The sequence below is a fragment of the Sphaerotilus sp. genome (genome assembly GCF_013299175.1).
In the GTDB taxonomy this organism is placed as follows: domain Bacteria; phylum Pseudomonadota; class Gammaproteobacteria; order Burkholderiales; family Burkholderiaceae_C; genus Sphaerotilus.
In genome coordinates this window covers 1-56,003 of sequence record NZ_JAAFKF010000004.1, presented here as the reverse complement: position 1 = coordinate 56,003, position 56,003 = coordinate 1, and the positions used below count along the sequence as shown (strand labels likewise).

The window sequence follows — 56,003 nt, the reverse complement described above, 5'->3', positions numbered from 1 at the left end:
GCGCGGGCATGGGGCGTGCGGCCGGGGAGTTGCTGCTGCGTGCGATCGAGGCCGGGCGGGCGGGGCAGGTCTTGCTGGCCGAGACGGTGACCGTGCCCTTCCACGTCGTGGCGCGGGAGAGCACCTGAGCGGCGTGAACGTCTCGGCTACGCGTCGAAGTCGATCAGCACCTTCATCGCCCGCCGCCGATCCCCCGCCAGCTCGAACGCCTCCCGCGCCTGTTCCAGCGGGAAGGTCCGCGTCACCATCGGCCGCAGGTCCACCCGCTCCTCGTTGATCAGCCGCACCGCCAGCGCGAACTCGGCGTGGAAGCGGAACGACCCGCACAGGCTCAGCTCCTTGGCGACGATCAGGTTCTGCGGGATGTTCACGTCCCCGCCCAGCCCGAGCTGCACCACCACGCCCCGCGGGCGCATCACGTCCAGCCCCGCCCGCAGCGCACGCTCGTTGCCCGAGCACTCGATCATCACGTCGAAGGTGCCCTTGTCGGCGCTGTAACGTGACACCCAGTCGGACTCGCTGGCGACATTGACCGTGCGGTCGGCGCCCATCGCCTTGGCGACCGCCAGCGTCTCGTCGGTCACGTCCACCGCGACGATCTCGGCCGCGCCATGCACCCGGGCCGCGGCAATCGCCAGACAGCCGATCGGCCCGCAGCCCGACACCAGCACCCGCTTGCCCAGCAGCGACCCGGCCCGCGACACCGCGTGCAGCCCGACCGAGAACGGTTCGGCCAGCGCCGCGAGCGTCAAAGGCACCCCCGGCGCCACCGTCTCGCACTGCACCGCGTTGCACACCAGCAGTTGGCGGAAGGCGCCCTCGACGTGCGGATCGCGCATCGCGCTGCCGTAGAAGCGCATCTCCAGGCACTGGTTCGGCAGTCCCTCCAGGCAGAATTTGCACGCCCCGCACGGCCGGCTCGGATTCACTGCCACCCGGTCGCCGACCTGCACCCGCGTCACGTCTGGCGCCACCGCGACGACCGTGCCGGCGACCTCGTGGCCCAGAACCATCGGCCGCTTGATGCGCACCGTGCCGAAGCCGCCGTGGTGGAAATAATGCAGGTCCGAGCCGCAGATGCCGCCCATGCCGACCTGCACCGTCACCTGCCCGGCGGCCATCTTGCCCGCGTCCTGCTCCTCGACGCGCAGGTCGTCCGGCGCATGGATCAGCAGGCAGCGGCAGCGCAGGCGCAGCGGCCGGCCGGTCGTGGTGTCGTCAAGCATCCGGGTCTCCTGGGGTGTGCGGGGCACTATAGCGACGCGGCTCGGGCCGACAAGACGGGTTTCGCAGGTTGACGTTTTCGGGCATTGACGTTACTTTCATATGATGAATAGATTCGACCTGACGGGCCGCACTGCCCTCATCACTGGCTCCAGCAAGGGCATCGGCTTGGCGCTGGCGTGTGCGCTGGCGTCCGCGGGCGCCCGCGTGGTGCTCAATGCCCGCGACGCTGACCGGCTGGAGACCACCCGCGCTGCGCTGGCTGGGCAAGGGATCGACGTGGCCGCCTACGCCTTCGACGTGACGGACGCCGACGCGGTGCAGGCCGGCGTGGCGCGCATCGAGGCGGAGGTCGGCCCCATCGACATCCTCGTCAACAACGCCGGCATGCAGCACCGGGCGCCGTTCGCCGAGTTCCCGCTCGACGCCTGGCACCGCATCACCACCACCAACATCGACAGCGTCTTCCTCGTCGGGCAGGCGGTGGCGCGCTGCATGATCCCGCGGGGTCGGGGCAAGATCATCAACGTCTGCTCCGTGCAGAGCGAACTCGGCCGCCCCGGCATCGCGCCCTACACCGCCACCAAGGGCGCGGTGAAGATGCTCACGAAGGGCATGGCGATCGACCTCGGCAAGCACGGCATCCAGGTCAACGGCCTCGGCCCCGGCTACTTCAAGACCGAACTCACCAGCGCGCTGGTCGCCGATGCCACCTTCACCGCCTGGCTGACCGCGCACACGCCCTCGGGCCGCTGGGGCGACGTGGATGAACTGGGCGGCGCGGCGATCTTCCTGGCGTCGGATGCGTCCAGCTTCGTGAACGGGCACATCCTGTACGTGGATGGCGGCATCACGGCGAGTCTGTGAGCATCCCATCGCATACCGAATTCCCCTCCTTGAACATCGGACAACAGGCATGAGCGCAACAACGATTTCCCCCTCCCGGATCGCATTGGTCACGGGCGCCGGCAGCGGCATCGGCCGCGCCACCACGCTGACCCTGCTGCGCGCCGGCTGGTCCGTCGTGCTGTCCGGCCGCCGCGTCGAGCGTCTGAACGGCGTCATCGCCGAGGCACAGGCCGCGCAGCCCGACGACGACCTGGCCGCCCGCACGCTCGCCGTCGCCACCGACGTGACCGACGAAGCCTCGGTGGTCGCGCTGTTCGATGCGATCCGGACGCGTTTCGGTCGCCTGGACATGCTGTTCAACAACGCCGGCCTGTTCACCCCCGCCGCCTCGGTCGAGGACGTGACGCTGGAGAACTGGAACCTCTCCGTCAACACCAACCTGACGGGTGCCTTCCTCTGCACCCGCGAGGCGTTCCGGCTGATGAAGGCGCAGTCGCCGCAGGGCGGGCGGATCATCAACAACGGCTCGATCTCGGCCCACGTTCCGCGCCCGTGGGCGATCGGCTACACGGCCACCAAGCATGCCATCACCGGGCTGACCAAGGCGGCGTCGCTGGACGGTCGCCGCTGGAACATCGCGGTCGGCCAGATCGACATCGGCAACGCCGCCTCCGACATGACGGCCAAGATGCGCGCCGGCACGCTGCAGGCCGATGGCGAGATGCGCACGGAGCCGGTGATGGACGTGCAGCACGCGGCAGATGCGGTGCTGCACATGGCGAACCTGCCGCTGTCGGCCAATGTGCTGACGATGACGGTGATGGCGACGGCGATGCCCTTCGTCGGGCGAGGGTGAGTTCAGGGCGCGTGGCAGCCGCCCGCGCGCTCGTGGCGCAGGTAAAGATCGGTGTCGGGCAGTTGCACCCGCAGCACGTCGAACGCGAGTTCCGCCACCACCTGCGCGCTGCTGCAGTGGCCGCCACCGAGGTGCAGCGTCAGCACCGCCTCGTCCGGCGTGATGACCAGCGAGCGCACCCGGCCGCTGTGAACGATGTCCGGCCCATCCGCGGTTTCGCGCACCCGGCACAGTGTCGCCACCACCCGTGCCAGCAGCACCGGATCACTTGCAGCCAGATGGGTGTGCGGACGGGATGGTCGGTGCGGGTGCGCAGGCGGGTCTGGACCGTGGCGGAAGGCATGTCCACTCAGTGCCGCAGGGCCGGGTAGGGCTGGCGGGCCAGCCGCACCTGTTGCTGCAGCGCCTCCAGCGTGAACGGCTCGGGCTGGTGGAAGTAGAAACCCTGGCCCCACTGCACCCCCAGCTCCGCCAGCAGTTGCGCCACCGATGCGGTCTCGACGAACTCGGCCACCACCGGCTTGTCCAGCAGCCGGGCCATGTCCACCATCGAGCGCACCATCGCCTGGTGCGTCGGCTCGGTCTGCATGTCGCGCACGAACAGGCCGTCGATCTTGAGCGTGTCGAAGGGCAGCTCGCGCAGGTAGGCGAACGAGGCATAGCCCGAGCCGAAGTCATCCAGCGAGAAGCGGCAGCCCGCGTCGTGCAGCGTCTGCATGAACTCGCGCGCCTGGGCGAGGTTGCCGATGGCCTGGGTCTCGGTGATCTCGAAGCACAGCAGGTCCGGGCGCACGCCGTGCTGCGCGATCGTCGCGAGCACCTGCTGCGCCAACCCCGGTTCGCGCAGCGACACCGCCGACAGGTTCAGCGTCACCTGGCCGAGCTGCTGCTGCAGTTCGGGGTGGCGGCCGATCAGCGACAGCACCTCGCCCAGCATCCAGCGGTCGATCTCGCCGATCAGGTGGAACCGTTCCGCCAGCGCGATGAACTGCGTCGGCGCGATCAGCTCGCCACGCACGGGATCCCACAGCCGCACCAGCGCCTCGACCCGCAGCGGGCCGCCCTGGTCGAGCGACTGCAGGCGCTGGAAGAAGATGCGCAGGCGGTTGTGGCGCAGCGCATCGAGCAGCACCAGCGCCCAGTTGGTGGTCTCGCGCTGCGAAGGCTCGCCGGCGCGGGTGGCCGTGTACTGGCGCACATGGCCCCGGCCGTCCCGCTTGGCGAGGAACACGGTCTCGTCGGCCATCTGCATGAGCTGATCGAAGGACACCAGATCACGGTCCAGCGGCACGATGGCGATGGTCGCGGCCAGCGTGAAGCGGCGCTCCTGCCAGACGAAGGACCAGTCCTGCAGCAAGGCCAGCAACTGCCGCGCCAGCCCCGCGCCCAGGTCCGGCTCCTCGCTGACGATGGCGAACTGGTCGCCGCCCAGCCGCGCCAGGAAATCCCCCCGGCGCAGCAGCCCGCCCAGCAGGTCGGCGAACTGGCGCAGCAGCTCGTCCCCGGCGATGCAGCCGCAGCTTTCGTTGACGAGGCGGAACTGGTCGAGGTCGATCAGCAGCATCACCGCCGGGCCGGCCGGCGCAGGCTGGCGCTGCAGGCGGGCCAGCAACTGCGAGACGTGGGCATCCAGCGCACCGCGGTTGTGCAGCCGGGTGACGAAGTCGTGGCTGGCGAGGTAGGCCAGCCGGTCCTGCATGTAGCGGCGCTCGTGGATCTCGTGGCGGAGCTGCTGGTTGGCCAGGGTCAGCTCGGCGGTGCGCTCGCGGACCTTGTCTTCCAGGGCGCGGTTGAGGTGGCGCAGCTCGCGCAGCAGGGCGCGCCGCTCCAGTTGGTGGTGGACGCGGGCGCGCACCTCGTCGGGCTGCACCGGCTTGGTGAGGTAGTCCGTGCCGCCGACCGCGAAGCCGCGGGCGACATCGTCCGTGCGGGCGGTGCAGAAGATGACGGGGATGTCCGCGGTGCGCGGATCGGCCTTGAGCTGCGTGCAGACCTCGAAGCCGTCCATGCCCGGCATCATCACGTCGAGCAGGATCAGGTCCGGCTGCAGCCGTTGTGCCAGGTCGAGGGCACGGGCGCCGTGGGTGGCGATGAGCAGATCGGCATCGAGTTCCGCCAGGATGGCCTGCAGCACGTCGATGTTCTGCGGCGTGTCATCGACGATGAGCAGACGGGGTAGGGGCTGGCTCATGGGTGCGTTTCCTCGGCGCTCAGGGCACGGGTTTGTTGTAGCAGGCGGTCGAAATCGTAGTCCGCGGCGGCGGTCTGCAGCGCCACGAGGGCCTCGGCAGGCACGGCATCCACGGCGTCGGCCCGTTCGGCCAATGCGGTCAGTTGGGCCAGGGCCTGCCGGATCGGCTTGAGCGCGCCCTGGTCGGCGGCGTCGGACAGCGCAGCCAGCAGCGCGAGGCTGGCCGGGCCGATGCGGGTGGTCGGCACGGCAGCCGCCTGCGGTGGGGCTGGCTCGGCGTCGAGCGGCGCGAAGCGCGCGGCGGCGTAGAGCGCCAGCATGCGGTGGATTTCCTCGAAGCCGTAGGGCTTGCCCACGAAGTCGCTGAACCCGAGCGCGATGTAGTGCCGCCGCTCGTGCTCCAGGCTGGACGCCGACACGGCCACCACCGGCGGCTGCGCGGCGCCGGTCTGCTCGCGCAGCCGGTGCAGCATCTGCATCCCGTCCAGCACGGGCATCCGGATGTCGGTGAACACGATGTCATGCACGCCCCGGCCCGCCGCGCGCAGGCCGTCCAGCCCGTTCTCGGCCGCCTCCACCGTGCAGCCGACGCGCCGCAGCAGCTCGACCAGGATGTCGCGGCTGTGCGCGTCGTCCTCGACCACCAGCGCGCGCACCGGCGTGTCGTGCGACAGGCGCTGCGGGCCACCGTGGCGGGGCAGGGCGGCGCCGCCTTCGGCACTGCGCGGCAGATGCAGCGTCAGCCGCGCCCGGGTGCCCTGGCCTGGTGCGCTGTCGAGCACCAGATCGCCGCCCATCGAGTGCGCCATGTGCCGCACCAGCACCAACCCCAGCCCGGTGCCGCCCTTGTCCAGCCCGGCCTGACCTTGGCGGAACGGCGTGAACAGGCTCGCCAGCTCGTCGGCGCCCATGCCCGGCCCGGTGTCGGTGACGCACACCACGACCCGGTCGCCCTCACGCCGCACGGTCAGCGCCACCCGGCCGTGGTCGGTGAACTTGATGGCGTTGCTCAGCAGGTTGAGCACCATCTGGCCCACCTTGGTCCGGTCGGCGTGGACCGGCTCGGCCGCGTCGAGCGCCAGCTCCACGGCCAGCTCCAGCCCGCGCGCCGCTGCCCGAGGCGCCATCATCTCCACGGTCTCGTCGAGTTCCTGGCGCAGGTCGAAATGCTGGTGGTGCAACTGCAGCCCGCCGGCCTCGATCTTGGACAGGTCCAGCACGTCGTTGACCAGCCGCAGCAGCCGCTGACCCGCCTGCAGCATGGTGCGCAGCCGGCCGCGGGTGGTGGGGTCGTGCTGCGGCTCTTCGAGCAGGATCTGCGCGTAGCCGATCACCGCGTTCAGCGGCGTGCGGATCTCGTGGCTCATGTTGGCCAGGAACAGCGTCTTGGCCTGGTTGGCCTGGTGTGCCTGCTGGCTGGCGTCGCGCAGATCGGACTCCAGGCGGCGGCGTTCCTCGACTTCGGCGCTGAGCTGGGTATTGCTGTGCGCCAGCTCCTGCGTGCGGTGCGTGACCTGGTTTTCCAGTCCGTCGAGCACCGCCTGCATCGCCCGGTCGTGGCGCTGGCGCACCAGCACGATGCCCGTCAGCAGCGCCGTGAACGCCAGCCCGCAGGCCAGGATGCCGCCCTGCACCGGGCTGGGCCATGGCACCTCGTCCAGCCAGCCCGGACGCATCAGCAGCGTCCAGCGCCGGTCGGCGAACTGCACCTCCACCTGTTCGTGCAGGCCCTGCACGAACAGCCGCTGCACCTGCGGCGCGGCGTGCGGCAGCCACGGCTCCACGGGCCGCGCCTGCCGGGCCGGGTCGTGGTGCGAGTGGATGCCAGCGCTGTCGCCGCTGGCGTCCTCGTGCAGCAGCAGGTCGAGCCGGCCGCGGGCCATCTGCGCCTGCGTGCGCTCGACCATGCGGCCCAGGTCGATCACGGCCGACACCAGTCCGTGGACCCGGCTCGCATCGTGGCGGCCGTCCATGTCCATGCTCCCGGTCAGCACCGGCGCGTACAGCGTCACGGCGCTCACGTCCGAGGCCGCGCGTGCCAGCGACACATACGGCGCCGTGGCCCGCACCCCGCCGAACGCCACCGCGTCGGACACGGCGCCGTGGCGCTCGGCGTCACCGGTCTCATCGACGCAGACCAGCGCCTCGTTGCCGTCGGACGGCGTGGCCCAGCGCAGCGGGTAGTACAGCGGGCGCTCGTCGGCCCGCACCAGCGCGCCCTCGGCGTTCATCTCGCGGATGTACTGGCCGTCCAGCCCCATCGGACTGTCCTCGAACACCGCGCGCGTTTCATCCGCCACCCGCTGCAGCCAGCCGAAGTGCAGCACCCACGGGCTGCGCGCGGCCATCGGCCCGGCCACGGTGTCGAACTCGTCCTTGTCGATCTCGCGGCGGTAGTGGAAGTCGCGCAGCCGCTCCACGTCGCTCACCGCCATGTCGATGTGGTTCTGCAGCGCCATCGCCAGCGCGCGCGCCTCGCCGCGGAAGGCTTCGGTGCGCGTCTGCACCGCCATGCTGCCCGCCAGCGACACCGCCAGCAGCGTCAAGCCCAGCCCCAGGCACTGCACCGGAAACGCCAGCATCGCCAGCCGCGCCCGCCCCGACAGCCGCGCATGGCCGGGTGTCGCCAGCAGCACCAGCGGCGTCACCAGCAGCAGCCCCACCAGTTGCGCCATCCCCATGTCCAGCCACAGCCGCACCAGGGCGGCGGTGTGCCCATCCGGTGTGCCGATCAAGCCCAGCCACCACCACAGCCCCGCCAGCAGCGCGCTGCCCGCCACGCTCGCCAGCGTCGCCACCACCGCGAAGCGCAGCGGCTGCCAGCCCGGATGCTCGCGCACGCGCCGGCGCAGGCCGCGCAGCAGTTGCGCGCTGGCCATCGTCTGCACCGCCGTCACCGACGCCAGCGCCACGGCACCCAGCACGGTTGTCCCCAGCGTTCCCAGCGCCTCCTGCCCGGCGGTTTGCCAGTGCGCCCACCACACGGCGTTCCCCACCAGCCACCCGAACGCCAACGCCGGCCACGCCCAGCGCCGCCACTGCAGCAACAACCCCAGCGACAGCCCCGCCACCGGCCACAGCCCCGCCGACGCTGCGACCGGCGACGGACTGCCCACTCCCTGACCCACCAGCCACGCCAGCAGCACGCTGACGGCCACCTGCAGCGCCCAGGGCGGAGGGCGGCGGTGTCGGTCGGGGGTGGGCAATGGGGCTGGGGCGGCAAGGCCAACGTTCGGGGCCATCTCACTTCTCGATTACGCAGCAGTAACGCAACAATCGCGCAAAAAACGCATTAACAGCAAAACCAATCAAGAAGGATACGGGAGGCAGTGGCCGGTACCACTGTGCAACGTGCGGCCAAGGCACTTTCGGTCGGGAAACCGTGTGGCTGCCGCTAAAGTGAGGCGCTGAATGCCCCGAGGAGCGCCGCATGTCCCGCCTTGTTGCCAGCCTGCCTGCCCAGCCCATCAGCCGCGAGGTGCTGCAGGAAAAATACGCCAAGGGCACCGAAACAACGGCGGACGAAGTCCGTCTGCGCGTTGCCCGCGCCCTGGCGGCGGTCGAACCCGAAGTCCGGCGCGCCCACTGGACCGAACGCTTCGCCTGGGCGCAGGCGCAGGGCTTCGTCCCCGCCGGCCGCATCGCCTCCGCGGCGGGCACCGCGCTCGGCGCCACGCTCATCAACTGCTTCGTGCAGCCGGTCGGGGACTCGATCGCCGAACCCGAGAACGGCTTCCCCGGCATCTACACCGCGCTGACCGAAGCGGCCGAGACCATGCGCCGCGGCGGCGGCGTCGGCTACGACTTCTCGCGCATCCGCCCGCAAGGCGCCTGGGTCGGCTCCACCGACAGCCACGCCAGCGGCCCGGTCAGCTACATGCGCGTGTTCGACCGCAGTTGCGAGACGGTGGAATCCGCCGGCAGCCGGCGTGGGGCGCAGATGGGCGTGCTGCGCTGCGACCACCCCGACATCGAAGCCTTCATCCACGCCAAGGACAGCGGGGATCTGCGCAACTTCAATGTCTCGGTCGGCGTCACGAACGCCTTCATGCGCGCGGTCGAATCCGATGGCGAGATCGACCTGACCCACCGCGCCGAACCCGGCCGCAAGCTCAAGACCGCCGGCGCCTTCGAGCGCGCCGATGGCCTGTGGGTCTACCGCCGCGTGCGCGCCCGCGATTTGTGGGACCAGATCATGCGGGCCACCTACGACCACGCCGAGCCGGGGATTCTCTTCATCGATCGTATCAATGAGGACAATAATCTCGGGTATTGCGAGGCGATTACCGCCACAAATCCGTGCGTGACCGGCGATACGCGGTTGGCCACACAGTTCGGGTTGATTCCGATCCGGCAACTCCATGCATCCGGATTGCCGCTGGAGGTGACGGTGGACAACCGCGCGCTCGGCGATCCCGCCCGTGGGACGCAGGTGCGGTCGGCGGTCCCGGCATTCTTGACGGCGGGGCAGGCCGAGGTATTCCGGGTCGTCACGCAGGACGGGTATGAAATCAAGGCGACCGCGTGGCACGACTTCTACACCGCTCGCGGCAAGCTCAAACTCTCTGAACTGGTGCCCGGGGATGAATTGCTGGTGCAGTCGGGCAAGGGGCAGTTCGGGTTCGAAGGTGGGGCGGAACTGGGCGCTCGGATGTTGGCGGTGACGCGCGAGGCGCTGGCGGTCGGTCAAGCGGACATTCGAATACCGGACGCCGTGTGGTGGGGTTCCGAAGCGTGCGTTCGGACGTATCTAGACGGTTTGCATGCCGCCCTGCGCACCCGCCATTCCCGCGAAAGCGGGGATGCTGAGGTGGGCAGGAATGACGAGACGGGGTGGCGTGATACGGCGTGTGTGTCCGCGCATCCGGGCTTGTTGCGGGATGTCCAGATGCTGCTGGCAAATTGGGGTCTCGTGTCCACTTTGCTCCCGCTAGGGGATGCGGATCAGCCGGACCTGCACGCTCTCGCCATCGTCGATCGACCGGGTTTCACCACCCGCATCACCGAAATACTCCCTGCCGGCATCGAGCCGGTCTACGACACCACCCAGGCTGATCAGAACTCGGTGATCTTCAACGGCCTCGTGACCGGGCAGTGCGGCGAACAGCCCTTGCCGTCCTACGGCTGCTGCTGCCTCGGCTCGGTCGATCTGACCCGCTTTGTCCACCGCCCGTTCGAGCCGGATGCCGCGTTCGACGAAGCGGGTTTCGCCGAGGTCTGCGCGGTGGCCACGCGGATGCTGGACAACGTGCTCGACGCCACCGTCTGGCCGCTGCCCGCGCAGCAGCGCGAGGCGATGCACAAGCGCCGCATTGGGTTGGGGTTCACCGGGCTGGGCGATGCGCTGATCATGCTGGGCTGCCGGTATGACACCGAGCCGGCACGGGACATGGCGCGGCGGATTTCCGCCGTGATGCGGGATGCGGCGTATGGCGCGTCGGTCGAACTCGCCAAGGAGCGCGGCGCCTTTCCCTTGTTCGACGCGGACCAATACCTCGGCGGCGAGAGTTTCGCCTCGCGCCTGCCCGATGAATTGAAGGACCGCATCTACGCCTACGGCCTGCGCAATTCGCACCTGCTGTCGATCGCACCGACCGGCACCATCAGCCTGGCCTTTGCCGACAACGCCAGCAACGGCATCGAGCCGCCCTTCAGTTGGACCTATACCCGCCGCAAGCGCGAGGCGGACGGCAGTTTCAAGGAATACGCGGTCGAGGACCACGCCTGGCGCCTGTACCGCCACCTGAAAGGCGCCGACGCGCCGCTGACCGACGCCTTCGTCACCGCGCTGGACATGAGCGCCGAGGCGCACGAGGCGATGGTCGCGGCGGTGGCGCCCTATATCGACACCTCCATCAGCAAGACGGTGAACGTGCCGGCGGATTATCCGTACGCGGAGTTTCAGGGGCTGTATTTCACCGCCTGGAAATCCGGGCTGAAGGGATTGGCGACCTACCGGCCGAACAGCGTGCTCGGCGCGGTGCTGAGTGTCGAGCCGGCTGCTGCGCCGGCGCTGCAACCCCAGCCGCTGACCGTCGCGCAGCCCGCGATGGCCATCGACCCGGACGGCGCCAACCGCCGCCTGCGCGTCGAGCGGCTGCCGCAGCCGGTGCTGGCGAGTCTGCGCTGGCCGGGGCGGCCGGAATTGCCGTCGGGCAACCCGGCCTGGAGTTACATGGTCCAGCACCCGCACGGCAGTTTCTCGCTCTTCGTCGGCGAATTGCCGGCCGAGGCGGGGCCGGACGCGGGCCTGTTCGGCCAGACGCTGCCGTTCGAGGTCTGGGTGAATGGGGCGGAGCAGCCGCGGGGATTGGGCGCGCTGGCCAAAACCCTGTCGATGGACATGCGGGCGAATGACCCGAGCTGGTTAAGGCTGAAACTCGATGCGCTGGCGACGGTGGCCGAGGAGCGGGCGTTTGACATGCCCTTCCCGCCGAGTGGGGAGAAACGCTTGTTCCCTGGGGTGGTGGCCGCGACGGCGGCGGTGATCCGCTGGCGCTGCGAGCAACTCGGCGCCTTGCAGGAGGGCGGGGCCACGCCGGTGCTGGACGCCATGTTCAGCCGCCACGAGCCGCGCACCGGGGTGGACGGCACGCTGGCGTGGGCGGTCGATCTCGAGAATCCCGGCACCGGCGAGCAATTCACGCTCACGCTCAAGGAGGTGACGTTGCCGACACCCGAGGGTGGGTATGTGACCCGGCCGTGTGCGATCGGGTTTGCCGGCAATTACCCGCGGGCGCTGGACGGGCTGGCGCGGCTGCTGTCGCTGGACATGCGGGTGATCGACCCGGCCTGGATCGGCATGAAATTGCGCAAGTTATTGAATGTCGGCGAGCCGCTGGGGCATTTCATGGCGCCGGTGCCGGGTTTGCCGGCGGGTCAGCGGCGGCAGCAGGTCTGGCCGAGCACGGTGGCGTATGTGGCGCGGCTGGTGATTCACCGGTACGCGATGCTGGGTGTGCTGGACGAGGCGGGGGTTCCCGTCAACGCCATGGGCGTGCTCGCCACGCCGGCTGCGGCGGCCTCCGCGGTGGCCGCGTCCATCGCCCGCGCCACGGTGCCCGGCAAGCCGTGTCCCGAGTGCGGGAACGCGACGGTGATCCACAAGGATGGGTGCGAGTTCTGCACGGCGTGTGGGTATGTGGGGGCTTGCGGCTAGTTACTCGAATTTGGTGAATATTTACCTGGGCGGCGTGGAGGAATTCACGCCGTTTTTCCATTTGTGGAGATTTTGCGTGAAGTAGTGTGAAATTCAGGCATGTTTTGCCTAGACTGCGGCGACTCAAATCATCAAGGGTAAGAAACCATGAACGCGCGATTCGCTTTATTTTCTGCAGCAGTGCTTCTTTCTGGCTGTGCATCGGTGGTGAATGACAAAACCCATCCGATGAAAATCGAGACCAAGACGGAGGCTGGGGAGCTTGTCACCGGTGCCGATTGCACGATGACGAACGACAAGGCGTCCAGTACGGTCAAGTCGGGAGAAATTGCCAACGTCCGGCGGTCCAACACGGATCTGGAAATCACCTGCAAGCATCCGGCGAAGTCGGATGCCATTGCCAAGGCGATTTCGCGAGTCAATGGCGGGATGTTCGGGAACATCATTCTTGGCGGCGGGATTGGCGCGGTCATCGACCACAACACTGGCAGCGCGTACACCTATCCCTCTTGGGTGCAACTGATCTTTGGTCAGACGCTGACATTTGATCGCCATAACGAGAAGGAAAACCAGCCTGTGCCGGCCACGCCTGCGGCATCCAGTCCGGAAGCTGGCAAGAAGATTTGAAGTTGATTTCCCCCCGGCTTGCGGTTATTCGAGGCTGGGGCTGCGTGAGGCCACGGCCTGCGCCACCATGTCCTGAGTGCGGGAACGCGACGATGATCCACAAGGATGGGTGCGAGTTCTGCACATCGTGTGGGTATGTGGGGGTTTGCGGGTAACTACTGGGATTTGGTGAAAATTAACCTGGCAGCGTGGAGAAATCCACGCGACTGTCTCATTTTTGGGCAGTTGGCGTGATGTAGTGCGCAACTCGTGTGTGCTGTGCCTAGACTGCTGCGAATGCAGGGTTTGTCGGGATTTTTAGGAGCAATTTATGCGTCAGTCAAAGCCAAAAAACCAATGCCGACAACGATTTGGAGTTGCGTTACAGGCCGAGTTAGGCGTCAGGCGCCAAGTTAGATGGCAAGGCCGTGAGGTCTAAATTACGTTAGGCTTTTCGAAAACACCGGCTATAGCTACTCGTTAGAGCCCAAATCCGATACCACCCACACAACTGCGTCTATGCAAGTCGAATCGACATCTGACATCTCAGTGAACGCGCTTCGCCAGTCAGCAGGACTTCTGCCACCGGAGTGGCAAGCGCAAGTGAGCGATGAACAATTCTTCATGCGCGCTATGGAGGTTCCTTCATGGATAACCATTGCGGCAGGGGCGCCTTGGTGGGTTCAGTTTCTTGGCGGTGCAGCAACGGTCTACGTTACTGGAATCATCAGTGAAGCAGGAAAGGACACTTGGAAAAATCGGGGCGAATTGACCCGCATTGGCGCGTCCGCAATTAGTCGGTTATCCACATTCATCATCGAGTCCATTGCCCAGTCCACGCCAAAGACGTTCGCGGTACTGGCCATCCCACTTGGGAATGGGTTCGACAAGGTTCAACTCAAGCTGGACGCAACAACACAAGAAGAGCTTGACTTTCAAATTGCCATTTTTGTGCACAACGTCAGCGCCATTCAGTCGCTCATTGAACAAGAAGGGCTGTCAGGAAACCGCGCCGTTGGCGGCGTCTTTCTTGAGTTTGGCGCAAACGATTATTCACTTCTTGCGTCGTGGTTGGATCGGGAGACGCTTGAGCGAAAAACACAAGTGTTGTCACCAGAAGCAATCACAGGGGTGTGAACTTGTCAGACCAAGCATCTATCACCAGCCTAACTGTAGGTTCAACTCGGACGTCAATGCTTCGCATTGCCGCCGGTTAACCTGGGCGTTAGACCTCGCAAAATACCCAATTACTACACATGACGCTCGAAGAACACATTGAAGACATTCGATCCGGCATAAAGTCGGGTCGATTCAGGAATGAGGCCGCAGTTTCTCAAGGAATTGTCCTTCGATTGCTGCAAGTGCTTGGCTGGCCAACATTTGACACTCAGGTTGTATGTCCAGAATACTCACTGGAAGGGCGTCGCGTAGACTTTGCACTGTGCCATCCTTCATCTAAGCCGATTGCATTCATAGAAGTCAAGCAAATTGGCCAGAGTGATGGCGCTGAACGTCAACTATTTGAGTACGCGTTTCATATTGGAGTACCCGTTGCAATCCTGACTGATGGACAGGAATGGAATTTCTTTCTTCCTGCTGAGCAGGGCGACTATGGGGAGCGGCGCGTATATAAACTGGACTTAGTTGAAAGAGAGCCCCAGGAGAGCGCTGCGCGTCTAATTCGCTATCTTTCCTACTCCGAAGTTACAACGGGAAGGGCAATTGCAGCGGCAAGAGAGGACTATCAAAACGTCTCTCGAAATCGACAAATGCTCGCGACACTTCCCGAAGCGTGGACAAAGCTCGTGTCCGAAGAGGATGACCTTCTGCTTGAATTAGTAGCGGACAGAGTAGAAAGTTTGAGCGGATTCAAACCCGATTTGGATACCGTCGCAAAGTTTCTACGTGAAAATGTAGTTTTTCGCTCGTCCGCACTTGCCAACGCGCAAGCAACACAAACACCGCGAGCGCAACCGCAACGAATAGTTGCACAAGCGCCACCGTTGCCGCAACGAATTCAAGCAATCGGTCCTGGGACAAATACGATTGCTGTAGGCTTTTCACTAGATGGAAAGTTCGTTTCCTGCAGAAACGGCAGAGAGGTACTAATTGGCGTTTTCGAGGCACTAAGTCAACGCGACCCATCATTTCCGGATCGGTTTGCCGCCAGACCAAAACACGGAAGAACAAGGCGCTATCTGGCACGAACCGCGGACGAACTCTATCCCAGCCGTCCCGATCTGGCGCGTGAACATTTTGCCAAACTTACATCAGGATGGTACGTCGGCACGAATGTCAGCAAAGCCCAAATAGAACGAATAACAGAAATGTGCTGCGAGGTTGCAAGGATTCGTTTCGGCAAGGATCTTCTGGTAAATATTGGCGAATAAATGCGAGGTCTAACAGGGCGCTCAACCGGACCCTACACAGCGTGCCGGCATTTGTGCCAGCAAAAACGCTAGCACAAATCCCGTCCCGCTGTTCCGGGTCGGTTAGCTTCGACGTTAATCGCTACTTGCACGAGTAAATTTTCTGCAGTGAAATGGTTGCCCTCTTCTCCTGCGGAGATTCTCATGCCTGCCGTCTATGACCCCGAAAAAATCGCCGACGCCACCCTGGCCTTACTCGGCGCCTTCGAGTTCGACAACGGCCGCGCCTGGAAGGGCCATGACTTCGACGTGATGAACCGCCTCCACGCCGAAGGCATGATCAGCGATCCCCGCAACCGAAACCAGTCGGTGCATCTGACGCCCGAAGGGTTGGCGCGCGCCAAGGCGCTAGCCGACGCCTGGTTCGGCGCATCGGCCGCCCACTGATGCTGACCTCGGGCATGGTCCTGCCGCTGGTCTACGCGGTGGCGAGCGTGGTGTGTTTCCTGGCCTATGCGTTCGACAAGTCCGCCGCCAGGGCCGGCCGCTGGCGCACCTCGGAAAACACGCTGCTGCTGCTCGGGCTGGTCGGTGGCTGGCCGGGTGGCCTCATCGCCCAGCGCCTGCTGCGCCACAAGACCGCCAAGCCGCCGTTCCTCGTGGCGTTCTGGGCGACAGTGGTGGTGAACGTGGCGGGGTTGCTGGTGTTCACCACGCCGATCGCTCGGATGCTCTGGGGCGCACTGGGTGGATAGGCTGGCCTGCAGCCGCACCTCGGCCACGCCGACAAACTCGCCGAGGCCCGCAGGCGTCCCCCATCGGCCGGCGTAGCATCGGCCCATGCTGTTCATCCGCTTCCGCTCCTCCCTGATCGCGGCCCTCGCCGTGCTGTGTACCTGGGCCGCACACGCCGCCGCCCCGGCCGATGACCCCCAGGCGATGACCGCCCGCGTCGCTGCCTGCACCGCCTGCCACGGCAAGGACGGCCGCGCCACCCCCGGCGGCTACTTCCCGCGCATCGCCGGCAAGCCCGCCGGCTACCTCTACCACCAGCTCGTCAACTTCCGCGACGGCCGCCGCCAGTACCGCCCGATGACGCACCTGCTCGACCACCTGAGCGACGACTACCTGCGCGAGATCGCCGACCACTTCGCGTCGCTGGAGGTGCCGTATCCGCCACCGGCCACGCCGGGGCTGGCCGCAGCAGTGCTGGCGCAGGGCCGGGCGCTGGTGCTCAAGGGCGATGCCGCGCGGGACGTGCCAGCCTGCGTGCGTTGCCACGGGGAGGCGATGACGGGCGTGGCGCCGGCCATTCCGGGCTTGCTCGGACTGCCGCGCGACTACCTGAACGCGCAGCTCGGTGCCTGGAAAACCGGCCAGCGCCACGCCGCCGCGCCGGACTGCATGGCGAAGCTCACCGACAAGCTCACCTCCACCGACATCACCGCTGTCGCCGCGTGGCTGGCTGCGCAGCCGGTGCCGGTGCCGTCGAAAGCGGTGGCGCGTTCGGCGCTCGCGCAGCCGCTGCCGATGGACTGCGGGGGTGTGCAATGAAGCGCGTCCTCACCTGGGGTCTGGGCGGGCTGGCGGGCGTGCTGGCGCTGGGGGCGGCGGCGATCGCGTGGCTGGATGCCGCCGACGCACCACCCTCCGCCAACCCGCGCCCGGTCGCCACCGACGCCGCGGCGATCGACCGTGGCCGCTACCTTGCGCAGGCCGGCAACTGCGCCGCCTGCCACACCCGCCGCGGCGAGCCGCCCTATGCCGGTGGCGAGGCGCTGCGCACCCCGTTCGGCACCGTCTACGGCGGCAACCTCACGCCCCACGCCCGCACCGGCCTGGGCGCCTGGAGCACCGACGACTTCTGGCGCGCCCTGCACCACGGCCGTGCGCGCGATGGCCGGATGCTGACCCCGGCGTTCCCCTATCCGCACTTCACGCAGGTCACGCGCGAGGACAGCGACGCGCTGTTCGCCTACCTGCGCAGCGTGCCCGCCGTGGACCGGCCGAACACGCCGAACGCGCTCGCCTTCCCCTACGACACCCAACTCGCGCTGAAGGTGTGGCGGGCGCTGTATTTCCGGCCCGGCACGTATGCCGCGCAGCCTGCGCAATCCGCCGAGTGGAACCGCGGCGCCTACCTCGTCAACGGTCTGGGCCACTGCGCCGCCTGCCACGGCGCCCGCAACGCGATGGGCGCGACGATCCCCGGCCGTGCCTTCGACGGCGCGCCGATTCCAGGACAGGGCTGGTACGCCCCGGCGCTGACGCTCGCCGCCGAGGGCAGCGTCAGCGCGTGGCCGGTGTCGGACGTGGTCGGCCTGCTGCGTGACGGAGTGGCCGCTGGCTCGGGGGCCACGGTGGTGGGTCCGATGGCCGAGGTCGTCGCCCGCAGCACGCAGCACCTGAGCGTGGCCGATGCCCAGGCGATGGCGGTGTTCCTGCGTGACCTGCCGCAGCGCCCGCCGGCCGAAGCCCCCCGCGTCCGGCCGGCCGATGCCCGCACGCTCGACCGCGGCGCCAAGCTCTACGGCGACCACTGCGCCACCTGCCACGGCGAGCGCGGCGAGGGCCAGCCCGGCGCCTTCCCCGCGCTGGCCGGCAACCGCGCGGTGACGATGGCCGACCCGACCAATCTCGTGCGCGTGATCCTGCAAGGCGGCTATGGCCCGTCCACCGCCGGCCGTCCGCGCCCGCACGGCATGCCGCCTTTCGGCCACGTCCTCGACGACGCCGACATCGCCGCCATCACCACCCATGTGCGCAGCGCCTGGGGCAACACCGGAACGCCGGTGAACCAGGTGCAGGTGGTGCAACTGCGTGAAGGCCGTGACTGATGCCTGTGCAGAGCGTCCGTTGTGCTGTCTGCCTAAAAATAAGGCAATCCAAGAAAATCCATTGCAAAACAACCACTTGCAAACGTTCAACACAACTTGCCCACAACCTTATCCACAGGTGGCGGGGATAACCGCAGAGGACCGGAGATTCGCATGGCTGTCAGCGTTTTCGACTTGTTCAAGATCGGCATCGGGCCGTCCAGCTCGCACACCGTCGGGCCGATGCGGGCGGCGCGGCTGTTCACGCAAGGGTTGCTGCACGCGGAGCTGCTGAACCGCGCTGCCCGCGTGCAGGTCGATCTCTACGGCTCGCTGGGTGCCACCGGCAAGGGCCACGGCAGCGACACCGCCGTGCTGCTCGGCCTCGGCGGGCACGAGCCGGACACGGTGGACGTGGACCGGATCCCGGCGCTGCTGGACGATCTGCGCCAGCGTCGGCGCGTGCTGCTCGATGGCACGCATCCCATGGCCTTCGACGAGGCGTGCGATGTCGTGTTCCACCGCCGCGAGACCTTGCCGCTGCACGCCAACGGCATGCGCTTCTCGGCCTTCGACGCGGCGGGGGCGGTGCTGGCGGAGCGGGTGTATTACTCGGTGGGTGGCGGCTTCGTGGTCAGCGAGCAGGTCGCCGCGGATGGCCAGCGCCAGAAGGTGATCGCGCCCGACACCAGCGTGCTGCCGCTGCCCTTCCACAGTGGCGCCGACCTGCTGGCGCTGACGCAGGCGCACGGCTGCTCGATCGCCGAGGTGATGCGCCGCAACGAGGGCCACTGGCGGCCGGGTGCCGAAACCGATGCCGGCCTGCTGCGCATCTGGGCGGCGATGCAAGCCTGCGTGGAGCGCGGCTGCCGCACCGAGGGCACGCTGCCGGGCGGGTTCAAGGTGCGGCGGCGGGCGGCGGCGCTGTCACGGGCGCTGGCCGCGCTGGATGCGCAAGGGGCCAAGGCGGCCGATCCGCTGGTCGTGCTCGACTGGGTGAACCTCTACGCGCTCGCGGTGAACGAGGAAAACGCGGCGGGCGGGCGGGTCGTCACGGCGCCGACGAACGGGGCGGCCGGGATCATCCCGGCGGTGCTGCACTACTACGCCCGCTTCGTGCCGGGGGCGGACGAGCGCGGCGTCATCGACTTCCTGCTGACGGCGGCGGCGATCGGCCTGCTCTACAAGGAAAACGCCAGCATCAGCGGCGCCGAGGTGGGCTGCCAGGGCGAGGTGGGCGTGGCGTGCTCGATGGCGGCGGCGGGGCTGTGCGCGGTGATGGGCGGCACGCCGGAGCAGGTCGAGAACGCCGCCGAGATCGGCATGGAGCACCACCTGGGCCTGACCTGCGACCCGGTGGGCGGGCTGGTGCAGATCCCCTGCATCGAGCGCAACGCCATCGCCTCGGTCAAGGCGATCAACGCCGCCCGCATGGCCCTCTATGGCGACGGCACTCACCACGTCAGCCTCGACAAGGTGATCAAGACCATGCGCGAGACCGGGGCGGACATGCTGACCAAGTACAAGGAGACCGCCCGCGGGGGGCTGGCGGTCAACATCGTGGCTTGCTGAATCACCGGGGGTCCGTTTCCGGGCGCTACGATGCCGGAATTGGCCCTCTCTTTGCGGATGCACCCACCATGCTGACCGAACTTCTGCTGGAAAACTGGAAAAGCTACGAACAGGCTCGGGTGAACATCGATGCACTGACGGTGCTCATCGGCGCCAATGCCAGTGGCAAATCGAATGCGCTGGACGCGTTTGCTTTTCTGAACCGAATCGCCCACGGTGCTGCGCTCACCGCGGCGTTGCAAGGCGATGGCGTGCTGCCTGCGCTGCGTGGCGGTGTGGACTGGGCGGCACGGCGGCCCAATACTTCGTTTGCCGTGGGCGTGACCTGCCGCGCGGACGAGCAAACGGATTATCAGTACCGACTGGAATGCACGCTCAGCGACAGTCGCTGCGAGGTGCTCTCGGAACAGCTCACTCGGGTTCGTTATCGACTGGACCGGAACAGTCTGCGCAAACGGGATTCCGTGCTCGGGCAGATCAAGTTGTTCCGCACCGACCCTTGCGAGGTCGGATCGCCCACGGTGACGGCGCGCCTGTACAACGAAAAGCAGGGCAGCCCCCGTCAGGTGAGTCGTGTGCAGTCGGTATTGACGCATCTGGTCGGGCAGAAGCTGCGCCAAGAAATACAAGATGGTGTTGTGGTCGTGGTGGCAGCCCTTCGGGATATTTTCATTCTTGACCCGATTCCGTCGCACATGCGTGGTTACTCACCACTGAACGAGCGTCTCGACTCTGATGCGCGAAACATTGCGGGGGTGATTGCGGCGCTTCCTCAGGAGAAACAGGCGTCCATCGAATCTGTCTTGACCCGGTATGCCCGGAAACTTCCGGAAAAGGATATTCGTCGCGTATATGCCGAGCCGGTCGGTAAATTCAAGTCGGATGCGATGCTGTATTGCGAGGAGCACTGGAGCGATTCGGGAGATCCGCCAACGGTCGATGCACGGGGCATGTCGGATGGAACGCTGCGTTTTCTGGCCATCCTCACGGCGTTGCTGACCCGGCCCCGGCACAGTCTGCTGGTGATCGAGGAGGTCGATAACGGGTTGCATCCGTCTCGGGCGCAGATGTTGCTGGACATGCTTCGAACAGTGGGTGAAGAACAGGAAGTCGATGTGCTGGTGACGACCCACAATCCCGCTTTACTCGACGCCATGGGGGCCGAGATGGTGCCGTTCATCACGGTGGCGCACCGCAATCCACACAGCGGTCTCAGTCAGTTGACGCTGCTGGAAAACATGAAAAAACTGCCAAAACTGCTTGCGCAGGGTTCGATTGGGAAACTTTCCAGCAACGGTGTTATTGAAAAAGCTTTGCAGTTGGAGATGGATTTCCCAGCGGTGGAGCAACGGGAATCCGTGCATGTCTAGGCGCGTCTTTATTCTGGATACGTCAGTGCTGTGCTGCTGGTTGAAAATTCCCGGGAAGGAAACAGCCGGCCCTGTGACAGACCGATGGACCCATGAGCGAATCGATCGGTTGCTGGCGGATGAGCGCCAGGCAGGGGGTACCTTTGTGCTGCCGCTGGCTTCCTTGATTGAAACCGGCAACCACATTGCCCAGTCCAGCGGCGACCGTTTCATGCTGGCCCAGGCGCTGGTTGATCATTTGCGCAGCGCGGCAGAAGCGACTTCACCCTGGGCGGCTTTCACGGATCAGGGGCCGCTGTGGGAATCGGAGGGTCTGCTGGAGTTGGCAGCGGCATGGCCGGAACTGGCGGCGCAAAAGCTGACCATTGGTGATGCGACCATCAAGAACGTCGCGGAACACTATGCAATGGCCGGCTTTCACGTTGAAATCCTGACGGGTGATGCCGGACTCAAGGCGCATCAACCCGCTCGCTTGCCGCCCGTTCCCCGCCGTCGGCGTTGACAGCCCCGTGGCAGGGCAAGGTCAACCAGCCACCACCAGCCCCGCTTCCGGTAGCCGCACCTGGTTGTCGATGCTGAACCGATAGTCCTGGAACACGTGTTCGGCCGTGAGCAACTGGTAGCGGCCGTCGGCGTGGCGGTGCGACGTGTCTTTCAGCCGCCACGTCAACTGCCCGCAGGTCCAGATGTCGAAGTTGCGCATCTGCGTACACAGGCAGGTCTTGTCCATCACCGAGATGCGCTTGACGCCCGGATGCGCCGCCACTTCGCGGTTGTAGGACGTGATGTAGGCGCACTTGCCGTTCGCGTCGAGCAGGTAGCCATACGCCTCGCAGTTCGGGCGGATGCCGTCGCCGATGCCTGGGCTGGACTTGATCATCCGCATCGGGTAGCCGGTGGGCGAGATCTGGTTGACCTCGATGTCGTCCTCGTCGGCCTTGAAGTATTCCTGCTTGATGTCGTCGGGCAGGCCGCATTCCTGGGTCACGGTGAAGCGGGTTGCCACCTGCACGCCGGATGCGCCCATCTCCAGGAAGCGCACCGCGTCGCTGCCGGTGAAGATGCCGCCCGCCGGCAGGACCGGGATGTCGAGCTTCTCCGCCTTCATCCACGCCAGGATCTCGGCCACGATGGTGGCGAGGTCGTACTGCGCCCAGTCCATGCCGAAACCGAGGTGGCCGCCGGCGAGCGGACCTTCGACGACGACGTAATCCGGCAGGCGGTTCAGGCGGGCGTTCTTCTTCAGGAACAACTGCAGCGCGCGCAAGCTGGACACGATGATGCCGAGCTTCACGTCGCGGAAGCGCGGGTGGTCCTCGATCAGCGCGAAGGAACCCAGGTGCAGGCCGGCGGCGAGCGTGATGCCGTCGATGCCGGCGTCCATCGCGGACGCCATGCGCACCTTCAGCGTCTCCTTCGGCCCGTTCATCGTCAGCTTTTCCATGCAGTTGATGAACACCAGCCCGCTGCCCTGCTTGCGGGTCATGGTGCTCTCGACGTGCAGCTTGGTGGCTTCGGCGAGGTGGCCGAGGTCGAACTTGACGGCCGACTTGTCCTCCGACTCGACGTTGAGCTTGTACAGCGCCTGCTTGGCCTTGACGTACTTGGTCTTGTAGCGGCGGTCGGTGACGGTCTTGATCATCGCGTCGGAGATGTGGCCGACACCACCCAGGCGGGCCGCCTCCAGCGCCAGGTCGGAAGAGGAAATGTCCACGCCCATGCCGCCGACCATGATGGGCACCAGCTCGTGGCGGCCCATCTGCATGCGGAAGTCGTCCAGTCTTTTCATCGCGTATGTCCTCGGGGCGTAACCCCTGTAGTTCTCAAGCCTCTTCATCAGGCGCAGCTTGCCAGTGCAGTGTGACTGTGCCACGCCGTGCGCACGGTGCGTATTGTCAGGGACTTGCCGCGTCAGTCTGGTTGGCCCCAGGCCAGAAGTTCGATCAAAGCCATGGTGGGTACAGGGACAAATTAAATTGCTCAGTCAATCATTGACTAGACAATAAAATCAGCGCCATGCACACGACCGACCCCGCCGCCGCGCCTCCCCCGCCGATCTACACCGCCGAAACCTACCGGCCCGAGCGCAGCCTGGGCTTGCTGATGCGGCAGGTGCTGACCTCGATCCTCCAGGAGGCCGACCGCCGCCTGGACGCACTCGACCTGACCCATGCGCAGTGGCTGCCCCTGTTTCACCTGCTGTGCCGGCCCGAGGACACGACGGCGGTGACGCTGGCGCGCGATCTGCAGGTCGATCCGGCGGGCGTGACCCGCGTGCTCGACCGGCTCGAAGCCAAGCAGCTCGTGCGGCGCGAGCGGTCCTGCACCGACCGGCGCGTGGTGAATCTGGCGCTGACCGACGCGGGCCGCGGGGTGGCCGAGCAGGTGCCGCCGGTGCTGACCTCGGTGCTCAACCAGCATCTGGAGGGCTTCTCGGTCGAGGAGTTCGAGCAGCTCATGGGCTTGCTGCGCCGGCTGCTGGCCAATGGCGAGGCGATGCGGGCGTCCGTGGTGGCCGCACGCGGGGAGGGCGCGGCATGAACCGTCTGACCATGATGACTCCCGTGGTCGGCGCGATGGCGCTGGCGGCGGCGCTGGTGATGACCGGGTGCGCCAGCCCCGGTGCGCCGATCCCCGTGCAGGCGGCGTTGCCACCGGCACAGCTCGGGCTGCAGGCCGACCCTGGTGCGCTGGCCGCGGGCGACGGCTGGTGGAAGGTGTTCGGTGATCCGGCGCTGGACGGGCTGGTCGAGCGCGCGTCCGCCGACCACCCCAGCGTGCAGGCCGCGATGGCCCGGCTCGCCCGCGCCCAGGCCGTCCGCGGTGGTGCGCAGGCTGGCGACGCGCCGCAGATCGGCCTGTCCGCCGACGCGAACCACCAGCGTTACACCGCCAACGGGCTGGTGCCACCGCCGATCGCCGGCAGCGTGCGCGACACCGGCACGCTGCAGATCGGCGGCGCGTGGTCGCTCGACTTCTTCGGTCGCCACCGCGCCGCGCTCGCCGCCGCGGTCGGCCAGGAGCAGGCGCTGCAGGCCGAGTTGTCCTCCGCCCGCCAGGCGCTGGCCGGCGCCGTGGTGCGCCAGTACCTTGCGCTGGCCCGCCTGCTGGCGCAGCGCGAGGTGGCCGACCGCGCCATCGCGCTGCGGGGCCAGACGCTGGACCTCGTGCAGCGCCGCGTGCAGGGCGGGCTGGACACCCAGGTCGAGCTGCGCCAGGCCGAATCCGCCGTGCCCGATGCCCGCACCCAGCGGCTCGCGCTGGACGAGCAGACCACCCTGGTGCGCCACGCCCTGGCCGCGCTGACCTCGCAGGCGCCGACGGCGCTCGATGCGCTGGCCCCGCGGCTGGATGCGCTGCAGGTGCCGGCGCCCGACACGGGCCAGATCGGCACTGATCTGCTGGGCCGCCGCGCCGACATCGTCGCCGCCCGCTGGCGCGTCGAAGCCGCCACGCACGGGGTGCGCGAGGCGCGGGCGCAGTTCTATCCCGATGTGCAGCTCAACGCCTTCGTCGGGCTGAACGCGCTGGGGCTGGACCGGCTGGTCCAATTCGACAGCCGGCAAGCCGGCGTCGGTCCGGCGCTGCGGCTGCCGCTGTTCGACGGTGGACGGCTGCGGGCGCAACTGCAGTCGCGTTCGGCCGACCTCGATGCGTCGATCGCGGCCTACAACGGCGCGCTGCTCGACGCGGTGCGCGACGCCGCCGACGCGCTGACCAGCACCCAGGCCGTGCAGGCCCAGCGCACCGAGCAGGCCCGCGCGCTCCAGGCCGCCGAGCAGGCCCACGACGCCGCGCAGCGCCGCTTCGGCGCGGGTCTGGGCAATTACCTCGTCGTGCTGTCGGCCGAACAGCAACTGCTGGCGCAGCGCCGCGCCGCGGTCGATCTGCGTGCCCGCGCCTTCGACACGCGGGTGCAATTGATGCAGGCGCTCGGCGGCGGCTACACCGCGGCCAACCTTCCGCCGGACGCGCCGCGCGCGACGGCCCAGAACAACCGATGAAAACGAGTCACCCGATGAGCCACCCTGCGACTGACGTTTCCCCGAAGCCGACCGCGCCCGCGAACCCCCGCCGCCGTGCGCTGACCGGCATCGCCGCCGTGGCCGTGCTGGCTGGCGGTGGTTACGGCGCATGGTGGGCGCTGTACGCCCGCCACAGCGAGAGCACCGACAACGCCTACGTCCAGGCCCGCGTGGTGCAGGTCACTGCGTTGGCCGGCGGCACCGTCAAGGCGGTCGAGGCCGACGACACCGACCACGTCCGCGCCGGCCAGGTGCTGCTGCGGCTGGACGCGACCGACGCGAAGCTTGCGCTGGAGCAGGCCGAGGCCCAGCTCGCGCAGACCGTGCGCGAAGTGCGCCAGCTCTACACCGGCAACGACACGCTGGGCGCACAGGTCGCCCTGCGCGAAGCCGACCTCAAGCGCGTCCAGGCCGACCTCGCCCGCGCCCAGGACGACGTGAACCGCCGCGCCAGTCTGGTGGAGAGCGGCGCGGTCGGCCGCGAGGAGTTCAACCATGTCACCGCGCAGCTCGCCTCGGCGCGCAGCGTGGTCGCCGCGGCGAAATCCGCGCTGGACGCCGCGCGCGAGCAGCAGCGCAGCAACGGCATCCTCACCGACGGCAGCAGCGTCGAGGGGCAGCCGCAGGTGCAGCGTGCGGCAGGCAAGGTGCGCGAGGCGTGGATCGCGCTCAAGCGCACCGAGCTGCTCGCCCCCGTCGAGGGCCACATCGCCCGCCGCAGCGTGCAGCTTGGTCAGCGCGTGCAGCCGGGCACGCCGGTGATGTCGGTGGTCGATCTGCAGGGCGCCTGGGTCGATGCCAATTTCAAGGAAGGCCAGTTGCGCACCCTGCGCCTGGGCCAGCCGGCCGAGCTGGTCGCCGATGTCTACGGCGACAAGGTGGTCTACCACGGCCGCATCGCCGGGCTGGGCGCGGGCACGGGCGCGGCGTTTGCGCTGCTGCCGGCGCAGAACGCCACCGGCAACTGGATCAAGGTGGTGCAGCGCGTGCCGGTCCGCATCGCGCTGGACCGGGCCGAGGTCGCGGCGCACCCGCTGCGCGTCGGGTTGTCGATGAACGTCACGGTGGACGTGGCGAAGCAGGACGGCGCCGTGCTGCCCGCCGTGGCGGCCACCGCGCACCCGGACCACACCGAGGTCTACGACGGCCTGGAGCGCGAGGCCGAGGCCGACGTGCAGCGCATCATCGCCGCCAACCTCGGCCGCGTCGGCGTGGCCGCTTCGACTGCCCGGAAGCCGGCATGAGTGCGCCCGCCGCGACCGTCGGCGCGCCGCCCCCGCCGCTCGAAGGCGGCCAGCTCGCGCTCGGCACGCTGGCGCTGTCGCTGGCGACGTTCATGAACGTGCTGGACTCGTCGATCGCCAACGTCTCGCTGCCGGCGATCGCGGGCGACCTGGGCGTGAGTCCGTCGCAGGGCACCTGGGTCATCACCAGCTTCGGCGTGGCCAACGCGATCTCGGTGCCGCTCACCGGCTGGCTGACACAGCGGTTTGGCGCGGTGAAGTTGTTCACCTGGAGCGTGCTGCTGTTCGTGGTGGCGTCGTGGCTGTGCGGGTTCGCGCCGTCGCTGGAGGCGCTGATCGTGTTCCGCGTGATGCAGGGGCTGGTGGCCGGGCCGATGATCCCGCTGTCGCAGACGCTGCTGCTGTCGAGCTACCCGCGCACCAAGGCGGGCACGGCGCTGGCGCTGTGGGGCATGACGACGCTGGTGGCCCCCGTGGTCGGGCCGCTGCTGGGCGGCTGGATCACCGACCATGTGCATTGGGCGTGGATCTTCTACATCAACGTGCCCGTCGGGCTGCTCGCCGCGGGCATCACCTGGCGCATCTACCGCCACCGCGAGACGCCGACCCGGCAGTTGCCGATCGACACGGTGGGGCTGGCGCTGCTGGTGGTCTGGGTCGGCGCGCTGCAGCTCATGCTCGACAAGGGCCACGAGCTGGACTGGTTCCACTCGCCGATGGTCATCGCGCTGGCGGTGGTGGCGGCGTTCGGCTTCGCGGTGTTCGTTGCCTGGGAGCTGACGGACGCGCACCCGGTGGTCGATCTGCGGCTGTTCGCGCGGCCGAACTTCCTCTATGGCGCGCTGACGCTGTCGGTCGCCTACGGACTGTTCTTCGGCAACATCGTGCTGCTGCCGATGTGGCTGCAGCAGTGGGTGGGCTACACCGCGACCTGGGCAGGGATGGCGATGGCGCCGGTGGGCGTGCTGGCGATCCTGCTGACACCGCTGGTGGGCAAGAAGGTGGGGGTGTGGGATCCGCGCTGGATGGCGACCGGGGCGTTCGTGTGCTTCTCGCTGGTGCTGTGGCTGCGCAGCCGCTTCACGCTGCAGACCGACTTCGTCTCGATCCTGGTCCCGACGGTGATCCAGGGCGCGGCGCTGTCGTTCTTCTTCATCCCGCTGACGACGCTGACGCTGTCTGGGCTGGATCCTTCACGGGTGCCGGCGGCGGCGGGGCTGTCGAACTTCGTGCGGATCACGGCCGGCGCGATGGGCACCTCGGTGGCCACCACCGTCTGGCAGGACCGCGCCGTGATGCACCATGCCCACCTCGCCGAGCGGCTGACGGCGGGTGATCCGGTGACGGACGAGGCGCTGCGCACGGTCCAGTCCGGCGGCTTCGGGCTGGAGCAGGCGCTGGCGCAGGTCGAGCGGCTGGTCAACCAGCAGGCGTACACCCGCGCCGCGGACGACGTGTTCCTGGTGTCTGCCGGGATCTTCCTGCTGCTGATCCCGCTGGTGTGGCGCACGGCGCGGCCACCGCGGCTGGGTCGGGCCGCGCCGACGGACGCGGGCGGGGCGCACTGAGGGTCAATTGCCCGAGGCTTTGCCGGGGGCCAGCACCACGCAGGTCGTCGTGGCGTGTGCATACAGCTTGCCATCCGCGCCGACCAGCCGCCCTTCGGCAAAGCCGACCTGCCGCCCCGCGTTGATGACCCGCCCCTCGGCGCGCACCAGCCCGACCTGCGGCGTCAGGGCCCGGATGTAGCTGATCTTCAGCTCCGCTGTCGTGTAGGCGCGGCCGGCCGGCAGCGTGGTGTGGACCGCGCAGCCCACGCACGAGTCGAGCAGCGTGGCGATCCAGCCGCCGTGGACGGTGCCCATCGGGTTGGCGAAGCGGGCGTGCGGGCGGCCCTGGAAGACGAAGCGGCCGTGCTCGAACGCGATCGGCACAAAGTCCATCGCCGCGCCGATCGGCACCGAGGGCAGCTCGCCGCGGCCGATGGCGGCGAACCACTCCAGGCCGCTGAGGTGGGCGATCTGCTCGGGGCGGGCGATGCCGGGTGGGGCCAGGGCGGCGCGGACGCGGGCCTCGTCGGCTTCCCAGCAGGCGAGGGTGGCGGCGGTGTCGTGGTGGGCGTGGGTGGACATGGGATGCACTCCGGTCAGCGGTGTCGGTGGTCTGGGCGCCAGCAGACCACGACCGCGGACCACCTCGCTGTCACACCGGGGTCAGCTCCCCACCGACACCCAGGGCGCAGAAATGCAAGGGCTTAGGCGGGCACTTCGCGCAACACCTCCCGGAGCCGGTGCCGATACTGTGGTGAGCGCAGTTCCCTCCGTGCGGAGCGTGTACTGCCCCGTCGCCACGAGCCCAGCCCACCATGCCCCAATTCATCCGCAACCTCCGCCTCTCACGCAAGTTCGCGCTGCTGGGCGTTGTCGCCGCGGGCATGGTGCTGCTGCCGCTGTCGTACTGCGTGCGCAGCGTGGAGCAGAGCGTGGACCGTACCCGCGCCGAGCTGCGGGGCATCGAGCCATCGCGCGGCCTGCTGCGCATGGTCCAACTGACGCAGCAGCACCGCGGCCTGTCCGCCACCGTGCTGGGCGGCAAACCCGATCTCGACGCCCAGCGCCGCACCCGACAAACCGATGTCGATCAGGCGGGCGAGACCTTCAACGGGCTGCTGCGGACCCTGGGAGATCAGCCCCGGCTGCGCGCCGACTGGGAGCGCGTGGCGGGCGAATGGCAGGCATTGGCCAAGGACGTGGCGGCCCGGCAGGTGTCGGGTCCGCAGAGTTTCGAGCGCCACACGGCGCTGGTCGAGCGCCAGATCGAGCTGCATGGCCGGTTGATGGACGCCGCCGGGTTGACGCTGGAGTCCGACCCGGCGCACTACTTCCTCACCGTCGCGGCCCTGAAGCAGACCCCGGACCTGTCGGAGGCGCTCGGGCAGATGCGGGCCATCGGCGCACTGGCGCTGGCGCTGCAGCGGCTGGCGCCGGACCAGAAGGTGCGCCTGCAAACCCTGTCCGACCGGGCGCGGCTCCTGTCACGCGATGCCGTGCTCGATCTGGACAAGATGTTCGAGCTGCAGCCGGACCTGAAATCCGTGCTGGAGACCGACGTGGCGCGGCTGCGGGTGGCGGTGGACACGGCGCAGCGGCTGGTGCAGGACGATCTGCTCGAACCCACCGAGCTGACCCAGAGCTCGGGGGAGTATTTCAAGGCGATGACGGAGTCCATCGACCAGGTGTTCGTTCTCCAGAACAAGGCGGGCCAGATCCTGGAGGCCAAACTGAACACCCGGTTGCAAGAGGGCCGCCAGTTCGAGTGGCTGCTGATCGGGTCGTGCCTGCTGCTGAGTGGGCTGGGGCTGGGGCTGGGGCTGGCGGTGAGCCGCTCGGTGGTGCAGGCGGTGGGCGTGGTGCGGGCCTCGGTGGTGCGCATCGCCAACGGGGATCTGACGCTGGCGCCATCCGCGACTTCGCGCGACGAGCTGGGCGAGCTGATGGCGGCGATGGCGGCGATGCAGGCATCGCTGACCCGCGTGGTGGGCACCGTGCGCCAGAACGCCGACAGCGTGGCCACGGCCAGCGTCCAGATCGCCCAGGGCAACCTTGACCTGAGTGCGCGCACCGAGCAGCAGGCCAGCGCGCTGCAGGAAACCGCCGCCACGATGGACGAACTCAACTCGACCGTGCGCACCAATGCCGACAGCGCCCAGCAGGCCAATGCGCTGGCGCAAGGGGCTATCAGCGTGGCGGTGCGTGGCGGCGAGATGGTGGCGCAGGTGGTGGAGAAAATGGACGGCATCAGCGCCGCTTCGCGCAAGATCGCCGAGATCATCGGCGTGATCGACGGCATCGCCTTCCAGACCAACATCCTGGCCTTGAACGCCGCGGTCGAAGCGGCGCGGGCAGGGGAGCAGGGCCGCGGTTTTGCGGTGGTGGCGGGCGAGGTGCGCTCGCTGGCGCAGCGTTCGGCCGGCGCCGCCCGCGAGATCAAGGGCCTGATCCACACCAGCGTCGAGCGGGTGGAGCAAGGTTCGGCGCTGGTCAACCAGACCGGCCGCACGGTGGATGAAGTCGTCGCCTCGATCAAGCGGGTCGGCGAGATCGTGGCGCAGATCAGCGCGGCCAGCGGCGAGCAGAGCCTGGGCGTGCAGCAAGTCGGTCAGGCGGTCAGCCAGATGGACCAGGTGACGCAGCAGAACGCGGCACTGGTCGAGGAATCCGCCGCCGCCGCAGAAGGACTCAAGCAGCAGGCGCATGCGCTGGTGCAGGCGGTGGCGCTGTTCAAGCTCGGTCAGACCGGTGCGCAGGCCCTGTTTCCGGTGGGGCTGTCTACCACCGGGCCGCAGCCGGACGCACTGACCACAGGCGGGCGACCCGGCGCACCAGAGTGGGCGCATTTCTGAGGACATCTGCTGTGCTGAAGCGTCAATCGGTGTGGCCCGTGGCGGCGGGATCGGTGCTGGTGGCCATGGCGGCTGCTGCGAGCATCTATGGCCTGAACCGCTGGGCGAGCGAGAGCGCGGCCACCGAGCTGCGGTTGGTCGATCTGCGCGGTGCGTTCAACCTGCTCGACGGCCTGGAGTGGCGGGCGATCAGCAAAAAGGCCCTCGACGAAGAACTGAATGCCCGCATCGTGGCCGAATACCAGCAGGTCGAGCGCCTGTTGCAGGAGCTTGGTCCGACCGAGCGCGGCACCGTCTTGCCCACCCTGCACCAGACCTACCGGCAGGCGCTCGCCAAGGAGTTCGCGTTGATCACGTCAGGCGATCTCTCCGAAGCGGTGGAGTTCGATGAGACGGCCGTGGACCCGGCGTTCGACGCCCTTGCCAAGTACATCGCCGAGGCGGCCAGGACCAAGCGCGCCGATGCCCAGCGCGTGGGCCGCTACACCGAGTGGGGCATGGTGCTGTCGCTGCTGACCGCTGCCATGGTCATCGGCTGGCTGTTCACCCGCTTCACCCGCACCCGCGAGCAACAGGCCGATGCGCTCCGACAGGCCCTGGCGGACCTCGGCAGCACGCAGGACCAACTGGTGCAGGCGGGCAAGCTGGCCGCACTCGGGCAATTGGTGGCGGGCATCGCGCACGAGGTCAACACGCCGCTGGGCGCGATCCGGGCCGCCGCCGGCAACGGCATGGCGGCGCTGACCGCCGCGCTCGCCGCCTTGCCGCAGTTGCCCCAGCGCCTCACTCCCGCCGAGCAGACCGCTTTTTTTGCCGTGCTGGACGGCGCACTGGCCAGCCCCGCCTTGCTCGCCACCGGCGACCGCCGCGCCCTGCGCCGCACGCTGGTCCAGCAGTTGGACGCGCAGGGCGTGGGCGACACGCGCCGCGTGTCCGACTTGCTGCTCGACATCGGCGTGCGCGACCAGATCGGGCCTGTGCTGCCGCTGCTGCGCCACCCCGAGCGCGACTGGCTGCTCACGCTCGCCTACGACCTGACCCGGCTGCGCGGCAACAACGCCACCATCCTCGACGCGGTCGAGCGGGCCTCGAAGGTGGTCTTCGCGCTGAAGAATTACGCGCGGGTCGAACACAGCGCGGGCGACCAGCCCGTGGACGTGTCGGCCAGCCTCGACACCGTGCTCGGCTTGTACGGCACCCAGATCCGCCAGGGCATCCAGGTGCAGCGCGACTTCGCCCCCACACCGCCCATTGCCGGCCAGGCCGACGAGCTGGTGCAGGTGTGGACCAACCTGATCCACAACGCCATGCACGCCATGGAGGGCCGCGGTCGCCTGGAACTCGCCAGCCAGGTGCGCGACGGCTGCGTCGTCGTCAGCGTCACCGACTCCGGGCCGGGCGTGCCGGCCGAGCTGCACGACAAGATCTTCGAGCCGTTCTTCAGCACCAAGCCCCGCGGCGAGGGCACTGGCCTGGGCCTGCACATCTGCCGGCAGATCATCGCCAAGCACGGCGGCACCATCGGCCTGGACAGCGTGCCGGGCCGCACCACCTTCCTCGTCCGCCTGCCGCTGGCTGCGGCGTGAACCGAGCACCGCCATGCCCCAGCCGACCCTTCTGTCCCCGTCCCCGTCCTCGTCAGCCATTCTCTGCGTCGATGACGAGGTGCTCATCCTCAGCAGCCTCAAGGAGCAACTGCGCCGCCGCTTCGGCGACCGCTACCTCTACGAGACCGCCACCTGCGCCGACGAAGCCTGGGTGGTGATCGACGAACTCTGCACCGAGGGCATCGACCTCCTGGTCATCGTCTCCGACTGGCTGATGCCGGGCATCAAGGGCGACGAATTCCTCGCCCAGGTCTACCAGCGCCATCCGCGCATCGCCACCGTGCTGCTCACCGGCCAAGCCGACGAGTCCGCCATCGCCCGTGCGCGCCAGCAGGCCCACATCCGCGCCTGCCTGTCCAAGCCCTGGTGCGAAAGCGAGCTGGCCGCAGTGATCGAATCCGCCCTGGGTTGACGCGCCATGGCTGCAGCATCTCGCCCCAGCCCGCCCACCATCGTCTGCGTGGACGACGACCTGCCGCTCCTGCACACGCTGCGCGAACAGTTGCTGCGCGGACTCGGTGGTGCCTGCGACATCGAGCTGGCCTCCAGCGGCGAGGAGGCGCTGGCGCTGCTGGACGAGCTGAACGGCGAAGGGATCAGCGTCCCGCTGCTCATCTCCGACCACCACATGCGCGGGATGCGCGGCACCGAGTTTCTGGTGCGCGCCCACGACCGCTACCCGGAGATGCTGGCCATCTTGCTCACCGGACAGGCCGATGTGGACGCCGTGAGCCACGCTGTGAACCGCGCCAACCTCTACCGGCTGCTGACCAAGCCGTGGCAGGAAGGCGATCTGGTCCTCACGGTGAAGGAAGCCCTGCGCCGCCTCCACCAGGACCAGCAGATCGCCCGGCACGCGGCGCTGCTGCAGGCCACGATGGATGCCACGCCCGACGGCCTGCTCGTGCTCGACCTGGACGGACAGGTGCAGCAGGTCAACCACCCCTTCACCGCGCTGTGGCGCCAGACCGGTCCGCTGCCGGTCGTGGGTGCGGCCTTGCTGTCCGTGCTGCGGGCGCAACTGTGCATCCCCGATGCGCTGGTGCTCGATGCCACCCGACCCGTGCCGCACACCACCTTGCTGGAGCTGCGGGACGGGCGCTGCGTCGAATACCTGGGCCGGCCCTACCAGCTCCAGGGCCACAGCGCCGGGGCGGTCTACCACTTCCGCGATGTCACCGACCGCGAGCGCAGCACCCGCCTCATCCGCCACCAGGCGCTGCACGACAGCCTGTCCGGCCTGCCCAACCGGTTGCAGTTCAGCCAGGCGCTGGTGCGGGCAGTGGAAGCGTCCCGTGCGACACAGACCCACCTGGCCGTGCTCTTCGTGGACCTCGACCACTTCAAGCGCGTCAACGATGTCCTCGGCCACGACTGCGGGGACGAGCTGCTGCGCCAGGCGGCCCGGCGCTTGGCACACTGCCTCCGGCAAGGCGATCTGATCGCACGCTGGGGTGGCGACGAATTCACCGTGCTCGCCCCGCAGGTCGCCAGCCCGGACGAAGCCGCTGCATTGGCCGGGCGCATCGTGCAGTCGCTGGAGCAGCCCTTCCACGTCGGCGGGCATGTGCTGCAGATCAGCGCCAGCGTCGGCCTGGCGCGCTACCCCACCGACGGCGACGACGGCCAGACCCTGCTGCGCCGGGCGGACGTGGCGCTCTACCGCGCCAAGGACGGCGGGCGCAACGGTTTCGCGTGCTTCCGGGCCGGGGACGATGCCCCGGCGGGAGCCGCCGCCTGAGCCATGCCCATTCAGGTGGTCGCGGTGCGGACGTGGTGCCGCTCGCCATTCGCCAGCGCGTCATCGGCCAACAGGCACAGAACCGACGCCGCCACGTCCTCGACCCGCCCCAGCGCCCCGTCGCGCTGGCGCTGGGCGAAGGCTGCCGCGCCGGGATAGTCGTCGGGCGAGGCGTTGCGCAGCGTGGCCTGCATGCCGGTGTCGAGCGCGCCGGGGTCGATGCTCAGTGCGCGGAACGGGTGAGCCTGCCGCTTCTGTTCGGCAGCGACGACGCGCAGGAACTGGTCCATCCCCGCCTTGGCCGCGCTGTAGAGCGACAGCCCGGCATGGGCGCGCACGGCCGCACCCGAGCTGATGTGCGCCACCACCTTGCGGCCGGGGCAGCACTGGAAATGCACCATCGCCGCCGCGAGGAAGGCGATGCCGGAGACGAGGTTGACGTTCAGCGCGTCAATCAGCGCGCCGGCCGGCTTGTTCGCCGCGGGGCCAACCGGCTGCACCGTGCCGGCGTTGTGGACCACCAGCAGCTCGGCTACCGACAGCGGATCAATCCCGGCCAGCACCTCGCCGAGCGCCTGTGCGACCGCCGCCGGCTGCGCCAGATCGACCCGCACCGAGTCCGCCGTCGGTGCCGAGCGCGACAGCTCGACCACACGCCAGCCGTCCGCCTGCAACTGCATGACCAGCGCCCGCCCGAGGCCGCGCGAGCCGCCGGTGATCAGTGCCAGCCGGGTGTTCACAGCACGACCTTGCGCGCGTGAAACGCCTCGGCCTGTCCGCTCGGCGCCCGGCATTCGATGCCCCGCAGCGCCATCAGCCCCTGGAACGTCGCCTCGGTGAACCAGCCCTTCGCGCGTTGTGTGCCGAAGTGCGCCATCAGGTGCTGCACCTTGCGCTGCGCGATCTCGGCCGGCAGCGGCACGTAGACATTGGGCTGCCCGAGGTCGCCTTCGTACTTCGGGATCTCGTACTCCAGCACGAGGTGGTCACGCCAGGTCTGCCACGTCAGCTCGCCCACCGTGCGGTGGTCCTGGTGGCGGTCTTCCAGTCGGTGGGTGAGCACCACGTCGGCGGGGGTGCGCCGGGCGATGTCCGACAGGAACGCCTTCAGCCGTGCCGTCTCCGAGGGGAAATGCGCGTCCGTGAAATCGCCGATCACCACCTCGGCCGATGCCGCGCCCTTCAGCAGTGCCTGGGCGCTGCGCCGCGCCTCGTCGGCTCGCTCGCCCGGGGCGCTCAGCACCACCCAGGTGACGTGAACCTCCGGCACCTCGGCCAGCCAGCGCAGCACCGCGCCGCCGCAGCCGATCTCGATGTCGTCGCTGTGTGCCCCGAGGCAGAGCAGGTCAAGCCGGCCACGCCCGGCCGCCGGGTTCAGGGACAGCATGTCGTGTGCGCCGGCTCGATCTGCCCGGGCTTCCAGACCATCCACGGACAGTTGCCCTTGCCCTCCATCCGGTCGTAGGTGATCTTGTCCTTGAAGGTGTCCATCGGCTGCCAGAAACCGCGGTGGCGGAAGGCGCCGAGCTGGCGCTGGGCGATGAGCCGCTGGAAGGGCGCTTCCACCAACTCGTCGCCTTCCTCCAGCACGTCGAAGACCTCGCGGCGCAGACAGAAGAAGCCGGCGTTGATCCAGTACGGGCGTTCGTTGAGCGGGCCGAAGCTGGTGACGATGCCGTTGTCGTCGTCGTGCAGCGCATGGAAGCTCTGCGGCGAGGGCACGGTGGCGAAGCTCGCGGTCACGCCGCTGGCGCGGAACTCGGCGAGGTGCTGGTCCAGCGGCAGGTCGCTCAGGCCGTCGGCGTAGTTCGCCAGGAACTCCTCGTCGTCGCCCAGGTACTTGCGGGCGCGGAGCAGGCGCTGGCCGATGTTGGCGTGCAGGCCTGTGTCCACGAAGGTGATCTTCCAGTCCTGGAGGTCGCTTTGCACCAGATCGACCTTGCGTCCGCCCTCGCTGAGCACGAAGTCGTTGGACAGGCACTCGTTGTAGTTCAGGAAATACTCGCGGATCAGGTCGCCGCGGTAGCCCAGGCAGAGGATGAATTCCTTGTGGCCGTAGTGGGCGTAGTAGCGCATCAGGTGCCACAGGATGGGCCGCACGCCGATGTTGACCAGCGGCTTGGGGATGGTGTCGGAGTGCTCGCGCAGCCGCGTGCCGAGGCCGCCGCAGAAGAGGACGACTTTCATGGGGGAGGGCCTTTCTTTCGGGATTCGGAATCGGGTGCGGCTTCGGTGCGCTCCAGCGTGCGCAGCAGCCCGGCGCGTTCGAGGGCGGATGCGGCTTGCTCGACCTGCTCGAACGGCAGCCGGGCACGTTCGGCGATGGCGAGCAGGTCGCGGCTGCCGTCCGCCTGGTTGAGCACCCACAGCAGCGCGTGCTCGAACGCGCCCGGTGCGCCGCCGCCGACGCTGCCGTACAGGCCGCGCTTGCCCAGCCGTGGCTCGCCCTTGGGGCTGAGGTTGAGCGGCGTGCGGTTGGCGTCGATCACCGAGGCGAGCCGGGCGAGTGTCTGCAAGGCCGAGGCGAGCTGCGCGGCGCGGATCAGGGTCAGGTCGTCGGCGCTGGTGTGGTACTCGGCGTAGGTGCTGTTGGGCGAGCGGGTGAGGCGGCCCATCGGCAGGTCGAAGCCGGGCGAGCAGAACTGGCGTTCGTCGTAGCCGTAAGGTTCGAAGTCGAGCAACTTGGCCTCGGCGTTTTCGTGGGTCGCGGTGCCGCGCAGCACATGGGCGGCGGCGCGGTCGGTCAGCGTGTCGCCGCGGCGGCTGTGCTTGTAGTGCAGCACGCCGGGATCGCCCAGCAGCCCGAGCACCAGCCCGGCGCGCACGCGGCCGAGCCGCTCCTCGTTACGCGACAGCCAGGCCAGCGAGCCGATCGTGCCGGGGCCGAAGATGAAGCGCCACGTCAGCCGGGGCTTCGTCGGCGCGTGGTGCAGCGCCCGCGCCAATTCGACCGCCACGGCGATGCCGCTCAGGTTGTCGTTGGCCAGCGAGGGGTGGCAGGTGTGCGTGTAGACCAGCACCTCGTCGTCGGATTCACCCTGGCCCGGAATCACCGACTCGGCGTAGCTCAGGTGTCCCGGCGCGAGGTCGGCGTCGATCACCACCTCGTAGGGCCCCGGCCCGAGCCGCTCGCGGTCGCGGTGGCGCAGGCAGAAGCCCCATTGCTCGCGGTAGTAGCTGGTGCGGTACGGAATCCAGTCCGGCCGGTCGGGCAGCGAGTGCAGGTACGGCTGAAGCTCCGCCAGCGTCATCATCTGGCGCACCGGCACCGAGTAGCCCATGACGTGCAGGTTGTGGGCGCGGAAATCGACCACGCGGCGCCCGTTACCCCCCGGACCCACATCGGCGATCCACGCATCCCGGATGTTCCACTCGCGCGGAATCTCCCAGTCGTAGGCGGGCGTGCCGCTCGGGACTTCGGTACGGATCAGCGGAATGCGCTCGCCGATCCGGTCCAGCGTCTGGCGCACGCCGTCGCCGGTCAGGCTGCGGCACAGCGGGTACAGCGCCTCGATCAGCGCCCAGGCGTCGGCCGCCGCGCTGCCGGCCGCGTCGTCGGGGAGCAGGGCGTCAAGCAGCATTCGGCGTCCCGGCTGCGATCCCGGCGCCGTAACGCTGGCGGTGGGCCGCTTCGTCGAAGAACGGGCCATCGCGGTCGCGCTCGGACATCGCCGTCACCGGCAGCGGCCACGTCAGCCCGAACGCCGGATCGTCCGCCCGCACGCCCGCGCCGAGGTCGCCCCGGTACGCCTCGGTCATCATGTAGAAGACCTCGCTGTCGTCCACCAGCGTCTGGAACCCATGCGCCACGCCGCGCGGAATCCACAGCGCGTTGCCGAGCGCCGAATCCAGCGTCACCGACACGGTGGCCCGGTAGGTCGGCGACTCGGGGCGCAGGTCGAGCAACTGGTCGAACACCCGGCCGCGGGTGCAGCGCACCAGCTTGCATTCCGTGGCGGGCGGCCACGCGAAATGCATCCCGCGCAGCGTGCCGGCGCGGACGTTGAACGAGGTGCTGGTCTGCACCATCGCCGCATCCAGGCCCGGTCCACCGTGTGCGGCGAACGTTTCTCGGCACCACGTCCGTGCAAAGGAGCCGCGCTCGTCGGCCATCGGCGCGAGGCGGATGTGCCGCACGCCGTCGATGGCCGTTGGTTCGAAGACCATCGTCAACGGGCGCTCCAGAACAGGTCGTCGTCCACCTGCCCGGTGCGCTGCAGGTACTGCAACTGCTTCAGGCGGGTGTAGGCGCGCCAGCGGTGATCGGCCTCGGTGAAGTCGATGCGCTGGAACAGGCTGGCCAGCTCCTCGGCGCCGTGTTTCGCCGTCCAGCGGGCAACAAAACCGGGCAGGCGTTTCTCGATCTTCTCGAACGAGACCCGGTAGCTGCGGTTGTCCGCGCTCGGCGGGCCGGCGGTGACTTCGCAGCCGGGAAAGGCGGCGGCCACGAGTTGGGCAATCTCGCGCACGCGGAAGTTCTCGTCCGTGCGGCCGACGTTGAAGACCTCGCCGTTGATCGCGTCCGCTGGCGCTTCCACCGCGCAGCGCATCGCCTCGCAGATGTCCTCGACGTGGACGATCGGCCGCCACGGGCTGCCGTCGCTGACCATGGCGATGCGCCCGGTCGTGCGGGCCAGGGCGCAGAGGTCGTTGAGCACGATGTCGAAGCGCATCCGCGGCGACGGCCCGTAGGCGGTGGCGTTGCGCAGGAAGACGACGCTGAAGTCGCTGCTGGCCATCGGCGTCACGTCGCGCTCGACCAGCGTCTTGCACACGGCGTAGGTCGTCTGCGGATTGACCGGCGAGCGTTCGTCCAGGAAGTCGCCTGTGCCCACGCCGTAGACGCTGCACGACGAGGCGTAGACGAATCGCTTCACCCCCGCCTCGCGGGCGGCGCGGGCGATGCGCAGCGAGCCTTCGTGGTTGATCTTCAGCGTGATCTCGGGGCGGTTCTGGCCCAGCGGATCGTTGGACAGCTCGGCGAGGTGGATCACGGCGTCGAAGCCCGCGAAGTCGGCCGGCTCGACGTGGCGCAAGTCCTTGCACAGCGTGCGGGCGCCGATGCGGGTGGCGAGCGGGTCGTGGTAGAGCCGGCCATCGCCGTAGTAGCCGATGTCCAGGCCGGTGACTTCGTGGCCCGCGGCTTCGAGCCAGGGAGCGAGGCGGGCGCCGATGTAGCCCTCGGTGCCGGTGACGAGAATTTTCATGAGACAGCTCGGTGAATGGCTCGGTGGTCAGAACACGGTGACTTCGGGGATCGGCACGACGAACTGCCCGCCCCACCCGCGGATGTAGGCGGCGTCACGGGCGATCTCGTCCTTCAGGTTCCACGGCAGGATCAGCACGTAGTCGGGCTTCGCGTCACGGATGGCGGATGGCGCCAGGATCGGGATGCGGGTGCCGGGGGTGAACTTGCCCTGCTTGTAGGGGTTCGCGTCCACCGTGAAGTCGAGGAAGTCGGTGCGGATGCCGCAGTAGTTCAGCAGCGTGTTGCCCTTGCCCGGTGCGCCGTAGCCGACCACGGTCTTGCCACGCGCCTTGGCGTCGATCAGGAAGGCCAGCAGCTTGCGCTTGGTCTCGCGCACGCGGTCGCCGAAGCCCTGGTACCGCTCGCTGCCGAGGAAGCCGTCGGCGATCTCGCGTTCGCGCAGGGCATGGACCCGCTCGCCGACCGGACGCGCCGTGCCGTCCACGTTCTCGTCGGTGTGGCGGGCGTAGATGCGCAGCGAGCCGCCGTGCGTGGGCAGCTCCTCCACGTCGAACAGCGTCAGGCCGTGGTGCGCGAAGACCCGCTCGACCGTGACCAGCGACAGGTAGCTGAAGTGCTCGTGGTAGATGGTGTCGAACTGCACGCCCTCGATCAGGCGCAGCAGGTGCGGGAACTCCATCGTGATGGTGCCGCCCGGCGCGAGCAGGTGCTTCATGCCGCCGACGAAGTCGTTCAGGTCGGGCACATGCGCGAGCACGTTGTTGCCCAGCAGCAGGTCGGCGTGGCCGTGTTCTCGGGCGATGTCGGCGGCGGACTCGCGGCCCATGAAGCGCACCGTCGTCGGCACGCCGCGCTCGACCGCCACCTTGGCGACGTTGGCGGCCGGCTCGATCCCCAGCACCGGGATGCCGGCCGCGACGAAGTGCTGGAGCAGGTAGCCGTCGTTGCTGGCGATCTCCATCACGCGGCTGCTGGCGTTCAACTTGAAGCGATCCGCCGCCATCACGGCATAACGACGCGCATGTTCGACCCAGCTCGACGAGTAGGACGAGAAGTAGGCGTACTCGCTGAAGATCGAGTCCGGCGCCACGAATTCCTGCAGTTGCACGAGGTGGCAGTCGTCGCAGACGTAGGCGTGCAGCGGGAAGAACGGCTCCATGTCGGCGAGCTGGTCGGGCGCGATGTGCGTCTGGCACAGCGGGCTCATGCCCAGATCGACGAAGCTGGTGCGCAGCGGCGCCTGGCAGAAGCGGCATGCGAGGGCAGAAGTGGGGCGTGTCATGTCGGGAAGATCGGCGGTTCGAGGCGAAGATTGAATGCGGGATGGCAGGCGCGGTCGGCGTTCAGGTGCCCAGGCGCTTGGTCCAGCGGGTGACGGTTTCCCAGACGGGGTTGGCGCGGCTGGTGGACATCACCGCCCCGGCCAGTGATTCCGGCAGATACAGCGCGCCCGTGGCCCAGGCGAGCATGGCGGCGCGCTGCGTCTCGTTGTAGCCAGGGCAGGCTTTCAGCGAATCGCGCATCAGCCGCCAGAGGCTGCCTGCGGTGTCCTGCGGGAAGGGATGCGATGCCCGCGCCCAGCGCCACGAGGTGATGCGGTGGCGCACATGGGTGGGCAGCATCAGGAAGGGGCCGTCCACCACGATGCCCGAGCGTTCGCGCAGCAGCGCCATCGTGCGGTCGCGGCTGCGCTCGACCAGGCGCACCTCCAGGCCGATGCTGCCGCTGTAGTTGCCGCGGTAGCCGGGGGCGGCTTGCGCGTCGGGTTTGCGGTGCAGCCGGTAGCCGCCGAGCGGGCGGGCGGCGCCGACCACGCGGCCGTGGAAGGGCGCGGTGACGAAGGGCACGGTGTCGGTGCAGATCGGCCAGTCCTCGGGCTTGACGGGGAAGTAGGGCGCGACCGCCGAGCGGCGGTAGAGGTTGCCGCTGCCGGGCGGGCCGGCGTAGTGGCCGAGGGCGCGGATGACGGGCACCACGTCGCCGTCGTGCCGCAGGAAGGGGACGACCCCGCCGAGCAAGGCCCCTTCCGCGTCGATCAACCGCATCGGGTAGTGGACCTTGGCGGTGCCGGCGTCGGCCAGCGACAGGCAGGTGGCCATCGCATCGGCGTCGAGCACGTCGTCGGCGTCCAGCCAGACGATCCACTCGCCCCGCGCCGCCGCGATGCCCAGGTTGTAGCCCTGCCCCTGGCCGATGTTGACCGCCTGCCGCACCAGCCGCACCCGGTCGCCGTAGCGGGCGATGACCGACAGCGAGTCGTCGGTCGAGCCGTTGTCCACCACGATCACTTCGCAGTCGGCGTCGGGCAGCGTCTGGCGCAGGGCCGAGTCGATCGCCGCGCCGACGAACCGGGCGTAGTTGTAGTTCAGGACGACGATCGAGACTTGCATCGGGGTGTACCGGGAAGGGAACGGCCAGGCTCCGGCGTATTGGAACCTGAATCGTAAATGAACGTAATTTTTGTGCTGTGAATGCTGGGATATCGGCACCCGTCGGGCAATCCCGAGGTGCCGGGTCTGATGCCGCCCGGACAAGGGGTCCGGATCGGTCGGATTTGCGCAGTGCCCGGGACCGGGCGGCTACCATCGACCCCCCCACCGGGACACCGGCACACCGAAAGGAACGATTCCCATGCAGCTCTACATCGGCAACAAGAACTACTCGTCCTGGTCCATGCGGCCGTGGGTGCTGCTGCGGCAGTTCGGCATGGCGTTCGACGAGGTGATGGTGCGGTTCGACAGCTTCGAGGCTGGCTCCACGTTCAAGACCACATTGGCCGGTCTGTCGCCGACGGGCAAGGTGCCGCTGCTGGTGGACGACGGCGGGCTGGTGGTGTGGGACACGCTGGCGATGGCCGAGTACCTCGCCGAGCGCCATCCCGAGCACGCACTGTGGCCACGGGACGCCCGCCAGCGTGCCCGCGCCCGTTCGCTGTGCGCGGAGATGCACGCCGGTTTCACGGGGTTGCGCAGCCGCTGCCCGATGAACATCGAGGCATCGCTGCCCGAGATCGGCGCGCAGATGCTGGCCGAACACCCGGCGGTGCAGGCGGACCTGGACCGGCTGGTGGCGATGTGGAGCGCGGCGCTGGCGGACAGTGGCGGGCCGTTCCTGTTCGGCACCTTCAGCATTGCCGACGCGTACTTCGCGCCGGTGGTGGCGCGGCTGCGGACCTACGCGCTGCCTGTGCCGCCGGTGGTGGCGGACTGGATGGCGCAGGTCTGGGCTGCGCCGGGCGTGGCGGCGTGGGTCGCCGAGGCGCTGGCGGAACGGGATTTCCTGGATTTCGAAGAGCCTTACCGCAGCGGCCGCTGAGGCGCCGCGCGGCTCACTCGCCGTGAACACCGGCCAGCAGGGATTCCCGCGTGGCGGCGACTTCCTGCAGCAGTGCCTGCAGCGGGCGCGAGCTGTCGGCCGGCAGCAACTGGTCCTGCACCGGCACGCTGTCGGCTGGCACCAGGCAATCCAGGCTCATGGTGCGCGCCAGCGTGCGCTCGGCCGGGGTCGTCACCACCTTCTGCAGCACGACATGCATGGACGCTGCCTTCTCGCGGCGGCAGTTCTTGCGGTTCAGGTCGCGGTAGCCGGACGCTTCGATCTGGAAGCGGTGGGTGAACCAGCCGAGTTGCCAGAAGGTCTCGGTGTAGCAGGTCCAGGCGTTCTCGTTGAGCGCGCGCAGGTGGGTCGGGTCGCGCCATGCGGTCGGTGAATGCTCGCACGGCACCTCGATGGCGAAGCGCCCGCCTTCGCGCAGCAGCGCCAGCGCCTGCGTCATCAGGGTGGACAGATCCGGCGTTCGCACCAGCACCGAGCCGGCGCAGATCTCGGCGAACTGTCCGGCTTCCAGCCGCACCGGGCCGCAGAGCGTGCCACGCGCCAGCAGCGGCAGGGTCTGGGGCTGACCGAGGTCGAGCAGCAGGTCTGGCTCGGTCTCGGGGCGGGTGTCCAGGTTGAGCCAGCCGACGCGGTAGTCGGTGCCCGCACCCAGGTTCAGCCGCAGCGGGCGCCAGGGCTGCGGGTCGCGGGTGCGGACGTGGGTCTGGCCATAGCCGCTGACGAAGGCCAGCATGTCGGCGAAGGCTTCGGCCGGGTCCAGTTCCTCGAAACTGGCGTGCTGTGCGCGGGCCTGTGCGTACCAGGCGGGCGTGCCGAAGTCCTGCCGGAAGAAGGGGTCGAGCGTGGCGTCGTCGATCCAGGTGGCGGCGTCTTCATAGAACGCGGCCGTGGCCGCGTGCGGTGTCCGCTCCGCGATGACCGGGGTGCCCAGGCTCAGGCAGTGCGCGAGCGTGATCGGCTCGAAGCGGCTGCTTTCGTGCGGGCGCAGGTGCAGCACGGCCTTGGCCTGCCGGATGTAGGCATCGCGCTCTCCGGCGTAGACCGGGCGGTCGAACTGGCTCACGGTGATGCCGGTGTCCTCGATGCGCTTGATGAGGCGGCGGATGCGCTCGTTCTGCGTGCCGAGGACCAGCAGGTCGATCGGGCGGTCTTCCAGTGCGGCGGCGGGGGCTTGTGCGTCGGCGCTCAGGTAGGGGGCGTGGACGAAAGGCACCAGCGGCACGTCGTCCGGGTGGTCGGTGTAGACCTCCAGATTGGCCGGATCGTGGTCCACCACGGCCGAGTGGCGCAGCAGGTGCAGGTAAGCCGAGGAGACCTGCGCGCCTTCGTGTCCCAGCGACTCCAGGTTGACGAAGACACAGGTGTGCTGCAGGCACTGGTCGGTGTCAAAGCCGAGGTGGGCGCCGAAGACGAAGTTGACCGCGTCGTGGCGCAGCCGGTTCTTGGACAGGCTCACGCGGGCGCCGAGCCGCCGGAACTGGTAGCGGAAGTAGCGTGCGGGGTCGATCAGGCCCAGGGCGTGCGGCTGGCCCTGGGGGTGGACGATGCACAGGTGGATATCCGGCAGGTTCATGGGCGTGGGGTTCCGTGCGAAGGGTCGGAACCAGTCTAGGCAGACCGGCCCGTCCTGTCGGCCCGATCAGGGCGGCCAAAGCGGGCTACTTCGGCGCGTGTACCCGTGGCCCGAACTGCCGCAGCACCCCCAGGTTGTGCGTGGCCAGGTGGCTGCCGCGGCCGTGGACTGCGCCTTCCAGATCCGGCCGCTCGCCGATCTCCAGGCAGCGTTGCCAGGCGCCTTCGATCATCGGCAGCAGCTCGGTGGCGCGGGCGGGTTCGTTGGCAGCCCAGTCGAGCATCAGGTCGCCCAGGGCGAAGAAGAAGTCAGGGGAGCGGTCCCAGCGCGCCATGCCGTCCGAGGCGCGCTGCACGCCGTCGGCATGGCGGCCGCAGCACTTGAGCGCGTGCAGGCTGCGCACGCTGAGGTCATGCAGCCAGGCGGGCGTGGCGGCCAGTCCCGCCAGCCGTGCCTCTGCCTGGTTGAAGCAGTGCAGTGCGTCGGCGTGGCGACCGTAGACATCGTGGTCCTTACCGAGCTGGTACCAGAGATATGGGTCGTCCGGATGGTCGCCGAGCGCGCGCTGCAGCAGCGTGGCATTGCGGCCGGCCTTGCGGTCGAGCGCGACCGCGCTGTAGCCGTCGTGTCCGACCTGCAGCGGCAGCCGCCGCACGGGCAGCGTGTGCTGTGGCTGTTCGTGGATGCGGCCGGTGTAGCGCACGTGGCCGGGCAGGAGGCGGCTGATCCAGTTGGAGGCGACGCTGGTGTGGCCCTGCGGCCCGTGGTCGCTGTCCACCCGCACCGCGCCGACGAAGTCTGGCCGCAGCGTGCGCAGCGTGGCCAGGGTCTCGCCACCGCGGGCCAGCCACTCGTCGCCATCGAGCACGATGTGCCAGTCGGCGCCAGCCCGCTCCAGCGCGGTGTTGCGGGCGATGCCGAAATCGTCGCACCAGCGCAGATGCGAAACCTCGGCGCCGGCTGCACGGGCGACAGCGACGGTGTTGTCCTGCGATCCCGTGTCGACCACCACCAGGCGGTCGGTCCAGGGGCGCAGGCTGTCGAGGGCGCGGCGCAGGCGCGGCGCCTCGTCGCGCACGATCAGGACGGCGGCGACGGTGTAGCGTTGCATTCAGTCTCTCCGGGGAGCTGGCTCGGCAGCCAGCGGGGTGGGGGGCAATCCGGCGTCGTGGCGCGCGACCATGCGGGCCAGCAGGTGCTCCAGATCGCGTGCGCTGCACTCGGTGTCCCGGTGCAGCGCGCTGGTGCGGGCCGTGGCGAGCCGGGCCTTGAGCTGCGCCATGGCGTCAGCGTCCCGCAGCAGGTGCACTGCGGTGCGGACGTAGTGCTCGGTGTCCGTGCAGACCAGCCCGGGCAGCCGGAACGCTGCCAGCAGGCTGGCGGTGCGCCGCGCCGCGAAGCCCTGGCCGATCCGGGTGAGCACGGGCACGCCAGTCGACAGCGCGTCCCGTGCCGCGGTCTCGGCGTTGCCGGGGAAGCAATCCAGCACGAGGTCGGCCAGCGGCAGGCGTGCCAGGTGCGCTTGTGGCGGGACGGCAGGCGCGAAGACGAGCCGCACCGGGTCGATTCCCGCGCGCGCCACGCTGGCGCGCAGATGCCGTTGCGCATCCGGTGCCGGTGCCCGCAGCCACAGCACCGAGTCCGGCACGGCGGACAGGATCTGGCACCACGCCCGGAACTGCGCGCCGGTGATCCGCTCCGGCGGGTTGAAGCTGGCGAGCACCGGGGCGCCGTCGGGCAGGCCGCAGTCGGTGCGGCGTGGCGGGACGGGTGGCTGTGCTGGCGGCCGCGGCGGTCTGGTCGGTCGGTGGCACCCAGGCAACTGGGCGATGCATTCACTGAACTGCGCCTGCGCCGCCAGCGGTGTGACGACCGGATCGCCGATCAGGTAGTCCACCCAGGGCGCACCCGTGGTGCCAGCATGTCCCAGCCAGGCGGCCTGGACTGGCGCCGGGCGGTGGGCAAGCACGCCCAGGCGCGAATCCTCGCCGGGGCCGGTGAGGTCGAGCAGCAGATCGATCCGGTCACCGCGGATGATGCCGACGAGGTCTTCGGTGCTCGTGTGGCGGCTGTCGTGCCAGCGCGTGGCGGTGACCACGCGGGGGTGATCCGACCGGGCGTCCGAGTAGAGGTACAGCGCGACGTGCTTCTGGTCGAATGCGTCGAACAGCGCAGCCACGGACGGATCCAGCGCAGACCCGGACCGTTCGCGCCCGCCGGTGAGGATGCCCAGGCGCCACCGGCCTTGGCGGCGGTGGTCGCGGGCAGCGGTTTTCGGCTTCTCGCGGGTGGTGCCAGCGCCGTGGCGCTGCTGGCAGGCGAGCGCGGCCAGCCAGCGGTGCAGCAGCGGGTGGTCCAGCAGAGGGAGGAGCTGGCCCGGATCGAGCGGCACCACCAGCGGCAGATGGGCCGACGCGGGCGGGTGGGCCATGCAGGCCAGCAGCCGGTCGAGATGGGTGGAGTGTGCGTCCCAGTCCAGATCTGCCGCACTGCCGAGGGCGGAGGCCAGTGCGGCGTCCGCCGCCTGCGGTTGTGCGGCGAGCGCCGTGCGATAACACCACCCGGCTTCGGCGTGGTCCTGCAGCCGGGTCAGGCCCTGGCCGAGCTGCAGCAGGGCGCGCTGGTGCAGGGCGGCATCCGGTCCTGCCTTGGCCATCGCCGCGGTGGCATCGCGCACCGCCTGCCGGTCGTCCCGCAGTGCCGACAGGGCGCTTGCCCGCACCAGGTGCCAGGCGGCGCTGCGCTCGATGCTGGTGTCGAGCTGGTCCAGGCAGTCGAGCACCTCGGTCGGGCGGTACTGCGCCAGCAGGCTCTCGGCGGTGCGCAGGCAGATGGCGGTGTCGCGGCGGTGCTGGTCGAGGGCCAGGGTGACCATGCCGCGCAGGGGCTCGCCACGCGGCAACATGGGTCGCAGCGCACCGTGCAGATCGGTACGTGGAGCCGACCCCGCATGGAGGCTGGCAGCAGCAAGGGCGGAGCGGAGGGCATCCATGACGTGACAGTCGTGCCGCGGGTGGCAGTGAGGTGGACAGCCAGTCTAGGGAGCGGGTTTTCGGTGCATCGCGGGATAAGGTGCGGCACGGCGGCGGAGTTCTGCGTTCCGTCGGGGACATGAAAAAAGCCCGTGCAGTGATTGCACGGGCTTTTCAGAATTTTGGGCTTCACTCACTCGAAAAAATCCAGCAAGCCATTGATTTACAAGGAATCTTGCATTTCCTGTTTATCGGTTACTGCGGAGGTTACTGCATATCAACGACGCCACCCCGGTTTTCAGGGTTGCCCGGTGTGCCAGCGGCAGCGGGTGAGCACCAGGAAGAAGGCCATGGGATCAGCCGGGCCAGCCGATCGGCCGGGCTGCAGCGTGCCGATGCTGGCCAGGATCTCGACGGGCAGGGCCTCGGGGTCGCCCGATGCCGGGCACATCCAGCAGTTGCAGCGGCTGGGCAGCGTGGAGCGAAGACAGACCGGCCAGCAAGCCAGCGCCGGCCAGGAACTCGCCGGCTCGCCGACGTGGCCGGCTGGGGGCCGATCAGGATAGCGCCCGCATGACTGCTTGCGGCTCACGGTCGATCAGGTTCAGCAGCACCAGCGCCGCACCTTGCGGCCGGCGGTCGCCTCGCTCCCAGTGGCGCAAGGTCGCCACCGAAAACCCGAACCGGGCCGCGAACTGGTCTTGAGTCAGTCCCAGCCGGCCACGCACAGCCGCCACATCGACCGCTGTAGGTTGGTAGACCTTGACGCCCGCAGCCTCGCCCCGTGCGTGCGCGGTGGCTTCCTGCAGTCCTTGGCGGATGCTCTCGAATGCTTTGCCCATGATGGCCTTACCTTTCAAACCAGATTTGCACCAGAAGATCAACCAGCCCGGCAAGCTCGTTGCATTCGGCGCGGGTCAGGTTGGCGCGTTCGTTCTTGGCGAACATCGTCAGCAGATACAGCGGCATGGCGTCGCTGTGGACGTAGTAGATGACCCGCACGCCCCCGCTCTTGCCGCGCCCGTCACGTCCCCACCGTAGTTTCCGCACGCCGCCCGTGCCTTCGATCAGGTCGCCGGCTCGGGGGTGTGCAGCCAGGTAGAGGACCAGATCCCGCCGATCCTCTTCAGACAGCAGCTTGCCGGCGCGTTTCTGGTATTCGGGCAGTTCTGCAATCGTGGGCATTGGCAAAGTGTAATCCATTGGATTAGGGAAACGAAGCACAGCGCCGGCTAGTGTCGTGTCACGGCTGACTTGACGGTGATCGCCGTTGGCGAAGGCGCACTGGCATGGCCATGGAAGGCGACAAGAATGGAGGGATGGAAAAGTACACCGTGACACTGAGTGCCGAAGAGGCCGAACAACTGCAGGCGCTGGTGGCCAAAGGCACGCACGCGGCGGCCAAGGTGGTCAACGCGCTGATCTTGCTGAACTGCGACGAGTCGCAGGCCCGAGGGCGAAGACGCAGCAGCCAGGAGATCGCCGAGGTTCTGCAGGTCAGCCCGCGCAAGATCGACCGGCTCAAGCGACGCTTCGTGGAGGACGGGCTGGAGGTGGCGCTGAGCGGCGCGCCGAGCCAGCGGGAGTACGAACACAAGATCGACGGCGAGGTGGAGGCGCACCTGATCGCGCTGAGCTGCTCGGTGCCGCCGAGCGGACACGCGCGCTGGTCGCTGCGGCTGCTGGCCGATCAGGTGGTGGAGCTGGAACTGGTGGAGACGCTCTCGCACGAGACGGTGCGGCGGGCGCTGAAAAAAACGAACTCAAGCCGTGGCGCAAGGTGGGCTGGGTGATCGCCCCCGAGGCCAGCGCGGAGTTCGTGGCCAGCATGGAGCGGGTGCTGGATGTGTACAAGCGGCCACTGGACGCTCGGCGTCCGGTGGTGTGCATGGACGAGACACCGCGGCAGCTCATCGGCCAGACCCGCGAGCCGATTGCGGCCGCACCCGGTCAGCCCGAGCGAGAGGACTACGAGTACCGGCGTCTGGGCACCTGTAACGTCTTCATGGCGTGCGAGCCGCTGGCCGGCACCCGCATGACGCAGGTCACCGAGCGCAGGACCAAGCGCGACTGGGCGCTGTTCGTCGAGTCCATTGCCGCGCACTACCCCGAGGCCGAGCGCATCACGCTGGTCATGGACAACCTCAACACTCACACCCCGGCGGCGTTGTACGAGACATTCCGGCCGGCAAAGGCCAAGGCGCTGTGGGATCGCTTCGAGTTCGTCCATACCCCCAAGCACGGGAGCTGGCTCAACATGGCCGAGATCGAGATCAACGTGATGGTGCGGCAGTGCTTGAACCGACGCATCGGCGACATCGAGACCGTGCGCCGCGAGGTCGCTGCCTGGCAGGCACACCGCGATCAGCGCCACGCCAGGATCGACTGGCAGTTCACCACCGAGACGGCTCGGGTCAAGCTTCGGCGGCTCTATCCGTCAATCGAGGTGTGACGCAACACTAGAGAACCCCACCCCCCCCAGCCTGCACCCACTGCCGAACACCGTTCCACAGGTTGTCCACACTTTGCCCCCAAGCATTCCCCAACAAGTAACAAAGAAGTAATGAGTTTCTAAGTAGTTGATTTGTATAGGGTGCTTCCGTCTTTTCCCGTGGAATGACCCGCCCGGCGCTGGCAATTCCACGTTCCACGGCCGTTTTCTGAAAAGAAGGGCGCCCCCTCGTGTTCTTGGTGCTGGTCGTCGTCTGCCTGCGGAAACCCAGCGCGAAAGAAACCCCCGCCGCGCCGCCACCCGGCGCACGGTGGAAGGCATCCAGCCTGCAGGCAGGCACAGGCACAGGTACAGGCCATGCAGCCGGCGCACAGGGCAGCCATGCCCAGACCAGACACAGCCAGACGGACGAAGCCCGGCACAGGGCCGGGCTGGTGGCGTGCGGTCGGTGCTTCAGGTCACGGCCGCAGGGCGTGGCACCGATCAGGCACCAGGAGGAAGGGCCTCAGGCTGCACGGATCGGTATCACCTGCGCCCCCATGCGCAGCGTGTCCAGGTAGTCCGCCCACGCCTGCATCATCTGCCGACGCTGGTCGGTGAACTCCGTCCGGTTGTAGGCGCGTCCAAGTGCGTCGGGTACAGAGTGGGCAAGCTGCGCTTCGATGACCTCGGGAGCAACCCCCAGCCGCTCGGACAGCATCGTGCGGGCCATCGCCCGGAAGCCATGCGCCGTCATCTCTTCACCGTCGAAGCCCAGCCGCCGAAGCGCCGCGTTCATCGTCATGTCGCTGATAGGCCGGGCACGGTCACGCAGGCCAGGGAACACCAGCACCCCCGACCCGGTGAGGGGCTGCAGCCCCCGCAGCACGGCCACGGCCTGACGGGACAGCGGAACGACGTGATCGGGGCCGGTCGCCTTGCCTTGCAGGTTGCGCTTCATCCGGTGCGACGGAATCAACCAGGTCGCCGCGTCCAGGTCGAACTCCGCCCACGTCGCGCCCCGGATCTCGCCCGGTCGCTGGAAGGTGAGGGCGGCCAGTTGGAGCGCCGCCTGGGTGGTCGGCTGGCCGGTGCAGGCCAGCAGCGCCCGCAGCAGCTCGCCCACCCGTGCGGGGTCGGTGATCGCCGCCCGGTGTTCGACGCGCACAGGTGGCAGTGCGTCGCGCAGATCGGCGGCCGGGTTGCGTTCACAGTGGCCGGTGGCGATGCCGTAGCGGAACACCTGTCCGCACGCATCCTTCACCCGGTGCGCCGTCTCGACCGTGCCGCGTGCCACCACACGCCGCAGGCATTCCAGCACCATCGGCGCCGACACGCTCGCCAGCGGCAGCCGCCCCAGCCACGGAAACACGTTCTGCTCCAGGCGCAAGCGGGTTCGGTCGGAATGCCCGGCGCTCACCTTGGCGGTGTGGACGGATGCCAGCCACTCGCGGGCCACGGCCTCGAAGCTCCCAACGGGTGGAAGTCCGGCGTCCGCGCGTCGGTCGGCTTCATCGGCCTGGGCGGTGGCGGTCTTGGTCTGCTTGCGGGCCGCGCTCGGGTCGGTTCCCTCGCTCAACATGCGCCGCGCCTCGTCTGCCTTCTTGCGGGCGTTCGACAGGGACGTATCGGGGTAGGTGCCCAAGCTGATGACCCGGACGAAGCGACAAGCCCCGGGGCTCAGCCCGGGGTCGAGCGTTCAAGCCGGAACGGCTTGTCAAGCGACATGTATGGAAATACAGTTGTCGGATGGAAGCCGTGAAGACCCTCAAGCTGCGCATCAAGGACAAGCACGCGGGCGTGCTGTCCTTGATGGCGCGCGAGGTCAATCAGGTGTGGAACTACTGTAACGAGACCAGTTCGCGGGCGATCCGCGAGCGCGGAAAGTGGCTGAGCGGGTTCGACCTGCAGAAGCTCACGGCCGGGTACTCGAAGTGCGATGGCGTGCGGATCGGTAGCGCCACGGTGCAACTGGTGTGCGAGGAGTACGCCACCCGGCGCAAGCAGTTCAAGAAGTCGAGGCTCAATTGGCGGGTGTCGAACGCGAAGTCAGCGAAGTATTCGCTGGGCTGGGTGCCGTTCAAGGCGGGCGGCGCGAAGTACAAGGCCGGGCAGATCGCTTTTCTCGGGCACAGGTTCAGTCTGTGGGACAGCTACGGGCTGAGCCGGTTCGATCTGCGCGCTGGCTCGTTCTCGCAGGACGCGCGCGGCCGGTGGTACCTGAACGTGTGCGTCAAGGTGGACGTGCCGAAGTCGGCCGGCACTGGATCGGTGGGGATCGACCTTGGCCTGAAGACGGCGGCGACGTGCTCGGACGGTGAAGAGCTGGCGTCCGGCCTGTACCGCAAGCATGAGGGCGCGCTGGGGATCGCCCAGCGAGCCGGGAAGAAGGACCGGGTGCGCGCGATCCACGCGAAGATCGCCAACACGCGCAAGGACGCGATGCACAAGTTCTCGACGGGGCTGGTCGAGCGCAACGCGGCGATCTTCGTCGGGAACGTGCAGGCGAAAGCGATGGTGAAGACCAAGATGGCGAAGTCCACGCTGGACGCCGGATGGGCAATGCTGAAAACGATGCTGGAATACAAGAGCCATCAGGCCGGCATCGTGTTCGAGGAGGTAAATGAAGCCTACACAACCCAGACCTGTTCGCGCTGCGGGGGCATACCCGCCAGCAGTCCGAAAGGTAGGACAGGTCTGCGAATGAGGCGATGGACATGCTGCGATTGCGGCGCGGAACACCACCGCGACGTGAATGCCGCCAGGAACATCGCCGCGCGCGGACATGCGCGTCTCGCAGGAGGAGTCCCCGTCCTTTAGGGCGGGGAGGATGTCAAGTTGCGCCGCCCCTCGTGGGCATAGGCCAGCCGCCAGCCGTGGGCGCCGCCCTTCACGAACAGCAGCAGGTGCAGCCCGTCGCTGTCGTTCAGCCGCTTGCGCGGGTCGCCCGGCTTGATGGTGCGGATTGCGGCGTCGGACGCGATCAGGTGGCGGGCCATGCGAGAACTTTTCAGTGGAGTTCTCGCGATTGTCGAGTTCTTGCAGAAGTTCTCGCACCGAACGCCCGGAGGACGATGCACGCCCCTGCACGTCACTGGACAACAAAAAAGCCCTAGAGCGTTGATTCTCTAGGGTTTTCTGCTTTGGCTTGGACGTTCTGGAACGTCTTTGCACGTTGTCTTGGTGGCGCTTCACGGACTCGAACCGCGGACCTGTGGATTATGATTCCATCGCTCTAACCGACTGAGCTAAAGCGCCAACAGCCCGCAATTATGCATAGACCCAATCAGTCGAGCAAGTGTTTTCTGCAGAAAAATTTGGTTCGGGTCTTGCTACCCTGTGCATTCCCGAACACCACACCGAGACCTGTCCCATGAGCCCACTCCATTCGATCCCCGGACGCACCAAGAAACTGCCCCCCCTGCGTGTCGGCGTGGGCGGACCGGTCGGCTCGGGCAAGACGACGCTGGTCGAGATGCTCTGCAAGACGATGCGCGATCGCTGGGATCTCGTGGTCGTCACCAACGACATCTACACCAAGGAAGACCAGCGCCTGCTCACCGTGGCCGGTGCGCTCGACCCGGAGCGCATCATGGGCGTGGAGACCGGTGGCTGTCCGCATACCGCCATCCGCGAGGACGCCTCGATCAACCTCGAAGCCGTGGACCGGATGCTGGAGAAGTTCCCCGACGCCGACATCGTCTTCATCGAGTCGGGCGGTGACAACCTGGCCGCGACCTTCAGCCCCGAACTGTCCGACCTGACGCTCTACGTCATCGACGTGGCCGCCGGCGAGAAGATCCCGCGCAAGGGTGGCCCCGGCATCACCAAGAGCGACCTCTTCGTGATCAACAAGACCGATCTGGCGCCCCATGTCGGTGCGGATCTGGGTGTCATGCGCGCCGATACGGTGCGGATGCGCCCGAACCGCCCCTTCGTGATGACCAACCTGAAGACCCGCGACGGGCTGGCCGAGGTGGTGTCCTTCATCGAGCAGCGCGGCCTGCTGGTGGGCTGAGCGGGTCAGATCTGGACCCGCGTGCCGAGTTCGATCACCGCGTTGTCCGGCAGACGGAAGTAGTCGGCGACGCTTCCGGCGTTGCGCGCCATCGTGGCGAACAGCGCCTCGCGCCAGCGCGCCATGCCCGCGCCCGGTGTCGGCACGACGATCTCGCGGCTCAGGAAGTAGCTGGTGCTGGCCGGCTCGATCGGCAGGTCCGGTGCGCGGCAGCGGCCGAGTGCCTCCGGGATGTTCGGGCTGTCCATGAAGCCGTAGTGCAGCGTGACGCGCCAGAAGCCCGGTGCGAGCGCCTGCAGTTCGAGCTGTTCCGCCACCGGGACGCTCGGTTGTTCGTGGAAGCGCACGGTCAGGATCAGGTTCTGTGCATGCAGCACCTGGTTGTGCTTGAGGTTGTGCAGCAGCGCCTGCGGCACGGTGTCGGGGTTGGCCACCGCGTAGACGGCGGTGCGGGGCGTGCGCTGCAGGGTTTCCGCGGCCAGTGCGGTCACGAAGTCCTGCAGCGGCGGGTCGTTGTCGCGGATCGCGTTCAGCAGCAGGGTGCGGCCGCGGGCCCAGGTCGCCATCAGCCCGAACAGCGCGAGTCCCATCGCCAGCGGGAACCAGCCGCCCTGCAGGAACTTCAGCGAACACGACACCACCAGCAGCACGTCCACCGCCACCAAGGCCAGCGTCACCGGCAGCACGACGACCAGCGGCAGCTTCCACGCATGGCGGACGACGAACCAGGTCAGCAGCGTCGTGATCAGCATGGTCATCGTCACCGCGATGCCGTAGGCCGAGGCCAGCGCCGACGAATTCCCGAAGGCCAGCACCGCCGCGATGACGGCCACCAGCAGCGACCAGTTCACCAGCGGCACGTAGATCTGGCCCATCTCGTGCGCGCTGGTGTGGCACACCTGCATCCGCGGCAGGAAACCGAGCTGGATCGCCTGGCGCGTCAGCGAGTACGCGCCCGAGATCACCGCCTGCGAGGCAATCACCGTCGCCGCGGTGGACAGCACCACGGCGGGCAGGATCCAGTCGTCCGGAAACAGGCGGTAGAAGGGGTTCTCGACCGCGGTCGGGTCGCGCATCAGCAGCGCGCCCTGGCCCAGGTAGTTCAGTGCCAGCGCCGGCATGACCCGGACGAAGCGACAAGCCCCGGGGTTCAGCCCGGGGTCGAGCGTTCAAGCCGGAACGGCTTGTCAAGCGACATGTATGGAAATACAGTTGTCGGATGGAAGCCGTGAAGACCCTCAAGCTACGGATCAAGGACAAGCACGCGGGCGTGCTGTCCTTGATGGCGCGCGAGGTCAATCAGGTGTGGAACTACTGTAACGAGACCAGTTCGCGGGCGATCCGCGAGCGCGGAAAGTGGCTGAGCGGGTTCGACCTGCAGAAGCTCACGGCGGGGTACTCGAAGTGCGAGGGCGTGCGGATCGGTAGCGCCACGGTGCAACTGGTGTGCGAGGAATACGCCACCCGGCGCAAGCAGTTCAAGAAGTCGAGGCTGAACTGGCGGGTGTCGAACGCGAAGGCGGCGAAGCATTCGCTCGGCTGGGTGCCGTTCAAGGCGGGCGGCGCGAAGTACAAGGCCGGGCAGATCGCTTTTCTCGGGCACAGGTTCAGTCTGTGGGACAGCTACGGGCTGAGCCGCTTCGATCTGCGCGCTGGCTCGTTCTCGCAGGACGCGCGCGGCCGGTGGTACCTGAACGTGTGCGTCAAGGTGGACGTGCTGAAGTCGGCTGGCACTGGGCTGATCGGTATCGACCTCGGCCTGAAGACGGCGGCGACGTGCTCGGACGGCGAAGAGCTGGCGTCCGGCCTGTACCGCAAGCATGAGGGCGCGCTGGGGATCGCCCAGCGAGCCGGGAAGAAGAACCGGGTGCGCGCGATCCACGCGAAGATCGCCAACACGCGCAAGGACGCGATGCACAAGTTCTCGACGGGGCTGGTCGCGCGCAACGCGGCGATCTTCGTCGGGAACGTGCAGGCGAAAGCGATGGTGAAGACCAAGATGGCGAAGTCCACGCTGGACGCCGGATGGTCAATGCTGAAAACGATGCTGGAATACAAGAGCCATGGGGCCGGCATCGTCTTTGAAGAGGTGAACGAAGCCTACACAACCCAGACCTGTTCGCGCTGCGGGGGCATACCCGCCAGCAGTCCGAAAGGCAGGACAGGTCTGCGAATGAGGCGATGGACATGCTGCGATTGCGGCGCGGAACACCACCGCGACGTGAATGCAGCCAGGAACATCGCCGCGCGCGGACATGCGCGTCTCGCAGGAGGAATCCCCGTCCTTTAGGGCGGGGAGGATGTCAACAGCACGCTCCAGGCAAGCCGGATCGGGAAGCGGCCGAAGTGGCCCATGTCGGCATAGAGCGCCTCGGCGCCGGTGACGGCCAGCACGATGGCGCCGACCGCGGCGAAGACGTGCCAGCCACGCCC

The 56,003-nt window shown here is 68.2% G+C and carries 50 protein-coding genes, 1 tRNA gene and 1 pseudogene (1 of these 52 running past the window's edge); 27 read left to right on the top strand and 25 right to left on the bottom strand.

All coding sequences use genetic code 11. The annotated features are described in order from the left end of the window. A protein-coding gene (locus QZW52_RS01600; RefSeq protein ID WP_293994448.1) for a LacI family DNA-binding transcriptional regulator crosses the window boundary here: on the top strand, positions 1–128 show its 3' end. It extends 883 nt beyond the left edge of the window; 128 of the gene's 1,011 nt are visible here — the last part of the coding sequence; the start codon falls outside the window, past its left edge; the stop codon is at positions 126–128. Positions 129–146: 18 nt separating this feature from the next. On the opposite strand, the gene QZW52_RS01595 is transcribed toward QZW52_RS01600, so the two are convergent. Continuing rightward, entirely contained in the window at positions 147–1,196 is a 1,050-nt protein-coding gene (locus tag QZW52_RS01595) for an L-idonate 5-dehydrogenase (RefSeq protein WP_293994446.1), read from the bottom strand. A 133-nt stretch (positions 1,197–1,329) separates the two neighbouring features. Here QZW52_RS01595 and QZW52_RS01590 point away from each other — a divergent pair, with 133 nt between their 5' ends. Together QZW52_RS01590 and QZW52_RS01585 are read left to right on the top strand one after the other, a co-directional pair. Beyond that, positions 1,330–2,091, top strand: coding sequence for a glucose 1-dehydrogenase (locus QZW52_RS01590; RefSeq protein ID WP_293994400.1), 762 nt, complete (start codon positions 1,330–1,332; stop codon positions 2,089–2,091). Positions 2,092–2,140: 49 nt separating this feature from the next. Further along, positions 2,141–2,929, top strand: a complete 789-nt coding sequence (locus tag QZW52_RS01585) for an SDR family oxidoreductase (RefSeq protein WP_293994397.1) — start codon at positions 2,141–2,143, stop codon at positions 2,927–2,929. 2 nt (positions 2,930–2,931) lie between these two features. Here the strand turns inward: QZW52_RS01585 and QZW52_RS01580 are convergent, their stop codons facing one another. The 3 genes from QZW52_RS01580 to QZW52_RS01570 all read right to left on the bottom strand — a co-directional run bounded on the left by QZW52_RS01580 (position 2,932) and on the right by QZW52_RS01570 (position 8,362). Further along, positions 2,932–3,189, bottom strand: a complete 258-nt coding sequence (locus QZW52_RS01580) for a hypothetical protein (RefSeq protein ID WP_293994395.1) — start codon at positions 3,187–3,189, stop codon at positions 2,932–2,934. 89 nt (positions 3,190–3,278) lie between these two features. Then, positions 3,279–5,120, bottom strand: a complete 1,842-nt coding sequence (locus QZW52_RS01575) for a putative bifunctional diguanylate cyclase/phosphodiesterase (protein ID WP_293994393.1) — start codon at positions 5,118–5,120, stop codon at positions 3,279–3,281. Beyond that, positions 5,117–8,362 carry an ATP-binding protein gene (locus QZW52_RS01570; RefSeq protein ID WP_293994391.1) on the bottom strand — a complete coding sequence of 1,082 codons (3,246 nt, stop codon included), beginning with the start codon at positions 8,360–8,362 and terminating at the stop codon, positions 5,117–5,119. The genes QZW52_RS01575 and QZW52_RS01570 overlap by 4 nt, the downstream gene beginning before the upstream one ends. 188 nt (positions 8,363–8,550) lie before the next feature. On the opposite strand from QZW52_RS01570, the gene QZW52_RS01565 reads away from it, so the two are divergent. The 11 genes from QZW52_RS01565 (at position 8,551) to QZW52_RS01515 (ending at position 21,514) form a co-directional block, all read left to right on the top strand. Then, positions 8,551–12,279, top strand: coding sequence for a ribonucleotide reductase N-terminal alpha domain-containing protein (locus QZW52_RS01565; RefSeq protein ID WP_293994389.1), 3,729 nt, complete (start codon positions 8,551–8,553; stop codon positions 12,277–12,279). Positions 12,280–12,426: 147 nt separating this feature from the next. Then, positions 12,427–12,906 (top strand): hypothetical protein, encoded by a 480-nt coding sequence (locus tag QZW52_RS01560; protein ID WP_293994386.1) that lies wholly within the window; start codon positions 12,427–12,429, stop codon positions 12,904–12,906. Positions 12,907–13,404: 498 nt separating this feature from the next. After that, positions 13,405–14,022 carry a hypothetical protein gene (locus tag QZW52_RS01555; RefSeq protein ID WP_293994383.1) on the top strand — a complete coding sequence of 206 codons (618 nt, stop codon included), beginning with the start codon at positions 13,405–13,407 and terminating at the stop codon, positions 14,020–14,022. Positions 14,023–14,141: 119 nt separating this feature from the next. Continuing rightward, complete coding sequence (locus QZW52_RS01550) at positions 14,142–15,275, top strand: hypothetical protein (protein ID WP_293994380.1); 1,134 nt, start codon at positions 14,142–14,144, stop codon at positions 15,273–15,275. Positions 15,276–15,458: 183 nt separating this feature from the next. Then, positions 15,459–15,701 (top strand): DUF6429 family protein, encoded by a 243-nt coding sequence (locus QZW52_RS01545; RefSeq protein WP_293994377.1) that lies wholly within the window; start codon positions 15,459–15,461, stop codon positions 15,699–15,701. Then, positions 15,701–16,009 carry a DUF1294 domain-containing protein gene (locus tag QZW52_RS01540; RefSeq protein WP_293994375.1) on the top strand — a complete coding sequence of 103 codons (309 nt, stop codon included), beginning with the start codon at positions 15,701–15,703 and terminating at the stop codon, positions 16,007–16,009. The genes QZW52_RS01545 and QZW52_RS01540 overlap by 1 nt, the downstream gene beginning before the upstream one ends. 85 nt (positions 16,010–16,094) lie before the next feature. Then, positions 16,095–16,808 (top strand): c-type cytochrome, encoded by a 714-nt coding sequence (locus tag QZW52_RS01535; RefSeq protein ID WP_293994373.1) that lies wholly within the window; start codon positions 16,095–16,097, stop codon positions 16,806–16,808. Further along, positions 16,805–18,091 (top strand): c-type cytochrome, encoded by a 1,287-nt coding sequence (locus tag QZW52_RS01530; protein WP_293994371.1) that lies wholly within the window; start codon positions 16,805–16,807, stop codon positions 18,089–18,091. Before QZW52_RS01535 ends, QZW52_RS01530 begins: the two co-directional genes overlap by 4 nt. Positions 18,092–18,244: 153 nt before the next feature. Beyond that, entirely contained in the window at positions 18,245–19,642 is a 1,398-nt protein-coding gene (locus QZW52_RS01525) for an L-serine ammonia-lyase (RefSeq protein ID WP_293994369.1), read from the top strand. A 68-nt stretch (positions 19,643–19,710) separates the two neighbouring features. Further along, positions 19,711–21,012 carry an AAA family ATPase gene (locus QZW52_RS01520; protein WP_293994367.1) on the top strand — a complete coding sequence of 434 codons (1,302 nt, stop codon included), beginning with the start codon at positions 19,711–19,713 and terminating at the stop codon, positions 21,010–21,012. Continuing rightward, complete coding sequence (locus QZW52_RS01515; RefSeq protein ID WP_293994365.1) at positions 21,005–21,514, top strand: hypothetical protein; 510 nt, start codon at positions 21,005–21,007, stop codon at positions 21,512–21,514. Before QZW52_RS01520 ends, QZW52_RS01515 begins: the two co-directional genes overlap by 8 nt. Positions 21,515–21,535: 21 nt before the next feature. Here QZW52_RS01515 and QZW52_RS01510 read toward each other — a convergent pair whose 3' ends face one another. Next, a complete protein-coding gene (locus QZW52_RS01510) occupies positions 21,536–22,801 on the bottom strand; it encodes a nitronate monooxygenase (protein WP_293994363.1) in 1,266 nt (421 codons plus the stop codon). Positions 22,802–23,028: 227 nt separating this feature from the next. On the opposite strand from QZW52_RS01510, the gene QZW52_RS01505 reads away from it, so the two are divergent. The 4 genes from QZW52_RS01505 to QZW52_RS01490 are packed head-to-tail and all read left to right on the top strand — an operon-like array spanning position 23,029 to position 27,849. Continuing rightward, complete coding sequence (locus QZW52_RS01505) at positions 23,029–23,553, top strand: MarR family winged helix-turn-helix transcriptional regulator (protein WP_293994360.1); 525 nt, start codon at positions 23,029–23,031, stop codon at positions 23,551–23,553. After that, positions 23,550–25,016, top strand: coding sequence for an efflux transporter outer membrane subunit (locus QZW52_RS01500; RefSeq protein ID WP_293994358.1), 1,467 nt, complete (start codon positions 23,550–23,552; stop codon positions 25,014–25,016). The genes QZW52_RS01505 and QZW52_RS01500 overlap by 4 nt, the downstream gene beginning before the upstream one ends. 14 nt (positions 25,017–25,030) lie before the next feature. After that, positions 25,031–26,281, top strand: a complete 1,251-nt coding sequence (locus tag QZW52_RS01495; RefSeq protein ID WP_293994356.1) for an HlyD/EmrA/EmrK family protein — start codon at positions 25,031–25,033, stop codon at positions 26,279–26,281. Continuing rightward, a complete protein-coding gene (locus QZW52_RS01490) occupies positions 26,278–27,849 on the top strand; it encodes a DHA2 family efflux MFS transporter permease subunit (protein ID WP_293994354.1) in 1,572 nt (523 codons plus the stop codon). The genes QZW52_RS01495 and QZW52_RS01490 overlap by 4 nt, the downstream gene beginning before the upstream one ends. 3 nt (positions 27,850–27,852) lie before the next feature. Here the strand turns inward: QZW52_RS01490 and QZW52_RS01485 are convergent, their stop codons facing one another. Next, positions 27,853–28,413: a PaaI family thioesterase gene (locus QZW52_RS01485; protein ID WP_293994352.1), complete on the bottom strand. Its 561-nt coding sequence runs from the start codon at positions 28,411–28,413 to the stop codon at positions 27,853–27,855. A 233-nt stretch (positions 28,414–28,646) separates the two neighbouring features. On the opposite strand from QZW52_RS01485, the gene QZW52_RS01480 reads away from it, so the two are divergent. From QZW52_RS01480 to QZW52_RS01465, 4 genes are read left to right on the top strand one after another with little or no spacing between them, the layout of a single operon-like run. After that, positions 28,647–30,683, top strand: coding sequence for a methyl-accepting chemotaxis protein (locus QZW52_RS01480; RefSeq protein ID WP_293994350.1), 2,037 nt, complete (start codon positions 28,647–28,649; stop codon positions 30,681–30,683). A gap of 11 nt (positions 30,684–30,694) precedes the next feature. Further along, a complete protein-coding gene (locus QZW52_RS01475; RefSeq protein ID WP_293994348.1) occupies positions 30,695–32,269 on the top strand; it encodes an ATP-binding protein in 1,575 nt (524 codons plus the stop codon). Positions 32,270–32,282: 13 nt separating this feature from the next. Next, on the top strand, positions 32,283–32,702 hold the full coding sequence (locus QZW52_RS01470) for a response regulator (protein ID WP_293994346.1): 420 nt from the start codon (positions 32,283–32,285) through the stop codon (positions 32,700–32,702). A 6-nt stretch (positions 32,703–32,708) separates the two neighbouring features. Continuing rightward, a complete protein-coding gene (locus QZW52_RS01465) occupies positions 32,709–34,031 on the top strand; it encodes a diguanylate cyclase domain-containing protein (protein ID WP_293994343.1) in 1,323 nt (440 codons plus the stop codon). 11 nt (positions 34,032–34,042) lie between these two features. Here QZW52_RS01465 and QZW52_RS01460 read toward each other — a convergent pair whose 3' ends face one another. The 8 genes from QZW52_RS01460 to QZW52_RS01425 form a co-directional block, all read right to left on the bottom strand. Beyond that, positions 34,043–34,771, bottom strand: coding sequence for an SDR family NAD(P)-dependent oxidoreductase (locus tag QZW52_RS01460; protein ID WP_293994341.1), 729 nt, complete (start codon positions 34,769–34,771; stop codon positions 34,043–34,045). After that, positions 34,768–35,418: a PIG-L deacetylase family protein gene (locus QZW52_RS01455; protein ID WP_293994339.1), complete on the bottom strand. Its 651-nt coding sequence runs from the start codon at positions 35,416–35,418 to the stop codon at positions 34,768–34,770. Before QZW52_RS01455 ends, QZW52_RS01460 begins: the two co-directional genes overlap by 4 nt. Next, positions 35,406–36,218 carry a sugar phosphate nucleotidyltransferase gene (locus QZW52_RS01450; protein WP_293994337.1) on the bottom strand — a complete coding sequence of 271 codons (813 nt, stop codon included), beginning with the start codon at positions 36,216–36,218 and terminating at the stop codon, positions 35,406–35,408. The genes QZW52_RS01455 and QZW52_RS01450 overlap by 13 nt, the downstream gene beginning before the upstream one ends. After that, the gene (locus tag QZW52_RS01445; RefSeq protein WP_293994335.1) at positions 36,215–37,612 is read right to left on the bottom strand and encodes a DUF4910 domain-containing protein; all 1,398 of its coding nucleotides are present in this window, start codon (positions 37,610–37,612) and stop codon (positions 36,215–36,217) included. The genes QZW52_RS01450 and QZW52_RS01445 overlap by 4 nt, the downstream gene beginning before the upstream one ends. Then, positions 37,602–38,198 carry a dTDP-4-dehydrorhamnose 3,5-epimerase family protein gene (locus QZW52_RS01440; protein ID WP_293994333.1) on the bottom strand — a complete coding sequence of 199 codons (597 nt, stop codon included), beginning with the start codon at positions 38,196–38,198 and terminating at the stop codon, positions 37,602–37,604. The genes QZW52_RS01445 and QZW52_RS01440 overlap by 11 nt, the downstream gene beginning before the upstream one ends. Positions 38,199–38,200: 2 nt before the next feature. Beyond that, positions 38,201–39,238 (bottom strand): NAD-dependent epimerase/dehydratase family protein, encoded by a 1,038-nt coding sequence (locus QZW52_RS01435; protein ID WP_293994332.1) that lies wholly within the window; start codon positions 39,236–39,238, stop codon positions 38,201–38,203. 27 nt (positions 39,239–39,265) lie between these two features. Next, positions 39,266–40,522 carry a class I SAM-dependent methyltransferase gene (locus QZW52_RS01430; protein ID WP_293994330.1) on the bottom strand — a complete coding sequence of 419 codons (1,257 nt, stop codon included), beginning with the start codon at positions 40,520–40,522 and terminating at the stop codon, positions 39,266–39,268. Positions 40,523–40,583: 61 nt separating this feature from the next. Continuing rightward, positions 40,584–41,630, bottom strand: a complete 1,047-nt coding sequence (locus QZW52_RS01425) for a glycosyltransferase family 2 protein (protein WP_293994328.1) — start codon at positions 41,628–41,630, stop codon at positions 40,584–40,586. A 241-nt stretch (positions 41,631–41,871) separates the two neighbouring features. On the opposite strand from QZW52_RS01425, the gene QZW52_RS01420 reads away from it, so the two are divergent. Continuing rightward, positions 41,872–42,555, top strand: a complete 684-nt coding sequence (locus QZW52_RS01420) for a glutathione S-transferase family protein (protein ID WP_293994326.1) — start codon at positions 41,872–41,874, stop codon at positions 42,553–42,555. Between the two features lie 13 nt (positions 42,556–42,568). Here QZW52_RS01420 and QZW52_RS01415 read toward each other — a convergent pair whose 3' ends face one another. The 6 genes from QZW52_RS01415 to QZW52_RS01390 all read right to left on the bottom strand — a co-directional run bounded on the left by QZW52_RS01415 (position 42,569) and on the right by QZW52_RS01390 (position 48,306). Then, entirely contained in the window at positions 42,569–44,149 is a 1,581-nt protein-coding gene (locus tag QZW52_RS01415) for a class I SAM-dependent methyltransferase (RefSeq protein WP_293994324.1), read from the bottom strand. An 85-nt stretch (positions 44,150–44,234) separates the two neighbouring features. Further along, positions 44,235–45,260: a glycosyltransferase family 2 protein gene (locus QZW52_RS01410; protein WP_293994322.1), complete on the bottom strand. Its 1,026-nt coding sequence runs from the start codon at positions 45,258–45,260 to the stop codon at positions 44,235–44,237. Next, entirely contained in the window at positions 45,261–47,141 is a 1,881-nt protein-coding gene (locus tag QZW52_RS01405; RefSeq protein ID WP_293994319.1) for an O-linked N-acetylglucosamine transferase, SPINDLY family protein, read from the bottom strand. It lies immediately after the preceding gene. A gap of 278 nt (positions 47,142–47,419) precedes the next feature. Beyond that, positions 47,420–47,572, bottom strand: coding sequence for a hypothetical protein (locus QZW52_RS01400; RefSeq protein ID WP_293994317.1), 153 nt, complete (start codon positions 47,570–47,572; stop codon positions 47,420–47,422). 106 nt (positions 47,573–47,678) lie between these two features. After that, a complete protein-coding gene (locus tag QZW52_RS01395; RefSeq protein WP_293994315.1) occupies positions 47,679–47,963 on the bottom strand; it encodes a helix-turn-helix domain-containing protein in 285 nt (94 codons plus the stop codon). Positions 47,964–47,970: 7 nt separating this feature from the next. After that, entirely contained in the window at positions 47,971–48,306 is a 336-nt protein-coding gene (locus QZW52_RS01390) for a type II toxin-antitoxin system RelE/ParE family toxin (protein WP_293994313.1), read from the bottom strand. Between the two features lie 134 nt (positions 48,307–48,440). Here QZW52_RS01390 and QZW52_RS01385 point away from each other — a divergent pair. Beyond that, positions 48,441–49,573, top strand: a protein-coding gene (locus tag QZW52_RS01385; protein ID WP_293994311.1) for an IS630 family transposase whose coding sequence is annotated in 2 segments (ribosomal slippage) — positions 48,441–48,873 and positions 48,873–49,573 — 1,134 coding nt in all. Because the reading frame shifts where the segments join, the coding sequence is not laid out codon by codon here. A gap of 505 nt (positions 49,574–50,078) precedes the next feature. Here QZW52_RS01385 and QZW52_RS01380 read toward each other — a convergent pair. Next, the gene (locus QZW52_RS01380; protein ID WP_363225943.1) at positions 50,079–51,197 is read right to left on the bottom strand and encodes a tyrosine-type recombinase/integrase; all 1,119 of its coding nucleotides are present in this window, start codon (positions 51,195–51,197) and stop codon (positions 50,079–50,081) included. A gap of 104 nt (positions 51,198–51,301) precedes the next feature. On the opposite strand from QZW52_RS01380, the gene QZW52_RS01375 reads away from it, so the two are divergent. Next, positions 51,302–52,372 (top strand): RNA-guided endonuclease InsQ/TnpB family protein, encoded by a 1,071-nt coding sequence (locus QZW52_RS01375; RefSeq protein WP_293994309.1) that lies wholly within the window; start codon positions 51,302–51,304, stop codon positions 52,370–52,372. Here QZW52_RS01375 and QZW52_RS01370 read toward each other — a convergent pair. Together QZW52_RS01370 and QZW52_RS01365 are read right to left on the bottom strand one after the other, a co-directional pair. Beyond that, the gene (locus tag QZW52_RS01370) at positions 52,369–52,551 is read right to left on the bottom strand and encodes a hypothetical protein (protein ID WP_293994307.1); all 183 of its coding nucleotides are present in this window, start codon (positions 52,549–52,551) and stop codon (positions 52,369–52,371) included. The genes QZW52_RS01375 and QZW52_RS01370 overlap by 4 nt on opposite strands. Positions 52,552–52,733: 182 nt before the next feature. After that, positions 52,734–52,810 (bottom strand) — tRNA-Met (locus QZW52_RS01365). 115 nt (positions 52,811–52,925) lie between these two features. Between QZW52_RS01365 and ureG the strand changes: the two genes are divergently transcribed. Further along, a complete protein-coding gene (gene ureG / locus QZW52_RS01360) occupies positions 52,926–53,570 on the top strand; it encodes an urease accessory protein UreG (RefSeq protein WP_293994305.1) in 645 nt (214 codons plus the stop codon). Between the two features lie 5 nt (positions 53,571–53,575). On the opposite strand, the gene QZW52_RS01355 is transcribed toward ureG, so the two are convergent. After that, positions 53,576–54,691 carry a KUP/HAK/KT family potassium transporter gene (locus tag QZW52_RS01355; protein ID WP_293994303.1) on the bottom strand — a complete coding sequence of 372 codons (1,116 nt, stop codon included), beginning with the start codon at positions 54,689–54,691 and terminating at the stop codon, positions 53,576–53,578. Positions 54,692–54,789: 98 nt separating this feature from the next. On the opposite strand from QZW52_RS01355, the gene QZW52_RS01350 reads away from it, so the two are divergent. After that, on the top strand, positions 54,790–55,860 hold the full coding sequence (locus QZW52_RS01350) for an RNA-guided endonuclease InsQ/TnpB family protein (RefSeq protein WP_293994300.1): 1,071 nt from the start codon (positions 54,790–54,792) through the stop codon (positions 55,858–55,860). A gap of 14 nt (positions 55,861–55,874) precedes the next feature. Here the strand turns inward: QZW52_RS01350 and QZW52_RS01345 are convergent. Further along, positions 55,875–56,003: pseudogene (locus QZW52_RS01345) on the bottom strand (KUP/HAK/KT family potassium transporter); the annotation flags it as partial.

Coding starts and splice junctions, on each gene's coding strand:
- QZW52_RS01410 (WP_293994322.1), bottom strand. CDS start 45,260: ATGCAACGCTACACCGTCGCCGCCGTCCTGATCGTGCGCGACGAGGCG.
- QZW52_RS01435 (WP_293994332.1), bottom strand. CDS start 39,238: ATGAAAATTCTCGTCACCGGCACCGAGGGCTACATCGGCGCCCGCCTC.
- QZW52_RS01465 (WP_293994343.1), top strand. CDS start 32,709: ATGGCTGCAGCATCTCGCCCCAGCCCGCCCACCATCGTCTGCGTGGAC.
- QZW52_RS01430 (WP_293994330.1), bottom strand. CDS start 40,522: ATGACACGCCCCACTTCTGCCCTCGCATGCCGCTTCTGCCAGGCGCCG.
- QZW52_RS01480 (WP_293994350.1), top strand. CDS start 28,647: ATGCCCCAATTCATCCGCAACCTCCGCCTCTCACGCAAGTTCGCGCTG.
- QZW52_RS01500 (WP_293994358.1), top strand. CDS start 23,550: ATGAACCGTCTGACCATGATGACTCCCGTGGTCGGCGCGATGGCGCTG.
- QZW52_RS01495 (WP_293994356.1), top strand. CDS start 25,031: ATGAGCCACCCTGCGACTGACGTTTCCCCGAAGCCGACCGCGCCCGCG.
- QZW52_RS01450 (WP_293994337.1), bottom strand. CDS start 36,218: ATGAAAGTCGTCCTCTTCTGCGGCGGCCTCGGCACGCGGCTGCGCGAG.
- QZW52_RS01530 (WP_293994371.1), top strand. CDS start 16,805: ATGAAGCGCGTCCTCACCTGGGGTCTGGGCGGGCTGGCGGGCGTGCTG.
- QZW52_RS01515 (WP_293994365.1), top strand. CDS start 21,005: ATGTCTAGGCGCGTCTTTATTCTGGATACGTCAGTGCTGTGCTGCTGG.
- QZW52_RS01455 (WP_293994339.1), bottom strand. CDS start 35,418: ATGCTGTCCCTGAACCCGGCGGCCGGGCGTGGCCGGCTTGACCTGCTC.
- QZW52_RS01540 (WP_293994375.1), top strand. CDS start 15,701: ATGCTGACCTCGGGCATGGTCCTGCCGCTGGTCTACGCGGTGGCGAGC.
- QZW52_RS01445 (WP_293994335.1), bottom strand. CDS start 37,612: ATGCTGCTTGACGCCCTGCTCCCCGACGACGCGGCCGGCAGCGCGGCG.
- QZW52_RS01405 (WP_293994319.1), bottom strand. CDS start 47,141: ATGGATGCCCTCCGCTCCGCCCTTGCTGCTGCCAGCCTCCATGCGGGG.
- QZW52_RS01485 (WP_293994352.1), bottom strand. CDS start 28,413: ATGTCCACCCACGCCCACCACGACACCGCCGCCACCCTCGCCTGCTGG.
- QZW52_RS01425 (WP_293994328.1), bottom strand. CDS start 41,630: ATGCAAGTCTCGATCGTCGTCCTGAACTACAACTACGCCCGGTTCGTC.
- QZW52_RS01470 (WP_293994346.1), top strand. CDS start 32,283: ATGCCCCAGCCGACCCTTCTGTCCCCGTCCCCGTCCTCGTCAGCCATT.
- QZW52_RS01440 (WP_293994333.1), bottom strand. CDS start 38,198: ATGGTCTTCGAACCAACGGCCATCGACGGCGTGCGGCACATCCGCCTC.
- QZW52_RS01505 (WP_293994360.1), top strand. CDS start 23,029: ATGCACACGACCGACCCCGCCGCCGCGCCTCCCCCGCCGATCTACACC.
- QZW52_RS01525 (WP_293994369.1), top strand. CDS start 18,245: ATGGCTGTCAGCGTTTTCGACTTGTTCAAGATCGGCATCGGGCCGTCC.
- QZW52_RS01355 (WP_293994303.1), bottom strand. CDS start 54,691: ATGCCGGCGCTGGCACTGAACTACCTGGGCCAGGGCGCGCTGCTGATG.
- QZW52_RS01390 (WP_293994313.1), bottom strand. CDS start 48,306: ATGCCCACGATTGCAGAACTGCCCGAATACCAGAAACGCGCCGGCAAG.
- QZW52_RS01560 (WP_293994386.1), top strand. CDS start 12,427: ATGAACGCGCGATTCGCTTTATTTTCTGCAGCAGTGCTTCTTTCTGGC.
- QZW52_RS01420 (WP_293994326.1), top strand. CDS start 41,872: ATGCAGCTCTACATCGGCAACAAGAACTACTCGTCCTGGTCCATGCGG.
- QZW52_RS01395 (WP_293994315.1), bottom strand. CDS start 47,963: ATGGGCAAAGCATTCGAGAGCATCCGCCAAGGACTGCAGGAAGCCACC.
- QZW52_RS01550 (WP_293994380.1), top strand. CDS start 14,142: ATGACGCTCGAAGAACACATTGAAGACATTCGATCCGGCATAAAGTCG.
- QZW52_RS01415 (WP_293994324.1), bottom strand. CDS start 44,149: ATGAACCTGCCGGATATCCACCTGTGCATCGTCCACCCCCAGGGCCAG.
- QZW52_RS01350 (WP_293994300.1), top strand. CDS start 54,790: ATGGAAGCCGTGAAGACCCTCAAGCTACGGATCAAGGACAAGCACGCG.
- QZW52_RS01535 (WP_293994373.1), top strand. CDS start 16,095: ATGCTGTTCATCCGCTTCCGCTCCTCCCTGATCGCGGCCCTCGCCGTG.
- QZW52_RS01575 (WP_293994393.1), bottom strand. CDS start 5,120: ATGAGCCAGCCCCTACCCCGTCTGCTCATCGTCGATGACACGCCGCAG.
- QZW52_RS01400 (WP_293994317.1), bottom strand. CDS start 47,572: ATGTGCCCGGCATCGGGCGACCCCGAGGCCCTGCCCGTCGAGATCCTG.
- ureG (WP_293994305.1), top strand. CDS start 52,926: ATGAGCCCACTCCATTCGATCCCCGGACGCACCAAGAAACTGCCCCCC.
- QZW52_RS01520 (WP_293994367.1), top strand. CDS start 19,711: ATGCTGACCGAACTTCTGCTGGAAAACTGGAAAAGCTACGAACAGGCT.
- QZW52_RS01490 (WP_293994354.1), top strand. CDS start 26,278: ATGAGTGCGCCCGCCGCGACCGTCGGCGCGCCGCCCCCGCCGCTCGAA.
- QZW52_RS01375 (WP_293994309.1), top strand. CDS start 51,302: ATGGAAGCCGTGAAGACCCTCAAGCTGCGCATCAAGGACAAGCACGCG.
- QZW52_RS01555 (WP_293994383.1), top strand. CDS start 13,405: ATGCAAGTCGAATCGACATCTGACATCTCAGTGAACGCGCTTCGCCAG.
- QZW52_RS01510 (WP_293994363.1), bottom strand. CDS start 22,801: ATGAAAAGACTGGACGACTTCCGCATGCAGATGGGCCGCCACGAGCTG.
- QZW52_RS01370 (WP_293994307.1), bottom strand. CDS start 52,551: ATGGCCCGCCACCTGATCGCGTCCGACGCCGCAATCCGCACCATCAAG.
- QZW52_RS01585 (WP_293994397.1), top strand. CDS start 2,141: ATGAGCGCAACAACGATTTCCCCCTCCCGGATCGCATTGGTCACGGGC.
- QZW52_RS01565 (WP_293994389.1), top strand. CDS start 8,551: ATGTCCCGCCTTGTTGCCAGCCTGCCTGCCCAGCCCATCAGCCGCGAG.
- QZW52_RS01545 (WP_293994377.1), top strand. CDS start 15,459: ATGCCTGCCGTCTATGACCCCGAAAAAATCGCCGACGCCACCCTGGCC.
- QZW52_RS01570 (WP_293994391.1), bottom strand. CDS start 8,362: ATGGCCCCGAACGTTGGCCTTGCCGCCCCAGCCCCATTGCCCACCCCC.
- QZW52_RS01590 (WP_293994400.1), top strand. CDS start 1,330: ATGAATAGATTCGACCTGACGGGCCGCACTGCCCTCATCACTGGCTCC.